Genomic DNA, 57,671 nt, shown 5'->3' with positions numbered 1-57,671 from the left:
AAGAATTTCACAATTGAACATATACAGAGTCATATACGTGCTCTAATGCTCTAATCTCTTCAATTACCTTTGGAGGGACTTTATTATCCACTGTTAGTACCATTACGGCTTCGCCACCCGGTTTTTGCCTGCCTACCTGCATTTTAGCTATATTTATGTTGTGTTCTCCAAGTTTTGTGCCTATTGTACCAATAGTCCCTGGTAAATCCTGATATCTTGTTATTATCATTGTTCCTTCTGGTTTTACGTTTACCCAGTATTTATCAATCCTAACTATTCTTGGTTCCTCTACTGCTGTACCTTCAATGCTCATTTCTCCTTCTTCAGATTTAATTTTAACCTTCATCATACTTCTGTAGCCTTCTGCTTCACTTCTTTTGCTCTCTGTTATGACAATACCTCTCTTTTTGGCAATTGTAGGTGCATTTATCATGTTTACAGGTTCAGTAAGGATTGAATTTAACATTTCTTTTAATACAGTCCTGTTCAGTACATCTACTCTCGGGAAGTCTGCTAATTCACCACAATAGGTTATATCAACTTCAGTGATGTTTCCTTTTGCAGCCTGGATAAGCAAGTCGGCCAGTTTTTCAGCAAGCAGTAAATAAGGTTTAATTGCCTGGAATGTCTCTGGATCTAAAACGGGCATGTTTAAAACATTTTTAGGGGCCTGTTCCATGAATACCTTTTTTACTTCATTGGCAACTATGATTGCAGCATCTCTCTGCGCTTCTTTAGTTGATGCGCCTATATGTGGTGTTGCAACTAAATTATCCAGTTCTAAAAGAGGGCTGCCTTCAGGAGGTTCGTTTTCAAATACATCCAATCCTGCACCTCCAATTTTACAGGATTTAAGTGCGTCATAAAGGTCATCTTCTTTAATGATACCTCCTCTGGCACAGTTTATTATAAAGGCGTTTTCTTTCATGAGATCAAATTCATTTTTAGATATGGAGTGTTTTGTTTCTGGAGTTAGAGGAACGTGAATTGTAATGACATCTGCATCTTTTAGGAGTGTTTCTTTGTCTACAATTCTTGCCCCCAGCTTGGAAGCGGCCTCTTCTGTTATATATGGGTCGTTAACCAGTATCTCCATGCCAAAAGCTTTACATCGACTGGCTACCTGGCTACCGATTCTACCCATACCTATAATACCCAGGGTTTTACCAGCAAGTTCAATACCCATAAATCTGCTTTTTTCCCATTTACCTTCCTTTACTGATTTATCTGCTATTGAAATCTTCCTTGCAAGAGCCAGTATTAGCCCCATTGCATGCTCTGCAACAGTTATTGAAGTTGATTCTGGTGCATTAACCACCATTATACCTTTTTCTGTGGCTGCTTCCATATCTACATTATCTACGCCTACACCTGCTCTTGCTATTATTTTTAACTTGTCTGCAGCTTCTATTACATCGCGGGTTACTTTGGTTCTGCTTCGAACAATTATGGCATCGAAGTCTTTAATTGTGTCAATTAATTGCTCCTGTGTAATATCAGTATCAACAACCACTTCTGCAACTTCTTTAAGTTCATCTATTCCTTTTTCGTTAATTTGATCAGCTATAATTACCTTCTTTTTATTCATATTTTCACCAGTATCATTTAGTTAAATTTGTTAAATTAATAGAATTACTCTGTTAATAATATAGTATAAATGAATAAATAAACTATTTTAAATTATTGAATTCCTTAATTTTCCCTTTAATTTATCTAAATGAAAATAAATTTAAATCTGTTGCTACAATAATAATAATTAATTAATGATTATTATTAATTATGGGGGGATTTAAATCGTATATAATAATACACAAAAGGAAATAGAGGATTTTTTAAAGGATAAAAATCTGATTGTAGCATCAAACCGGGGCCCTATCGAATTTTATATTAAAAATGGAAAAAGAGAAGTTAAAAGAGGTGCTGGAGGGCTAGTATCCACTCTTCTTCCATTTATGGCCACTTTTAACGGCACATGGGTTGCAAGTGCCATGACAGAAGGAGATAGAGTAGTAGCTGGAGGATATGAAAAATGTCTGGTGCCTATTCCTGAAGAAAACCCTGAATTTTGCGTTTCTTTTGTAGTTGTGGATCCAGAAATATATGAAGCCTATTACAGCGTGATCAGTAATCCCTTACTCTGGTTTGTCCAGCATTACATGTGGAATACGCCCTATGTACCAGTAATTGATGATAATACCCATAAAGCATGGCATGATAGTTATGTATATGTAAATAAAATGTTTGCAGAAAGAATAATTGAAGAAGCAGAAACTGATGAAAGAAAGCCGCTTATCATGATACAGGATTACCACCTTTACACCTGCCCTGGATATATTCGAGAGAAAATGGATGATATCTTTTTAAGCCACTTTATACATATTCCATGGCCACAATCCGAATATTTCAGTATTTTACCTGAATATATGCAGGAAGCAATCGTTAAAGGGCTTTTATCCAATGACATTCTTGGATTCCATCTGAAAAAATATGCAATGAATTTCCTTTACACCTGCGAACCATATGTAGAAAAAGTGGATTATGATAGTAGCAAGATATGGCACGATGGTCGTGTTATTTCTGTAAATAATTATCCTATATCCGTTGATTGTAAAAAACTTATAGAAAATGCTAAAAGCAGTGAAGTAATCCAAAAAGAAGAGTTAATTAAACAGATCAAAGGAGATTGTTTCCTGATATACAGAACAGATAGGGCGGACCTGAGTAAAAATATAAACAGAGGATTTATGGCCTACGAGTTGTTCTTACAAAAACATCCAGAATTCCACGGTAAAGTCAAGTTTTTATCCACTGGAATGCCAACAAGACAGCAGATCAAGGAATACTGTGATTATAGAGATGAAAATTATAACATAATTGATTCAATTAATGAAAGATACTCCAAAGACGGGTGGAAACCAATAGAACATGTTTTTAAGGCTGATTACAGCCTCGTAACGGCCGCATTCAAACATTACGATTGTCTTCTTGTAAATCCAATTGTAGATGGCATGAATATTGTGGCAAAAGAAGGACCTATAGTAAACGAAAATAACGGCGTTCTGATCATGTCAAACGGAGCAGGTTCCTATGAAGAACTTAAGGATTATTCCATTATCGTGAATGCTTATGATATCTCACAGACAGCAGATGCCATTTATAGAGCCATTACAATGAGCCAGGAAGAAAGATCAAGACTGATTCAGGGCCTTAAAAAGATAGTTAATGAAAGAAACGTTTATATTTGGATGCAGGAACAGTTTAAAGATATTAAGAAACATTACTGAGCCACATCATTAATCAGTTACAATAAAATTTTATCCCATTTATCATCTTATTTTTCTATTTTAATAAGATATCTGGCCTATACAACGAAATAATTATAAATTTATCATTACATATTTAATAACAATAAAAAACATTATAATAAGTTTATTGGGGAGGATGCAAGAATTCAAAATTTAAATTCTGATTTAAATAAATTTCTTGAGAATAAAAATTTAATTATAGCATCTAATCGAGGTCCTATAGAGTTTTACAGAGAAAAAAATGGGAAAATAGGGATGAAAACAGGTGCCGGAGGCATGATACCCACCTTAATTCCAATTATGGAAAAAGCAAAAGGAATATGGATTGCAAGTGCCATGAATGATGCAGATGCTGAAATGGCAGAAAAATATCAGCAGAGTAAAATACCCGTTCCAGAAGATAATCCCAAATTCTATGTTTCCCTAATCATTCATGACTCAAATGAATATCATGAATTTTACAATGTCATGAATAACCCCCTGATCTGGTTTATACACCATTATATGTGGAATTTATACAATACGCCCAAAATAGATGAAAATATTCATAACGCATGGAAGAGCTATGAAAACATAAACCAGAAATTTGCAGAAAAAATTATTAATGAAGTGAATTCATGCGAAAAAGAGCCCTTAATACTGCTTCAGGACTTTCAACTGGAGATTTGCGCAGGTTACATACGGAAACAGTTTAAAGACATCTTTTTAAGCCACTTTATACATATTCCATGGCCGCAGCCAGATTATTTCCAAATTTTTCCGGATTACATTCGAAAATCCATGATTGAAGGACTATTATCCAATAATATAATCGGATTTCACATTAAAAAATATATAAAGAATTTTCTAATGACATGTGAAAGTTATGCGGATCACATCGATTGGGAAAATGATATAGTACATTATAATGGGCGGAAAACGTATGTAAAAAAATATCCTATTTCTGTTGATGATAAAAAACTTATAGAATCTTCTAAATCAAAAAAAGTACTGAAATACGAAGAATATGTTAAAAAAATTAAAGGAAATAATTTTCTATTTTACAGAACAGAGAGAACAGATCCCAGCAAAAATATTATAAGAGGATTTAATGCCTATGATATATTCCTGGAAAAATATCCTCAATTTCAGGAAAAAGTCACATTTTTCATAACTGGAGTGACAACAAGACAGGATGTAAAAGAATATCAGGATTATAAGGTTGAATTAAACGAAATAATTGATGATATTAATAATAAATACTCAAAAAACGGCTGGAAACCCATTGTACCCCACTTTGATGCAGACTATTCACTTGTAATCGCTGCATTTAAAAATTATGACTGCCTTCTCGTAAATTCCATATATGATGGAATGAACATCGTTCCCAAAGAAGGAAGCATAGTAAATAAAAATAACGGAATTTTAATCCTTTCAGAAACTACAGGAGCGTATGACGAGCTTAAAGATTATTCTATTAACATTAATGCCTTTGATATCAAAGATACCGTGGATGCACTGTACCAGGCTGTAATGATGAGTCATGAAGAACGTGGGGAGCGTTTAGCAGGGCTTAAAAAAATTATCAGCAGTTATAATGTATACTCTTGGATGGGGGAACAATTCCAAGATATTCAAAAACTATTTTAATGATTTAATCTAAATCAATTTTAAATTATGGAGGCGGAAAGATGATGATTGATGAATTTATTGTGGCAAGTTCTAATTACGTTCCTGGATTTAAAGCAGTCGAGACCAGAGGTTTTGTATATGGATTAACAGTACGGAGCAGAGGTTTAGGCGGGCAAATAGGTGCTGGAATACGTTCCATGTTTGGCGGAGAGATAAAAGAATACGTTAAAATGATGGAACAATCAAGAGATGAAGCACTGCGCAGAATGATTGAACATGCGCAATCAATGGGTGCTAATGCTGTGATAAGCGTGAGATTTGACTCAAATGATATTTCAGACATAATGCAGGAAATATTAGCCTATGGAACTGCAGTTGTAGTTGAAAGAGAATAAAATGATAAAATGTTTGAAGGAAATATCAGCATTAAAGAAAAAGAGATACCAAGAACCCTTCTTGGAACATCTCCATTTATAGGGGCAGCTCAATTCGGGCATAGGGCAAGATTGTATCAGTTAGATCTTTACAATCAGCCTGAAAATATTCTTAAAGTAATAAGAAAGTCATGTGAGCTTGGAGTTACTGGCATTCAGCTTGTACCTTATGATCCTGTGGTTCAGGCGCTTAACTGGGCTGTTGATGAAGGATGTGATTTAAATATTGTTGGAACTGTGCGTCCTGATTGTGAAAATGAAGATTTAGAACTTTTAGCTGAACTTGGAGCAAGTTCTATGCTGCTTCACGGCGTGATTACAGATAGATTAAATTTCAGCTATCTGAAAATAAGGCTGGACGAAATAAAGGAAACTGGAGCAATTCCCGGACTTGTAACACACAGACCATTTAACACAACCAGAAATCTTATTGATTCACCGGTACTTGATTTATTTGATATTTATATGGTTCCCGTGAATAAAACGGGCTATCTTATGGATACTGATGTGTTTATGGAGAAAGAACGTGCAGAGCTTCGGAATTTAATTAAAAAATTAGATAAAACTATAATAGCGAAGAAAACTCTTGCTGCCGGAATATTAACTCCTAATGATGGATTTGATTATTTAAAAACAGTTGATTACGTGGATTTGGTGGCAATTGGTATTGCATCTGAAGCAGAAGCAGAAGAAACTTTCAAATTATTGAAAGATAAATGATTATATGTAAGATTTCCTCTTACGTTCTTCTTCCCTTTTAATTTCATCATTTATCCTATTCAATTCATCCTGAACCTGTTTTATATGTTTTTTTTCACTTTCGATGTTCCTTTTAAGCAAATTGAATCTATATTCATCCTGAGGGTCTGTGATATCCATCTGGCTTTTCCAGTAACCCATTTGCCTTTTTACTGCATCTAAATATTCCATTTCAACCCTTTTTCTATCTTTAATGCTTCTGATTGTGTGAATTCGTGTTTCATTTAATTCACTTTTTCTCTGTTTATTTTCTTCCATTATTTTCTTATAATCTTTATGAGGCATGATTATATATTGTTTTAATAATTATAAAAAAATTGCTAATATGAATGATTCAAAGTTAGTGACCTTAATACCACATAATACAAATATACTAAAAAGGAGAATTAACATGGAATTTAAAGCAGTTGGAAATTAGGAAGAGAAGATTATAAAAACACTTATTTTGTTTAAAAATAATACTGGACATGATTTTTCCTTTTATAAAGATAATACAATAACAATAAGAATTAAAGAAAAATTGCAGCTATTTATATAAATAAATACCCTGATTATCTGGAATATGCAAAAAGATCCTCATGAAAATATTATACTTTTTAAAGAATTTTTAATTAATGTTATGACTATTTTAAAGATCTAAAGCTTATGAATCCTTTAAAAAAATTAATATCATAATTAGTTTTGAATAATATTGAATAAAATAAATCAAAAAATTAATTATTATTATTACATACTTCATAATTTGAATCATTATCGGGTTCTTTATTTGAATTTTCATTTACACATTCATTAGTTATTACTTGATTTTCTTTATTTGATTCATTATGTTGTTCTATGGAGCTAATATCTACCATTGATTGGTTATTTTCTAAATTTTCTGTTTCATTATCCTTTACTCCACCGGCACCGCCTAAATTTTCACCCGTTTGAGCATCGATATAAATTTCACCCACTTTTTCGCCATTTAACAGGACAGGTACTATATAAGTTAGCTTTTTATCCATTGTTACGAGTAATGGTTCACCCGCCACAGCCTCCGGCTCTTCTATGTATTTCTGGGCTATTCTTTTTGCCTCTTCTTTAGAAATAACTTTTACTGAGTTATCTGTATCATTTGTTAAAGCTGGCGCTGTTTTATCGAACCATTTATAAATATAATTATATATTAAATCCCTTAACTCTTTAAATTTATTAAACAAGTCATTTATGGAGTTATATTGATCTTCAAATATGCTTGAAGTTCCTTTCCCTAATTCATGGCTTTTTAGATTATTATATCCGTTATCTTCAAGTATTGGTATTTTAGTTATACCCATATCCGTGGCCATTTTAGTCCCATACATATAACCAGACCCTAGAAGCAGCATTATCATTGCGAAAATAACCAGATTTTTCATATCAAATCACTCCACAGCTTTTTCCAATAATGATATATGTTCTTCAAATTATTTAAGTATTAAATAAAAGTAAATTAATATTAATAATACCATTTTGTAAGATATCAAATTAAATTAAAAACAGTGATTTAACCAATAAAGAGTTTATACTTATTTAATAAAGCAAATAAATTATAATATGATATTAAAATTAAAAATTAATCAAATAAATTTAAAAAAAATAAATTAAGAATTATTTTTTTGGAATAAAACATAAAAAAATCAAAATTTTGAGCTTTATTAGGAGCACTCCTTCCGCTCTTTAATTATTTTTAAAAATTCTCTTGAGCTGTCCATTTCCCCCATTTCCCAGCTGTGAACAACAGGAACGCCCTCAATACAGCTAATTGATTTCTTATTTTCCAGAATAAAGACCGCATCAGTTCCAGTTACTCCAGATAAGTCTTTAACATTGATTGCCATTTTTTCCAGAATTTTCTTGTTTCTATTTTTTTCCATGTTGGTTATCATGGCAATTTTCTCTTTTAACTCCTTTATTTGGGGATCATTGGTGGCAAGAGCATCAAATGGAGTTTTTGTAGTTGGAATCAGGCTAAAACCAAGGTTCATCAACTCTTTAGGGGCATTTTCTGGAGTATTAGTTGTTTCTGCTTCGGGAATCCTGAATATATCAACAGAAAGAGTAATTTTCATATTTAGAATGCTTTCAAGGGTTATAACTGTTTCAGGACATGCCCTTACTAATCCATGCTCATATTTGTATATAGTTTCACGAGAAACGTGAGCTTTATCAGCTAATTCTTTTAAAGAAAGCTCTTCTCTTTCTCTGGCTTCTTTTATGGCTTCTCCGTCAACCTGAACGAAGTATCCTCCACGGTCTGCAAACACTTCAGGATAGATCTCCTCAGTAATCATATTACGCAGGGTTTCAGGAGCAATAACAGGTATTCCATGCCTTTCATAGACCACATCCTCTTCTAAATATTCATGTTTCGATTTCAGACCCACAATGAGAGGGGATGCAAGAAATGTGCTTGCTACTTTCTTTATTTCTTCTGCCTGCTGACCTGTAAAACCATCTATATTTATTAAAACTTTAAGTAATAGCAGCAACAACCTTTTTCGAGCGGCCATGTCAAAACAACTTCTACCATATATATGAGAAGTTTCAAAATTATGGTTGGCAAGAAGCTCGCTTATTTCTCTTAAGATATGATCCCTTTGCATAAAGACCACCATATTAAATTGTAAGGTGAATTGTTAATGAATGAATTGTATATTGGAATTGATGATACAGACTCTCGGGATGGAATGTGTACCACATATATATGTAGTGTAATAATTGATGAACTTAAATATTTTGGTTTTAAAGTTACAGGTTATCCTCGCTTAATTCGTTTAAATCCATTTGCAAGGTTTAAGACACGGGGAAACGGTGCATTATCCTTCAAATTAAAACTTAAATCTGAAAATGACATCAAAAAAGTTAAAGAAATAGTATTAAAAAATGTAGAAGAACTTTCAGAACTTGAAGATGAAAGAACCAACCCTGGCGTTGTTTTTTACAGCGGCAAAATCACAGAAGAGCTAAAATCATATTCTTTTAGAGCCATAAGAAGTATCATATCTATTGATGATGCTCAGCGGTTTGCAGATGAAATTGGGGCCGAATATTTTAAATTTAAAAAAGGCAGAGGCATTATTGGCGCCCTTGCAGCAATAGGCTGTCCTGATGATGATAAGACCTATGAACTTCTTGCATACAGAATGCCAGAAAACTACGGCACTCCAAGGAAAATAGATTATACTTCGGTATTTGAAATGAATAAAAAGACATATCCAGACACTTTCGACAATGTAGATGGTGATAATGGTTATATTGCAATAGAACCGCATACTCCATGCCCCATACTCTACGGAATACGGGGCGAAAGTCCGAAAGCTGTTGAAGATGCAAAAGAAATCGTTATGGTGAATGAAGCAATTGAAAAAGTAGCAGTTTTTGAAACAAATCAGCATACAGACATGCATCTTTTAAAAGCCCATAAAATTTCAGATTTAGAGCAGTTTAAATGCTACATTATAGACGGGACTGTGAAAGATTTTCCTTTCACTCGAGAAGGGGGACATGTAATATTTATACTGGAAGATGATTCTGGTGAAATTCCATGTGCAGCATATGAACCCACCAAAGAATTTAGAGAAATAGTGAGAAAATTAGCTCCTGGAGATAAATTACGAGTTTATGGCGGGATAGGAGAAAAAGAAACATTGAATATAGAAAAAATGGAAATTTTAGAGCTTGCAAAGATTTACAAAACTCAAAATCCAATCTGTGAATGCGGGAAAAGAATGAAATCTGCCGGAAGTGGAAAAGGCTTTAAATGTATTAAATGTGGTGCAAAACTTCGAGATGGGATTAAAAATACCGTTGAAATTAAAAGAGATATTCAGAAAGGTTTTTATGAAGTTCCACCATCTGCAAGAAGACATCTGAGTAAGCAGCTTGTTAGAATGAAATGAGATCTTATTTAAATCAATTTTTCTTTCTGCTAATTCCCATATCCAACTTCATGTTTTTTTTATGTTTTTCATCTCTTCTCAGTAAGCGGCCTCACTGACTTTGCATTATTTTCATTATTAAAACTTATTCTTTCAAAGCTTTAAAGTTTCATTAATAAAAATTCCATTAAATAAGCATTTATCTAGATTAAATCAATTAATTCTTCATTTATTATTTATCTTTGGGATCAAAAAATATATCCTATATACAATGAATGTACGATTAATGATTACAGAAAAATTTGCAGAGTTTATAGTTTCCATTCAGTATGAAGATTTGCCCGAAAAAGTTATAGATCAAGCGAAGCTCTGTCTTTTAGACTTTTTAAGCGTTACATTAAGAGGATCAAAAACTGAAAGTGCAAAAGTTGTAAACCATATCATAAAAGAAAATGATGAGCCTTCAATAATTAATGGAGAACGAACTAGTGCTATGGGTTCTGCCCTTTTAAATGGTATTTCAGCCCATTCTCTTGATTTAGATGATGGGCATAGAATTGCACAGCTTCATCCTGGTGCCTGTGTAATTTCTGCAGCTTTAGCGCTGTGTGAGGCAGAAAATAAAACTGGAAAAGACCTTATAGTTTCAATTGTTGCGGGTTATGAAATTGCAATTTCACTGGGGATACTTGTTAATCCAGAACACCGAAATAAGGGATTCCATAGCACAGGGACCTGCGGAACATTTGGAGCCGCAGCTGCTGCATGTAAAGCTTTAAATCTAAGCTATGAAGAGACACTGAATGCCCTTGGACTTGCAGGGACACAGTCCAGCGGCCTATTAGAATCAGATCATGCTGGATCAATGGGTAAACACTTGCATGCCGGAAAAGCAGCGCAATCAGGTGTTTTATCAGCTCTTCTTGCAAAAGAAGGTTTTACAGGTGCAAAAACCATAATTGATGGAGAAGAGGGATTCTTATCTGCAATGGCTGATTTAAGCCTTAAGGATAAAAAAGTAGATATTGGAAATTTCCATATTTTAAATGTGTACTTTAAAAGATATCCCGTATGCAGACATCTGCATTCTACAATCGATGCTGTTTTAAATATTTTAGATAAAAATGATTTAAAGACCGATGATATCCAGAAGATACTGGTTAAAACTTATAAAATAGCTGCAAATCATGATGAGTATAATCCAGAAACTGTAGAGGCAATCAGGCAGAGTTTACCCATTAGTCTTGCAATTACAATCAAAAACAGAGAATTAAGTCTTGATAACCTTAAAATTAGTGATGATATAGCAGATATTTCAAGTAAAGTTGTCATTGAATGCAACGATGATCTGGATGAACTGTACCCTGCCAGAAGATCATCAATAGTAACAATTAACACAGGTGAAGAATTCTATACCGAAAGGGTTGATTTACCAAAAGGAGAACCAGAAAACCAGTTTACCAAATATGAACTGGTTAAAAAATTTTATGATTTAAATCCTGATTTGAATATGGATGTTTTATCAATAATAGATAATCTGGAAGATTATAACGTTAAAGATTTAATTATAATGATTAATAATAAATTTAAGGGTCACGGTGATTAAATGAGAACCAGCGAATTTCTTAAAACCATAGGAATAGAAAATGATAATTTAAAACAATCTAAAAAGAGATTTCCAGATAATTGTCAATATCGATTCGAAGTTCCGGGAATACAGAAACCCGGCGCAATGAGGGCTTTAATTGAAGCTACAGATAAATATGAAGTAGAAGTTCACAGAGTAACCCAGACAAAGGGAATAATGCTTTTAACCGACTCTGAAATATTAAAAATGGCCGATATTGCAAAGGATGCAAAAATAGAACTATTCTTAAGTGTTGGACCCCGTGCAACCTATGATACAAGCGCATCTGCAAGAACTGAAGAGGGTAAAAGAATAGGATACAGGTTAAGAGGATATGATAACCTTGTATATGGAATAGAAGAAGTTAGAAGGGCTGCTGATCTTGGTATTAGAGGAATTGTGGTATATGACGAAGGACTTCTCTGGACGCTTGGAAAAATGCGTGAAGAAGGTGAAATTCCGGAAGATATCCATTTTAAAGTATCTGCCCATACAGGGCATGGCAATCCCGCATCTGCAATGTTACTGGAAGAAATAGGAGCGGATTCATTTAATCCTGTTAGAGATCTTCAAATACCTATGATTGCATCGATAAGGAACGCCATAAACATTTCTATTGATTTACATACTGAAAATCCCAAGTCATCCGGTGGATTTATACGACATTATGAAGTTCCAGATATTATAAAGTATGCTGCACCTGTTTATCTTAAAACAGGCGGTGCAGTAGCTGGGCATCATGGATGGGATACAACAGAAAAACAGGCTGAAGAACGTATAAGACAGGTTTCTCTTGTTCAAAACATGATAAATAGATATTATGATGATGCTGTAATGTCAAAAAGAGGTGCCTCTGATTTAGCCATACCAAAATAGATTTATTAAGATTTAGGGAGTGTATTGATGGAAATATCAAAATTAATTGAGAATGCAGTAATTGAAGCCAGTACAACCTTTAGAAAAGACCAGTTCGATGCATATAAACGAGCTTTATCGATGGAAACCAATGAAAATGCTTCCTGGATGCTTGAACTTTTAATAGAAAATGCTAAAATAGCACAAGAAAAAAAATTTCCTCTCTGCGATGATACAGGGATCCCCCATGTTCTTGTGGAAATTGGAGAAGATATAAAACTACCTGGAAACTTTTTTGGAGATATAAAACTTGGTATTGAAAAAGGCCTTCAAAAACTCCCCGCAAGACCGATGGCTGTTCAGGGAAATAGTATTGAGCGGATAGAACAAAGTAAAGGCCTGTATGATGATCCTGGAAAACTGGTTCCTCCTTCCTTCATAATTGATAAAACTGAAAGAAATGGTGTGAATATTCATGTTTTAATGTTAGGAGGTGGCCCAGAGATTAGGGCTTCCACTTATAGAGTTTTCCATAAGAGAAATAATAGAAAAGTATTTAATGAAGTTAAAACATGGATGAGATCAGAGGTCAAGATGCTTGGATGCACACCATGCATCCCTGCTGTAGGCATCGGTAGAACTCATTTTGAAGCTTCGTCATTGATGTTAAATGCAATGGCACATGGAAATTTAAACCAACAGTCCGAAATAGAAGAGGAAATAACAGAATCATTGAATGATACGGAAATAGGAACACTTGGAATAGGTGGTTCTGTTACTGCACTTGGATCTTTTGTAAAAATTGGGCCACAACGAGCAAGCGGTGTTAGAATTTTATCTATGAGGCCCTGCTGCTCAGTAGAACCAAGAAGATCGTCAGTATTCCTCCCTTCCTCAATTCTGGAGTGATGTATCATGGCAATAGGAAGAGAAACAATAGAAAACATGCTTAAACTGAGTAATCCTAAATGGAAAACAGGAATTACCCGAGTAGAGCCAAATAAACTTACAACAAGAGGATATGCACAAGAAGAACTTATAGGAAATATATCATTCCCAGAAATGGTTTATTTGCTTATAAAAGGCGAAATACCTGCTAAAAATGAGTCAAAAATGCTTGAATCTGTTTTAATTTCATTTTGTGATCATGGAGTCACACCTCCGAGTACTCAAGCAGCTCGACTTATGGCATCTGCTGGATCTCCTATGCATGCTTGTGTGTCTGGAGGACTTCTTGCATTTGGTAAAAATCATGCTGGAGCCATTGAAAGTACAATGAAACTACTACAAGAAGGAGTAAAAAGATCTGATGGCGATATAGAAACTGCTGCTTCCGAAATAGTTGAACAATTCTTAGAAAGTGGAAATAAGATACCTGGATTTGGACATAGATATCATGATGAAGATCCGCGAGCCCCTAAACTTCTGGAGCTTGCAAAAAAGTATGAATGTTCCAAGATACATACGGAACTTGCTCTTTCTATTCAAAGTATTTTACTTGAAAAAAAAGGAATTAGAATGAATATAGATGGTGCAAATGCAGGTATACTCTCAGATATGGGCTTTGATTGGAGTATTGGAACCGGCATATTCATGATTGGAAGACTTCCGGCCATTATTGCCCATGTACATGAAGAAAAGACTCGTGAAGCACCCTTCAGGAAATTATTCGACATAGAAGACATTTATTATGATGGAATTGACCAGCAAAAAGTAATACCTCATAATAAGAAATGATATAAAATCATTTCAAAAATTAAATAGTAAAAGATAAATATAATCTTAAATAGAGTTTTGATAATCATGGTGATTCAAAATGATGTCGATATCAGAAGCTATTACAACAATTAAAAAGGCAGAAAATGATGCTGATAAACTAATAGAGGATGCAGAGAAACAATCAGCTGAAATGATTGAAGAAGCTAGAGAAAAGTCAAAGAAGATCATTGAAAGTGCTAAAGGAGAAGCATATGAAGAAGCAGATACAATTATAGCCAAAGCCGAAGATGATGCTAAAAAAGACGCGATGAAAATATCAAATCAAGCTGACGAAAATATTAAAAGTACTGAAAATAAGGCTAAAGGTAAAATTGATGAAGCTGTAGATATTATAGTTAAAAATGTACTGTAAATACTGATTTTTTCGTTAGTTAAAAGAAAGTGATACTATGTTTATGCCAGCGAGGATGAAAAAGCTTAACATACTCACTTTAGATGCCTACTCTAATTCTGTAGTAAGTGCTCTTCATGAAGAGGGAATTGTACAGATCCAGGACATATCCGAACGTATTCAACAGGATATTGAATGGAAACAAATTTTAAAGCCGTCAAAAGCTACAGCCTATACAGGTAAAATTTCTTCCCTTCAGATGAAGACCTCCGGAATTATTGATTTCTTAAAATCTGCAGAAAGAAAAGATGCAGGTATTCTAAAAAGTGTTATGGGCTTGATAAATCCAAAAGTACCCGAAAAAAGAGAAATAGAACATCTAAATGCGGAAGCTCTAATTGAGCGTGCAGAATCCATTCTTGGAGAAGTGGAAGAGAAAACAGGAGCTATTGATGAAAAGTTAACCGCCCTCGATATAGAAAAAAATGGGCTTAATAACGCTCTTAATATTGCCAATAAACTTAAAAATTTTGATATTGATCTTAAAGATTTAGAAGATACGCGTTATATTTCTGCAATAGCTGGAAGAATGCCTGTTGAAACATTTGAAAACTTCAAGAAAGATGTTAATGAAATAACAGACAAAATTGTTATATTAGAACGCAGCGAAATAACTGAAAAAAAAGAAACTGGAAAAATACTGATTATTTTAACACTGAAAGAATATGGTAGCAATGTTTCAGCACTTCTTAGAAAGTCAGAATTTGATTTATATGACACTTCTGGACTTTCTGGGAAACCAGATGCAATAATCAGAAATTCTGAGTCCAGAATAAATGAAATAGAAGCTGAAAAAGAACGTTTATTATCTGATTTGGCAGATATTGCAGTAAAATGGAAGGAAGACCTTCTTGTATTAAAAGAACAGCTTGAAATAGAAAAGGATCGAAATGAAATATTTTCTTCCTTTGGAGAAACAGAAAAAACAATTATGTTTGAAGCATGGGTTCCAGCTAAAAAATTAGATAAAGCACTTGAAACAATTAAGGAATCCAGTAAAGGTCACTCAATTATTGAAGTCACAGATCCAAAAGATGGAGACAATATTCCTGTCCATCTGGACAACCCTCGTTTTGCTAAACCATACCAGCTCTTCGTGGAGATGTATTCTTCACCAAGTTATAAGGAAATAGATCCAACAATTTTAGTTGCCCTGGTATTTCCATTTTTCTTTGGTTTCTGTCTTACAGATGCCGGTTATGGTCTGGCAGATGCACTTGTTGGTTTAGCCCTGGTCTTTGGATTAGGTAAAGTAAACAAATTAATGCGTAATTTAGGTATTATACTTGTTGCCTGTGGTGTATGGGCCATTATACTCGGTTTAATCACCAACAGTGTAATAGGGGATTTATATCCAAGATGGTTCTTGGGAGATCCAAGTGGAGTAGTTCCAACAACCATAGCAGCTGTTAACTCATTCGCTTTCCCTCAGAATATATTGATATGGGCTTTAATTGTTGGTATAATATACACAATCATAGGATTAATCATCGGAGCTTACAACAATATTAACCGGGGAGAATACGGTGAAGCTTTAGGTTCACAGATTGTATGGTTGATTATGCTTGTTGGGGTTGGTCTTTTAGCCGCCAGTTACATGCTGGGCATGGGTTCCCTTATGCTCTATGCTGGAGGTGCAATAATTGCAGTGGCATTTGTTATATTATTATACTTTAACGGTGCCTTTGGACTTATGGATATATCCGGATTTTTAGGAACAATATTATCATATGCAAGGTTATTAGCACTCTGTTTAGCAACTGGAGGTATTGCAACCACAGTGAATATACTTACAGGCCTTGTAGGTGATATGATTCCTTATGTTGGATTTATCATAGCGCCAATAGTATTTATAGGTGGACACATCGCTAACGGTGGATTCCAGACCCTCGGAGCATTTATCAATTCGCTTCGTTTACATTATGTTGAATTTTTCAGTCAATTTTACATAGGCGGAAGTTCTAAATTTAGGCCTTTCCGTACAAAAAGAAAGCTTACAAAAGTAGGAGGAAAATAAATGGCAGAAATTGTTTTAGGTACAGCTTTAGCAGCAATAGGTGCGGGAGTAGCCGTCGGATTTGCTGGATTAGGTTCAGGTTTAGGTCAAGGAATTGCAGCAGCAGGGAGCGTAGGTGCTGTAGCAGAGGATAGGGAGATGTTCGCTCAAGGTATTCTCTTTACAGCGTTGCCAGAAACTCAGGCTATTTACGGTTTCTTGATTGCTATATTGTTAATGGTATTCGGTGGAGTACTTGGAGGAAACGCCCTAACCCCTGAAATAGGTCTTGTAGCAGTAGGTGCCGGTGCGGCTATTGGTTTTGCTGGACTTGGTTCTGGTATGGGTCAAGGTATTGCAGCAGCATCATCTGTTGGTGCAGTAGTTGAAGATAAGGATATGTTCTCACAGGGTATTCTCTTTACAGCGTTGCCAGAAACTCAGGCTATTTACGGTTTCTTGATTGCTATATTGTTAATGGTATTCGGTGGAATCTTAGGGTAGGAGGAAAAAAATGAAGTCTGGGGCAGATAAAATTGTCTCAAGCATAATTTCTGAAGCTCAAAGTAACGCCGATGCTATAATCCAGGAATCTGAAAAAGAAACTGCCCTTATCATTGAAGAAGGTGAAAAAGAAGCGGTTTTAGAAAAAGAAAAAATCCTGGAAAACGCAAAAAAACAGGCCAATTTGAAATATCAGCAGCTCATTTCTGAAGCTAAAATGAATTCCAGAAGAGCGGAGCTTGAGGCAAGAGAAGAAGTAATAGAAAACGCATTTAAGCGTGCAGAAGAAGAATTGCAGAAAATTGCATCCACTTCTTCTGAAGAATACAAAGAATCCCTTACAAAAATCATAGAAGAAGCTTCCATTGAGATTGGTGGAGGAGATCTGGTTTTATCCTTAAAAGAAGAGGATATTGACAAAATCAAAAACTCAATTCCAGCCATGGAAAATACTATTGAAGGGAAAACAAACACCAAAACAACCTTAGAGATTGGCGAAAGTATTAAAACCATTGGAGGAGCAATCGTAAAAACCAAAAATGGAGATGTTGAGGTCAATAATACAATTGAAGCTAGAATTCAAAGATATAAAAAAGTTCTAAGATCAGAGGTTGCAAAGGTATTGTTTGAATAGGGGGGAATAACATGGTAAATGGCATCACAGATATAGTAACTCAACTGGGCCTACCCTCTATTGAATCATTTTTAGGCCTCATTTTTGTGATAGGGGCTATTATTGGAGTTATAGCAGTAATAGCAACTATAAGGCCTGTGTTAGATAATTTTCCCTATGCTTACCCTAATGCACGAGTAAGAGCACGAATGGGAAGACTCCTTACAGAAAAACAGTTATCAGAAATTATTGAAGCTGATAACATAGATGAAGTGAAAAACTATCTAAGAGGATTTCCTGAATATGCAAAATATGTGGATCAGTATCCTCTGGAAAAAGCACTTGACACACAGCTTGCAGATACTTATGATACCCTTGCAAAAATCACACCATCAGGTATTCAGCCCATATTTAAAGTTCTACTTCAAAAATGGGATGTAAGGAATATAAAAGGTCTGATAACTGCAAAAGAGGCCGGATTATCCAGAGAAGAAACTGTTAATCTCCTAGTTCCATTTGGAGAGTTAAGTGATTCTCTTGATAAACTAATAGATGCTAAAAGTATTACTGAAATTGTCACAGGTCTTGAAGGAACACCCTATGCTCGTGTTCTTGATGATGCTCTGTCATCTTATGAAAACACAGGGTTAATTTTACCTTTAGAAGCTTCTCTTGATAAATATTTCCTTGAAAACTTATTAGTTGCAGCTTCAAACCCTGCTGACGATAGTACAAGGGCTTTACACTCATATATTGGAGCTCAAGTTGACACAACCAATTTAAATATTATATTAAGGTCAAAGGCTGAAGGCCTTAAATATGATGATATAGAGCCTTATATTGTTTCAAATGGTTATCAACTTAGAGAATGGAAGCTAAAAGATCTAATGGAAGCTGAAGATGTAGGGAGTGTAATAAGTAGCCTTGAAGGAACAGAATATGCACAACTACTTACAGATGCTTTACCAGAATACACTAAAACAGGCTCTGTTGCGCCATTTGAGGCAGCCTTAGATGAAAAGATAAGGGAAATAGCTAAATCACTATCAATTAAAATACCCTTTGGTATAGGGCCAATCGTTGGTTTCATGAACAAAAAGGAAAGTGAAATAAGGAATTTAAAAGTCATAACACGTGCCAAAAGAGAGATAGGTTTCCCTAACTCAAAAATTAAGGAGATGTTAGTATGAAACCCAGTATAGCAGTAATTGCAGATCCAGATACAGTAACAGGCTTTAGACTTGGAGGCATTAAAGAAGGATATCCTGTTGAAAATATCGAAGAAGCAGAAAACACTCTTAAAAATTTATTCAAACAAGAATTCTCAATTATAATAACTACCGAGAAAATTGGAGATCAGATAAGAGAAACAATTGATAAATTAACAGGATCACGCGCATTACCCATGATAATTGAAATACCCGATAAAACAGGGCCTTCTAAGAGGGCCACTGATCCTATGCGGGAACTTATTAAAAGAGTAATTGGGGTTGAGATGGTAAAATGATTACAGGAAAGATAATTAAAATAGCAGGTCCCGTTATTGTTGGAGACGGCATGCGGGGAACTCAGATGTATGAAATGGTTAAAGTCGGTGAAGAAGGTCTTATCGGAGAGATAATTGAACTTGAAGGCGACACAGCAACAGTACAGGTTTACGAAGAAACAGCTGGTATAAAACCCGGAGAAAAAATTGAAAGTACAGGAGGAGCACTTTCTGTAGAGTTAGGCCCTGGAATTCTTACATCCATTTATGATGGAATTCAAAGGCCGCTTGAAAATATTAAAGATCTAACTGGGGACTACATTGAAAGAGGTGTAGATGTTCCAGCATTAAATAAAGAAAAAAAATGGAAATTCGTTCCAAAACTCAAAGCTGGAATGGAAGTAAAAGGTGGAGACATTATTGGTGAAGTCCAGGAAACATCATCAATCGTTCATAAAATCATGATCCCTCCAAAAGTTGAAGGTACATTAAAAAGTATTGTAGGCGAAGGAGAATATACTATAGAGGAAGATATAGGCGAAGTAGAAACTTCTACTGGAGTTGAAAAGCTTCAAATGGTTCAAAAATGGCCCGTAAGAGTTGGAAGACCATACAAAGCAAAACTCGACCCAGATATACCATTAATAACAGGTCAAAGAGCACAGGACACATTTTTCACAGTTGCAAAAGGTGGTACTGCTGCTATGCCTGGTCCTTTCGGTTCAGGAAAAACTGTTACACAACAGCAACTTGCTAAATGGGCTGATGCAGATATCATCGTCTACATCGGATGTGGAGAGCGTGGAAACGAAATGACAGAGGTTCTAAAAGAGTTTCCAGAACTTGAAGACCCTAAGACCGGTAAACCACTCATGGACAGAACAGTTCTTATTGCAAACACATCAAACATGCCTGTGGCAGCAAGGGAAGCTTCAGTATACACCGGAATAACAATTGCTGAATACTTCAGAGACATGGGATACGATGTAGCTCTTATGGCTGATTCAACCTCAAGATGGGCAGAAGCTATGAGGGAAATTTCAGGAAGGCTCGAAGAGATGCCCGGTGAAGAAGGATACCCTGCATACCTCGCATCAAGACTTGCTCAGTTCTACGAAAGAGCAGGAAGGGTAACTACAATAGGCACAGAAGATAAAGTATCATCATTAACTGTGGTTGGAGCAGTTTCACCTCCTGGTGGTGACCTTTCAGAACCAGTTACTCAAAACACTTTACGTATATCCAAAGTGTTCTGGGCACTTGATTCATCACTTGCAGATAAACGTCACTTCCCTTCAATTGACTGGCTGCAGAGTTACTCATTATATGTTGAAAGCATATCATCATGGTGGAATACCAATGTAGGTGAAGATTGGAGAGAGCTAAGAGATGCAGCAATGGTTTTACTCCAAAAAGAGTCAGAACTTCAGGAAATTGTGCAACTTGTAGGTCCGGATGCACTGCCAGACAGAGAAAGAATTACTCTTGAAAGTACGAGGATGATAAGAGAAGACTTCCTACAGCAAAACGCATATCACGAAGTAGACACATACTGTTCACCAAACAAGCAATACGGAATGCTCAAAACCATAATTATGTTCCAGGAAAACGCTACAGCAGCTCTTGATAGAGGTGCATCTACAGAAGATGTAATAGGACTCAGCGTTAAGGAAGATATTGGTAAAATGAAATATATACCTGAAGATGAATTTGCAGATGAGATTAAAGCAATTCAGGAAAAGGTAATTAAACAAACTAGTGAGGTGTGAAAATGGACTTAAATATCAAAACACGGGAATACACAACCGTTGCTGAAGTAGCTGGTCCTCTCATGATTGTTGAAGGTGTTGAAGGCGTTTCGTATGGGGAAATTGTAGATATAATCACACCTGCAGGAGATAAAAGAAGAGGAGAAGTTCTTGAAGTACGTGAAGGACTTGCTGTTGTACAGGTCTTTGAAGGTACAAGCGATCTTAATACTGCAACAACCAAAGTTAGATTTACAGGAGAAACAGCACACCTTGGTGTTTCTCCAGACATGTTAGGAAGAGTTTTTGGAGGTACAGGAAAACCTATTGATGGCGGGCCTGAAATTATTCCAGAAAAAGAATTAGACATTAATGGGGCGCCAATGAACCCAACTGCAAGGGAATTCCCTGCAGAATTTATTCAGACAGGTATCTCAACAATAGACGGGATGAACACCCTTGTACGTGGACAGAAACTCCCTATCTTTTCAGGATCTGGATTACCTCACAACGACCTTGCAGCGCAAATTGCAAGACACGCTAAAGTTATTGGTGAAGAAACTGAGTTTGCTGTTGTATTTGCGGCTATGGGAATTACCCACGAAGAAGCAAACTTTTTTATGAGAGACTTTGAAAGGACAGGAGCTCTTGAAAGAGTTACAGTTTTCATGAACCTTGCAGACGACCCTGCAATTGAAAGGATCACCACGCCAAGAATGGCGCTTACAACTGCTGAATACTTTGCATTTGAAAAGGGCATGCACGTTCTGGTTATCCTTACTGACATGACAAATTACTGTGAAGCATTGAGGGAAATTTCAGCTGCTCGTGAAGAGGTTCCTGGAAGACGTGGATACCCTGGTTACATGTACACTGACCTTGCTTCTATCTATGAAAGAGCAGGTCGTATGGTTGGTAAAGAAGGTTCAATTACCCAGATGCCAATTCTTGTTATGCCTCAAGACGATATTACTCACCCAATTCCAGACTTAACTGGATATATTACAGAAGGACAGATTGTTTTAAGCAGAGATATCTTCAGGAAAGGTATATATCCACCTGTAGATGTGCTTCCATCACTTTCAAGATTGATGAGTGGTGGAATTGGTGAAGAAAGAACAAGAGAAGATCACAGTGGTGTTTCAGACCAGCTTTATTCAGCATATTCTGAAGGTCGTGACCTGAGGGATCTTATGGCTGTTGTAGGAGAAGAAGCGCTTACAGAGCGTGACAGGAAATATCTCGCCTTTGCAGATGAATTCGAGAACAAATTTGTAACAGAAACCAAAGATGAAGATAGAACTATACAGGAAACTCTTGATCTTGGATGGGAACTTCTAAGCTTACTTCCGGAAGCCGAACTTAAGAGGGTTAGAGCAGAGCATATTCCAAAATATCACCCTGCACATAAACAATAACCTCCTTTATTTATTTTTAAAAGAGGGATAAAATGGCACAAGAAATGATTGAAGGAGTAAATCCAACAAGGATGGAACTTCTTAAACTTAAGGACCGTGAAAAGCTTGCAATAAAAGGACATGGTCTTCTTAAAGAAAAGCGAAATGCTCTTATAATGGAGTTTTTCAACATACTTGAACGTGTAAAAGGTTCCAGAGAAAATGTTGAAAATAAGCTTGCAGAAGCTTTCGAAGATCTCACAACCGCCCAGATAGTTATGGGAGATTTAGCTGTTAAAAGAGCTGCTATGTCCGTTAAAGAATCTGTTCATGTCGATATTGATTCAAGAAGTGTAATGGGAGTTGTAGTGCCTATAATTGATACTGAAACTGCAAAAAGAACAATGGTTGAGAGGGGTTACGGATTTGTAGATACCTCTGCAAAACTTGATGAAGCAGCGAGGAAATTTGAAGAAGCTATTACCCTGACAATTGAGCTTGCAGAAATTGAAAAAACCATCATACTCCTTGCAGCAGAAATAGAGTCAACAAAAAGAAGGGTAAATGCATTAGAGCACATCATCATTCCAAGACTGGAAAATACAGTTAAATATATCGAGATGCGTCTTGAAGAGATGGAAAGAGAGAATTTCGTAAGATTGAAGATGATTAAAAAAGCCATGGGGACATAAAAATGGTTAGAATAATCCAGAGACTTGATGAAGTCAAAAGAGAACTTGCAGATTACGAAGCCCAGGCATTAGGTGATTTTAAAGTAGGGACCATCATTGGCAAAATGAGAGCAGTTATAGCTGATGAAAATATACATGTTAAGGCCAATGAGGCAAAATCAATTAAAATTAAGAAGGTCATAATCCCTGAAAATCACATTACATTCTTATCTGCCTATGCAGCCAACAGATATGGACATGCAATAGCAGTGGGTGAAGAAGTTCATCTTCCTCTCAGCATGAAAAAAACTGTTGACCATGCTTCATTTCTTGCAAGTATCGACGGTCAAATAGAAAAAGACGACCTGCTCGGAGTTTTAATACTTCTTCCAGTTGAAATGTTGAAGTAATCAACTCCTTTTTTCTTTTATATCCAATTTAATCTGTATCATATTCTCTTCAACTATTATTTCTGTTTTTATATCATCATTTTCCTTTTCGATATCCCTTAATTTGTAAAATGCATTTGATAAGGAAATGGTATGAAAATAACCTGTTTTATTCTCTGGTTTTGAAGAAATAAGTAACATTGTAGCTCCATTATCATGAATTGTTACATTATAATTAATTCCATTGATATAAATTGCATCTGATAATCTTAAAAGAAGTTTAATGAGTTTAATTGGAAGTCCACTTTTACTTATTATTCTTTTAATTAAGTCATTTTCTCTGCATTGTTCAATATCAATATCCATATTAGCCCCCCTTAGCGCCAAATAAATCATTTCAGTTTATTCTTATTTTATTGAAAATAATTATATCAAACAAAATAAATATAGTTGGTAGATGAGTAAATTAGATCGTGCTGATAATATTCTGAAAAAACAAGTCGTCAGTTTAAACAGACATCTTCCCCGAAGAAGGAAAACACTTGCTGAGCTCTTGCAAGAAGAAAAACCTCACGTATTAGGGGCAGATGGCACAAGACATAGATTTAAGAATGCTGAACTTAAGAAAATAGCATCAATAATTGAAGAAAAAGAATACAAAAACTTGAAACTTCCTATTTATATTGAAATTGAGTCAAGTACATCTGGAGCAAGAATAACAGGAAGACTCGAAACCATGATTGTGTGCAGAATATTGAATATTGATCCATGTAAAAGGGAACTTTTTATATATAGACATGATATAAAAGAGCTAAGGAATGTGTTTCCAACTACTACACAGTATATATTTTTAGTGAGATAAAAAAAATCAAATTTTTTTATTAATTGTAAAGAGGTATTATTTTGAGTATAGATCCATTAGAAGACATTTTAAATGATCCAGATAAACGTGCAAAGCTATATATGGTTTTTCTTGGTACAATGATTCTTTCCACAGTTCTAATTACCATTGGTACTATTGTTTTCATCCTCATACAGCTTGGGATAATTTAGTATTTCCATACTTTTAAATACTAAATATTGACATTTCTGACCATTATTTTCCCAGGATATGGATTAAGTGCACCATATACTTTTTCAACAGTGCGCTTTCCATTATAAATTGCTTCCTCAAGAGTTTTACCACTTTCCACAACTGTAGCTGCAGGTTCATCCTTTTCAATTATTACATTTTTTTCGGGAATATCATATACCCCCCCAAAATTTAAATCTCCAGCAATTGAACGCCATTTAGCAAATACAACCATTTTAACAGCGTATCCTTTTGGTTTGGGAACATCTATTAATGTTCCATTAGATGCTTTAAAGTGTGCATCAAACATGTTTATTCCCAGTACTTCTTCAGCACATTCCAAAGTCCCCTGGAATCTTGGATTAGCCTCAATTACATAAATCTCATCACCAGTATCTATCATATCTACTCCATTTGATCCAACAAGAGATAGTTCCATTATAACATCTTCAGCTAATTTTTTTATTTTGGGATCATCTTTATGAGGCACTATATTTCCACAGTATGCAAATTCATCCGGCTGTCCAAGCCAGCTATCACCAATCAACTGCATACTTGTTAAGATTGTTTTTGCTTCTTCTTTTGTGGATAAAACTGAGGCACTGATACTTTCACCTTTTATAACTTCCTGCAGCATGAATCTACTGAAATCAGAATTTTCAGTGGTTTCCTCAAATCTCCGGATATCTTTACCACCAGCACCAATAACTGGCTTAATAATGAATTTTTTATCTGGATTGTTATCAACTATTTGGGATGCTTCCTGATAAGACGAAATTAAAAAGGTTTCTGGAACATTAAATTTCTTTTTAAGGGATTTATAAAGTTTATATTTATCCTCTACATGTCCTATTTTCTTATTTCCAATTATCTTTGATTCTGGAAATTTTTCTGGCACTGCTCCAGAGCTGCAGAATATATAATCAACATCGTCAACAACTTCATAGGCATATTCATGAAGTAAGTTCGAATCATATTTTTCTGCATAATTACCACATGTTTCATAGGGTAATTGTGATAGTATACATCTTAAATAGTCAGAACACTTAACCAGGTCACTTGTACAAAAATAATCTACAGAATATACTGTATTTCCCATTTTTTTTGCAGAACATGCCACAGGTCGCGTATTTGTACCTACAACAAGTATTTTCTTCATAGGATATACCCCTTTTGTTTTTAAGGGATAGTCCCGAGCGGAGTCGAACCGCCGTCGCCGGTTCCAAAGACCAGCAGGATTACCACTACCCCACGGGACTATACAGACTAAAATAAACAGACTATCTGCGCTGTGGCAAGTCAAATGTTTACTGTTTTTCATATTTAAATATATCGATCCCTTATGTCAATGTAGTATCCATGTATTCAGACTTCATTAATTTCCCCAATACTTATTGAATATTTCATTTTTGACTTTAACACCACATCTGGAGATAATTAGTTTATTTTAGAGTTATAAAGTATTACAGTATTGCATTTTTTTATACCCAATGACATATAACCTTTGCGGAAAAGATATGGAAAACTTATTAATCCTTCCAAAAGATTGAAATAATCTTTTAAAACTAAAATAAAATTATAAAATCAAAATTTCAATAATATCACGCGTCTATAGAATGAATAAGGGTAAATTAAACTCGTCTATCGCATGAATGGTTGAATCTGCATTTAATGCATTTATTAGGATTGTCTGTTGAATTAAAATCTTTTTTACCAGAAATCAATTCATGTATATGGTTAATAATGTCAGTTATTTGTTTTTCAGCCCTTTCATCAAAATATGAAGCCCAGAAAACATTATCAGTCCCTCTCTGGCGTAGAGAAGCAACAATCTTCCTATCTTCTTTACTCATGTCCTTAAATGCCAGACAGTATCCGTATACCTGATTAATACTTGATTGATAAGCGATAGTTCCCGGTTTATCATCTATTATAATAAATTCTTCCGGCGTCATCCATACTTCGTCAATAAATCCTCTTATCCCATAGGTGGCTGAAATTACAGGTAATTCTCTAGATAAAATTTCGGCGGTTTTTGATGTTTCCAGCATCTCATCAAAGGTTGCTGGTTCAGCTTCTTCTTTGAATTTCTCTTCTAAGACCAAATGCTCACGGGATCCCTGAATCATGGCTTTTGTAGGTGCGGTTCTGATTTTACGTACGTTTTCAAGAAAAATACTGTATTCACAGTACCCTTGAGTATTTAACCAGCTGATTGGAAAGTTATTTTTATTCCGGACAATTTTAACCCCTGAAATTGATGGATGTGGAATTAAGTTTGCACCAAATGACATGAATACCGCCCATAATACTTCTATTTTACTCCTTGGTATTATTAGAAGTCTGAAGCAGTATATAAATTATAAGTATAACCAAAAAGTTAGATATAACTCTAATTTTATGTTTATTATAAAAAAGGTATTATCAAGCTCAGATATGAATTCTTCTTAATATTAGTTTTTTTACTAGAATTTCCAATTTCTAGAAACAGTATTATGGGTGCTAGTGTAAAATTTTTATGATAATTTGAAATTTGTTAAAGTATAATTATGACATACTAACATAAATATTAATATTAAGTAGATAAGGGGGAATATATTTGAAAAAATCGGGAATAACTCTTTTCGGATTTTTAGCTATTTTGATGGCAGTTGTTTTTGCTTCTGGATGCATCAACAATTAAACGTTATTGTTCCAGTACAATTTAACAGTAGGAGAAGGTCCAAATTTTATAGGAGTTCAAAATGTAACAATACCCAATGGAACAAATAATGTTAAATTTGTAGGCCAGAATTTAACCAGACTGAATTCCAATATTAATACATCAAATATAATAATATTGATTTTAAACACTGTTCCGGTACAAGGAGCGACTGGCGCAAACTATACAGTAAACATACTCGAACAAAAAACCATTAACCTAGCAAATGAAACCCAACCGCTTAATGTAACATATACATTCAATGAATCCAATATAAAAGGACTTCTAATAACCAATACCAATGCAAAAGGAACTATTCAAATATATACGTCTTAAAACAGAGAAAATCTTAGCTAAAAGGAATAATATTCATTTTTTTATTAATTTCTAATCATCTTATAAACATAGGGATTTTTACTTTTTAGTCCAGTTTTTTAAGTAGTATACTATCCCCAATCTGTTTAACGGCATCACGGGGGATAACTACTTCATTCTTGGATACGCCTAACATTTCAGAAATTCCCCCTTGTCCCAAAACAATTGCTTCAATTTCATTATTGCTCCAGTTTATTTCAACATCTTTTACTTTACCCACAATCATTCCAGAACTGTCTATAACTTCTTTTCCTTTTATTTGTTCGGACACTCTCAATTCTATCACCACGTATTACATGTATAAGTAATTAAATTAGATATTCATAATTATTAATAAAAATGATTATACCTGCATTTCTCTATCTTTAAATAAAAATGATTTAAAATACTATAATAAAATAAAAGAGTTTTCGGGATTTTATTGGTTATTATTATTCCTCTAATGCTTTTATTCTTTCTTCAATTCGTTCAAATTTCTTATTTGCATGTCCTCTAAACTCTTCGAATCTTTTAGCTAGGTCATCCACATCACGAGATACTTTGCCATATCTTTTTTCAAGCTCGCTTAAATCAGACTTTGTGGCTAAAGACCAGTCTTTTATCAGTTGATCACTCCTTTCGTGTAAAAATTCGTCAATTCGTCCAGAAAAAGCATCAGTACTAATTGGCACCTCTTTTACTTTTCCTCTTAATTTTTCACCATATCCAGATACCCTTTCAGTTACACCTGACATCTTACTTTCCCCTTTAACGTTGCTGCTCCTGTATTGCTGAGAAATCCCTTCAGAAACTCTGCTGCCTGCATCTGAAACACCTCTACTTGCTTCACTCAAACTAGATTTAAATGTATCAAATCCTGCGCTACCAGTTCTATTAATCGCTTGAATATAATAATATAGAAGAATTATAACTGCTCCAGCTAAAACCAGAATTGCAAAACTTCGAATAATGTCAGATTAACCCCTCTTTACCTTCAACCTTATTACTTTATTGTATATTTGTATAATATCATTTATACATTTATTGTAAAATTGAAAAACAAACAAGACAAATAAGCGTTGGGTCACTAATAGCCATTGGTATTATCCTTCTAATTCTATTCATACTATTCAGTATTCACAATTTGGCTATTGTGGTTTGCAATATTTGTAATGATAGTATTCGGTCTTATTTCCTAAATATTATGATATATAAAGAAACCATGGCTAAATAATTAAGTTTTCATATATGGAAAAGACCATGAAGTCCTTTCCAGTGCCATTTTTCTTTTCTATCCCATCCTGTGGCCATATTAGGGATATATCTCATTTCACCATTGAAGAAATAACCATCTTTCACTGAATTGAGCCCGACAAGCATCAGAATATTTTTTGAACGGGAAAATGCCACGAAATACTGCCTTATAATGTCATCGAAAGCCCTGTCCAGCCCATCTCGCTCAGGCTTCCCAATTGGAGAGTATTCCCTCATATTATCTTCAATTGTGCATGATTTACCTGGTGTTCCTGGAAATCGCCTGAAAGAATCATATGAATAATTCATTCTAAAATCAGAGCCCACATCAACCACTACAATTGGAAATTCAAGTCCTTTAGACTGATGAATTGACATTACATTTATCTGGTTTTGAGGAAGATCTTCAAGAATATCCAGATCAATATTTATTACACCTATTGCAATTGGAACAAAAATATTCCATATTGCTTCTATAATTGAATCTTTATATCTCCCATTTTTATCATCTAAAATTATATTAGCTCTAAAATCACTAAATAGGCTTGTTTGAGTTATAGTCTTAGTTATAACCTCTACATATACAATTCCTTCAGGATCCTGCATTTCTGGAATCCATCTAACTAATCTGTAAATAAGATCAATGATGGAGACATCATCCCCCATAAGTCCAAATTCTATTTTCCATGTATTCAAAAATTCTTTAATAAATTTATAATCATTATCTTCGTTTTTAACATAATTTAAAGCCCTTGAACGCCAGACGTTAAATCTGTATACTGCATTTTGAGGTAATCCTCTGAGTTCCCTCTGTATTAACCCCTCTGGATCAATACACTCCAGCAGTATACCGCAAAGTATTTCAACAACTTTATTTCGTGCTAAATTCTGTCCGCGAGGATTAAATATTGGTATTTGTGGGTTATATTTACTTAGCTCGTCCTTAAGTAAACAGGGCAGTCTCTGATTGCCTTTAAAATCTAATTCCAGAGGAGAACTGCATAAAATGGCTATATCTCCTGGAGACCAATTTTTTTCATCAATACATATGTTAAATGTTTCATTTCCCTGTTGAAAACTAATTCCATCCCCATGGACGATTTTATCTAAAAAAGAAGCAAGATCCTTTGCAAGGGTTTTTATGTCTTCCCTGAACATTCCAAGAACCGGTAATTCTGTGAAAAATCCTTCACGCGAGGAGACTATTGGTTTTTTACCTTCAATACGTGCTTTTTCATATCCTTTATCTATTTCGATGAATTTATTGCAAAAGTCAACGATATTTTTTGTTGATCTGTAATTTTTTGAAAGATTAATAAAACAGGGCGTTACAGAAATTTCTTCCTCTAGTCTTTGGGCAAAATTTCTGAAAAGTTCTACTGTAGCCCCCCTGAATCTGTAAAGCGATTGATCATCATCCCCTACAACAATAATGCTTCCTTTGTTCTTTATTGCAGCATTTGCTATTTCAAAGTAAATCATTTCTTGAAGCAAATTTGTATCCTGGTATTCATCTACAAGAATTATTTTAATATGCTTTAAAAATTTTTTGAGCCTTCCATTTTGGAGTTTCTTTAAAAATTCATCTTCAAGCATTGAAAAATCAAGAAGTAACCTGTTTTTAAGTTCTTCTGTATAATCTGAAATTGCATCACGAGCTATTTCTGCCCCGGGATGTTTATAATTGTTTGTAAATTCGTTGAAATCAATTCTGTCATGATAAATTCTGTCCTTTATCTCCAGCAGTATCTGACTCATCATTGAAACGTTTAATTGGGATTTAGTGCCCCTAATCTGGTTTAAAAAACTTTTTAACTGTCTGTCTTTTTGACGTTCATGATCCAGAATTCCAACCTTGGTCATCAATGAATTTGAGACAAAATCTTCAATTATTGTGTAAGGTGAATCAGTGGAATCCATGCTTAGAACATCTTCTGATATGCTGTCAATGGTTCCAATTGTTATTTTTTTAAAATTTATTTCATTTAAGTCATTTATTACATCCTTATATTTAGGATTGTTCATGAAACTGGATTTCAGTTTATTTCCCCATTCTATAATTCTGCTTTTCAGTTGAGATGCCGCTTTACGTGTAAAGGTGGTGGCAAGAATGTCTGATGGTTCAATATTTTCTACAAAAATAAATTTTAACACTTTTAGAACCATTACAGTTGTTTTACCGCTTCCAGGCCCTGCAACAATGAATAGAGAATCATATTTTGATGCACTTATGGCTTTATATTGATCAGGGTTTACTTCAGCCCTTATATCCCTTCCAAGCTTATTTACCACTATTTTTTCAAAATCAGAATACTTTATCATGAAATCATTCATAAAATAGTTAAAATAAAAAACTATTTATTCATCTTCTTTTGCGATTATATCCTTTTTACCAATCCTGCTCTTGAGCATGGTCCAGAAATCCTTATCTTTATTTGGTTTTAATTCATTTTCAAGGATCATGGCCTTATTCAATTCTCTTTCGTAGTTTTCACTGAGTTTTTTATTTTCTGCTTCCTTTAATTCTAATTTTCTTTTTAATTCAGTGTTTTGAGCTTCTAATTCCTGGAGTTTTGATGCAAAAGATCTGTATTTTTTATTGGCTTTTGTATGTTTGCTCAGGAGTTCCTTATAGGATTTTGATAGTTCATTGTGTTTCCATTCAAGTTCCTTGAATTCCTTCCTGTATTCACCAATGTTTCTTTCATATCCTTTAAGCTTACTAATATATTCCTTTACTGCCCATGTATCCTCTACCCCAAAGAGTTCCTTAAAATATTTTTCGGGTATTATGAGTACTCCTTCCTTGCATTCAAGATTATCCGTTCTTTTAAGAGGTATGAGGTACTGGTTATATTCGTAAACCTTTTGTTTACCGCCTACCATCTTTTTTGCTTTCTTTTTGTAGCACTTTACAAAGGTTTTAATTATCTGTACCATTTGGTCACAACTCCAGAGTTGAAGTCTGTATTATTTGAAATAATTGGAGCATGTTAAACTCTCAGTTGTTTTATATTGTGTTTTACACATATATATTCCCAACTCGCCCCATGCAATATGTTTCTTTTTAGTATTTTTATATCTTATCATCTAATTCTAAGTAATACAAAAATGATGGGTTTTATTTAATATCAGTTTTAATTTACCTTGTTTAAATGAACTATTTTAAAAAAAAAGAAAATTCAAATTATCATGTTATAAATAATGATTTATCCCTTCATGGTTTCAACCTGTTCCTTGCGGCCTTTAAGTCCGATAGTTAAAAATAAAATAACAATTGCTACAAAGGCAACAGTTATATATGCAAGTTCATAACCAGCATAATTACTTCCTTTAGATGCTATAATTCCACCAACTAAGGCTCCTCCAACCAACTGGCCAGCGCTGGAATTTATGTTAATTAAAGCCTGTCCAGATGCCCTGTATTGCGGAGGGCTTTCAGACAACATTATATACCTCAAAGGAGCTCCAATAATTGTAATCAGTCCCATGCCCACAATAATTCCTGATAATATGAATAAATAAAAAGATGAAGCAAAGAAACTTAAAATAAGCAGGCCTGTAATTAATATTAAACTACCAGAAAGCATCACTTTTTTGGAACCATATTTATCAAGCAACTTTCCAATTACAGGAGCACTAACAGCCATTGCAATAACCAAGGGAAGCACCATTAAACTCGCCGTAGATGCAGATAAAGATAATGAAATCACTGCAAATGATGGTAAAAATACAATGGCCACCTGGCTTAAACCAGAACCTATGGATATGCCAGTTGCAAGCTTAACTTCCCTGTTTTTTAATAGATTAATCTGAATCACCGGGTCTTCAGCGCTTTTTTCAACTTTCCATAAAACAGGTAATAATAGCATTGAAATCAGTAAAAAAGGCCAAACATAGATAGATTTAATGCTTTCTGCAAAATTACTTGTATCTATTTGATTTACGCCAAATGCAAGCGCAGCAACAAGAACTCCCAGCACAATGGTTCCATACCAATCAAAGCCAGGAACCCATTGTCTTTTTGTTTTGGGAAGTATAATATAACCTGCAGCAATGATCACTGCCGCAATTGGAATATTTATTAGAAACAGCCATTGCCATCCATAATTTAAAACCAAACCTCCCAGAATCGGACCAAAAACTGCTGATAACCCAAATACAGAACCTATGATTCCCAGGGCAGAACCTCTTTTTTCTGGAGGAAATGTATCGCCTATAAAAGCACTGGCAACAGGGAATATTCCTCCAGCCCCAAAACCTTGTACAGCTCTTCCAAGAAGTAGCATCTCAAATGAAGTTGAAAATGCAGTTATAATAGAACCAGCAGCAAATAAAGCAATGTCAAAAATATAGACTGGTCTTCTACCGTACATGTCTGACAATTTAGCCATTAATGGAGTTCCTATCATAAAAAAAAGGATATATATGGCAAAAATCCATGAGAGAATCCTCTCATTAATTCCAAAAAAAGATTTAATAGCAGGTAGTGCAGGACCCACAATTCCTATGTCCAGTGCACCCATAAAAACGCCGATAAAAAGCAGTAGTAATATTCTGTTCCTCTGTCCATTGTCCATGATAATATTTTTCTCTTTATTATATTTAAAATCCTTTAAAAGATTTAAAATTAGAATTTAATATTTATACGATTATTTTAGATGTCCACCAGTATTTCATTTCGTCTTAAAAATCCTGGAACTGCTGGATTATTGTATTGTGCTACAATAAAGTTTGATTTCGGCTGAATATTATTTTTTTCCAGCCATTTCTTTAATTCCTCGATTTTTTGCCTTGCAAGTTTCTCTTTAACTCTTCCTTTGAAGCGAAGCGAAGCCACTCTTTCATTTTTAACTTCTTCAAACTTAATTCTTTTATCATCAGGCTCTGGAAGCGTATCAAGTGTATATTTTGCAGGCATCACAAAAGATATACGGTGAATATTCCCTGTTTTTTCTTCAATAACAGGAGTGGTCATTTTTATTTTCTCAGATTCCTTTAATGACTCCTCAGTTACAGGTGTTGTCATGGCAATCTTTTCTGATTCCCTTTTCTCTTCAGTAACCGGTGCGGTCATTTCTATACTTGAACGCTTTCTATTCCCCCCAAAAATATAGTTAGCCAGTATTGAAAATCCAATTCCCATAGCATCATCGAATGATGCATCTAAATCTACATGGGCCAGTATATGGTCTGCATACATTCTTATTTCGAAATTATCATCCTTAATTTCCACTTCATAAGCAAGTGTCTCGGTCATATTCTCACCACTCTTTAATTTCCTCAAAACCCCTTTCTAAATTAAATTCGGGCTCTCCAATAATAACCAGACCCAGATATCCATTTACAGTGATTAAATCTCCATTATTGATAATTTCAGTTGCCTTGCTGACCCCATTTACAGAGGGTATACCCATCTCTCTGGCAATTATCGAGCTATGAACCAACATTCCACCCCTTCTTTCTACTATCCCCGAAGCAAGGGCCATTAAAAATGTCATTTGTGGCTGAACAGCATCACAAACTATTATTTCTCCCGATTCAAGCTTTGAAAAGTCAGCTAAGGAACTGATGATCCTTGCCTTACTGGTTACAATACCTGGAGATGAGGGCTGACCTATTAGCTGCCTTGGTTTATAGTTTATATTGCTTTTTTCTTCTTTTTTTAAGTTATCTATATCTAAATACACATTTTTATCTATTAATCCATTATATATAGCTTTCCAGTTTTCAGGAATCAAATCCACATCAAAATCTATACGTTTTTCTTTTACAAGGATTTTTTTACCTTTATTTAAAAAAATCAGGAGCTGATTTTCCACTTTCCCAAAGAGAATGTTATCATCATCCCTTAGCTTCCAGCTTAATCTTCCCATTCTAAGGTTTTCTTCAACTTCTGCCCTTCTTGATTCTCCAGCAGCAGAATAAAGTTTATCTAAATATTCATGTGCTTTACTATCAGTAATTTGCGCTCCTCTCAGTTCTTGATTAGATAATTTTATTATGTTTCCCAGAATAACCTCAGGATATTCATTCATTGGTTTTTTATTGTAGGAAACATCCATATAAGTGTCCAGAAGATTAACGAATTTATATCTAAACTCATCATCTATCTGTAAAAGATTTCTCATCAATTTTTTGCCTTTAAGACTAACAATAGCACTTATTCTATTTTTCAAATCCGGATTTTCATTTAAAACTTTGGCAAGACCTAATAATTCCCTGTTTCTCTTTGATGCAATCAGTTCATTACTTTTTAATATTTCCATGAATTCATATGGATCATCAGGCTTAACAAGGTCGTTATAGAAAGTACCAAAATTTCTAATGCCGTGGGCAAATGGAATGAATTCATTCCAGTAAATATCCTTCCATTTAAAATAGATTTTTGCCCTTTCTTTAATTTTTTGAGCTAGTTGCATTCTGCTTATACCATCAGGGCTTTCTTTAGAAAGTTCAATGCCTTCCCTTTCAAGCTGGGGAATCAATTCATTTTCAATTCTTTTTGAAAGCGCTTTAAGATTATTCAGAGAAGGAGTAAGTGTTAAATACCATTGTCTGTCTTCATCTTGATCATTTAAACCCGTAATTGGCCTTACCTGTAAAACTGTGAAATCATCCCCTTTTCCAGTCCATTCTACATCGACAGGGAATCCGAAGATATTTTCTATTTTTAAAATCATTTCTCCAATATTTTTAACATCTAAAAATGACATAAGTGATTTTTCTGATGGCTTTAGATGGTTGATTATTTCACCATTATTCCTGTTAATGAACCATTTTTGAGGTTCAACTTCATTATCAACAAGCTTACTTAAAAAACCACTTACTGCCTCAATGATTAGGTTTTGGGTTCCATTTCGAGGATCCTTTGAAAATGCAAGTCCTGAAACAGGTTTTTTATCCATTTTTTGCACTAAAACAGCGATAGAACTGTTAATAGAGTCAAGTGATAACTCTTCTCGATACAATATTGCCCTATCACTCCACAAAGAAGCCCATACAAGTTTTATAGCCTTTAAAATCTCATCAATTCCCTTAACGTTGGTATAAGACTCATGAATACCCGCAAAAGAGTAAATAAAAGAATCTTCAGCTGGTGAGGATGACCTTACAGAAAATTTTATATTTCTACCAAAGCTTTCAATTTCTTTCTTTACAAGTCCTTCTATATGCAGAGGCATTTTCGCCTTTAAAAATGCAGATCTTATTCTTAATGAAGCATCCCATATTTCTTCCCACCTCATATCCTCAAATGACTTCTTGAAAACTTCCATATCTATTATATGGAATAAATTATTCTCAATAATAAAATTACTGTAACCTTCAGTGGTTATACAAAATCCCTGAGGAACTCTAAATCCTCTGTTTAAAATGAGGGATAAATTCCTTGTTTTTGACCCAACAAGGTCGTTATCAAAATTTTGAGCCTCGGAAAGTGATATTATTATCCTTGGTGAGGACTCCACTCCATAACCTCCTGAAACCTTCTAACAAAAAAATATCTGTAAACATCTACCAGTATCACTGCAGTTGAGGGGGCTCCTACAAACGATTTTAAATAAGGATGCTTTTTAATTAAAATACCTTCCCATTCATCTCTTTCTTTCAAATCTAAAACCTTCGCTTTACCTGTAATGGTAACTGCACTAATCCTGTTAACGCTTTGAGGCATTCTTGACCGATTATCTATTAAAAGAGCTACATTTAAAGATTTAGAAAGTAAATTAAATTTTCTTGTCTCTCTGGGAGTAGCAAAAACAATGTTTTTAAAATCAGGAGAAGCAGAAAAGCTTATGATAGATGCATACGGCTGTCCATGGCCCTGGGTGGCTAAAACAGCGAAATTCTCTAAATCAAGTAATTTTCTTATCTCATCTTTAATTTTAAAATCATCTTCTGTGCAAAATTCATCTCTGGATAAATCAGCACACATGGGCTCATCATATTTCTTCTGCATTCTATTTGCTCCCAAAATTATCTAAACGCAGCAATAAAACCATTAAAAACATCTTTAGCCGATTGGATTAAAGGATTTTTCGCTTCTACAGGAGTTTTCATCTTTTCCAATCTATCTATCCTGAAATAAATAGGTGGATGTGGATCCCATGCCAGCCATCCTGGAATTCTGGATCTTGAAACTCTTTCAAGCTGAAGCCTTTTATAAGCAATTTTTCTAAGGGCCTCTGCCAGTACTTCGGGTTTACCTATTTTAATTGCAGATAAAAGATCTGCCCTGGTTTCAAAGAACTTGGCAACAAAGAAAATAAGTGCAAATGCAAAAATTATGTAAATTAATGGAGAAATAATCACAATAGGAAGTAGAATTGTAAATCTCAATATAAATTCACCTGTAATTATACTGAAAAGTATAATTGGGTCTCTTCCTTGAAGATGTCCCATTTCATGACCAACCACGCTTAATATCTCATCATCATCAAGATGAACCAGCAATCCCGTTGTGATAAGCACCAATCCCCTGCTTGGACTTGGACCTGTGGCTGCTGCATTGGGAACCATTGTATTTGAAATAACAATTTTTGGAGTGGGTAGATCAAAGCTATCTGCAGCCTTTTTAACAATTTCATAAACATTTACCACCTTTGAAATACTACTACGGGGATTGCAGTGAAAACCATATTTTTCAAGTATTTTATCCCCAATTTCACATGTCGGGTAAGTTTTCTTGGCCAGAGTTCTGTCATAAATCTCTTTTTTCATCTGCAAAACTGTTTCTTCCCCAAATTTTTCCTGAAATTGCTTAAATTCTTCTACGGGAAGTTGATATTCCAGTATATGAACATAAGGATTTTCAGGGGTGATTCGCCAGTTGCTCTGTCTTGCAAGTATTTTATCTGCAAACAATACTATTAGGAACTGTGAAGCCAAAATAACTATCACTGCATAAATCCCAATAAAAAGGAATAAGATAATGTTAAAAGCAAAAAATCCAATATAAATTAGGAGTAGATTGCTGCTAAAAAGCCTGTTAGAAGCTTTTTTTCTTGTTGTAGGTGGCTTTTCAGGTATTATTTTCTCTCCTTCAACCCATGAAAAATAAAGTGTTGAACTCAGGACATTTTCTTCATAAGCGTGGACAATAAAGTACAGATCATCTTTAATTTTTTCAGCAAATTCTTTAGGGGTTGTTTCATCCCTTATTAATTTAATTTCAACCGGATTTCCGGGTTTAATAATTGTTTCAACCATATAACCCTTAAGAGAATCTTTGGCTAAAAATAAAAGCATTTCTTTTGTTTTTTGGATGTCCTGAAAATATTCAGGGCGTGCTTTTAAATAATTTTCGTAAATAAAGTCTAAAATCTCTTTATGGTAGTTGGGAGATATCTCATTCTCAATGAAATACGTTTCAACTGCTTTATTTTCTATCATTACATAATAATATTGCATTTTATTTGTTTAATAATTTTGCAATTATACAATGGAAAAATTCTAATATATCAACATAGTTAAATAAATACAAATAAAAAAAATATTGGAGCGTTTAAATGAGTTATAGAGGTGCTTTTGGCCATTATAATAAGGGTAAAATAAATTTAGACAGCTCAAATGAAAATTTTGAGCCTTTACAAGATGGAGAAGAGGTTATTATCTTCTCTTCCAGTCAGTTTAAGGAATGGGTTGAAAGATTACAGGAACAGATAATTGATATTGAAAATTTTGACAGGGATACACTTAATTTCTTGATGAGATACTGACTTCTTTTAAAAAGAATAATTCACCCTCCATTGAACTTCAAACATCTCCATTAAACATAATTCTAATGTCTGCAGAATAAAAGTGAAATTATGGATACCATTACTCTTTTTTGGGAATTTAAATATAAAAAAGCAAAAATCATCGATGAATTATGGAATTTTACCCAGAATTATCTGGAAGAAAATTTAAATGACAGTATGGAATGTAAAGATGAATTAAAGCTTTTAGAAGGTTTAGAAACTACAGAAAGATATATTTCCCTTATCGATGAACTGAATCAGACTAATGAAAACCTTAATGAACTTTATATTGAATTTTTAAAGGCAGAATGTGATGGTAATCTCAAAAAAGACAAAATCATTGCCTTAAAAGAGAAATTTCAGGGTGAAATTAGAACGTCAGAGATTGTAAAGGCTGTAGGTTGTAGTAAGGACTATGCAAGACAATTTAAATTAATTGATGGTAAAGTAGAACAGAAAGAAAAACGAAGGACACTTTCCAAGAAAATAAAGGGAGAAATCCTTAAAAGGGATAATTATTCATGTGTGGTATGCAGAGAATTAAAGGATCTCGAGATTCATCATATAATGGCAATAATGGGTTCTTCAATAAAGGAATTAGATGATCATGATAATCTGGTTACATTATGCAAAGAATGTCATTACCTGGCCCATAAAGGAGATTATTATAAAAATTTAGCTTATAAAGATATTGAAGACTTCTGGAAATGGACCAAAAATACTGAAAAGACTAAAATATGGCTACTTTTAAAAGATATCCATGGAATAGGCTCTAAAATCACCGAAAATATTTATGATAAATTTAAAAGTGTAGAAGAACTCCAAAAGGCAGATATCAGAAACATAGCTCGGGTTCGGCTGGTTAATAAATCTCTGGCAACTAAAATTAAATTCAAGCTGGATAACCCCTACTTTTAAGGTTATTTGGAAGTCTGAATACTGTAAATATATCCTTTCAAGTCTCCCATAATTCCCCTAGCATAAAATAGTGAAAAAATAATTCCCATTAAGTTGATAAGCCAGAAAGATATGAATCTATCCACAATAGCAATACTGGCACTTGCAGCCCCTGGAATTCCAAAAAACATGCATAATCCTGTTAAAGATATTTCAACAGCACCTATGCCTCCAGGAAGTGCAGTGACGATCCCTGCTATATTAGCAAGCAGCAATATTAAAATTACTGCAACCATGTTAATATCAATATTGAAAGCATAGAAAACAAGTAAAAGACGCAAACATTCCAACAGCCATGAAATAACGGTTAATATCAATATTACTGACATATTTTTACTATTACTGTAAGATCTTGTGTAATTAACCATTCCTTTTAACCCATTGGTGATTTTATGGTAGATATTATCTAAAAATTGTTCATTAACTGGTAGTTTGGATAGAACAAAATGGATTTTTTCATATATCCATATACTTGATCCTTCCATCCAGTTTAAAAAGTAAATAACAGTTAAAGTTACCAGTATTAAACCAGCGCCAATTAAAGCAATTAAACGTATTTTTTCTATAAAAACTGCTGATAAAACCAGTAAAATACCTACTATAACTAAATCTGCAAATCTTTCTGTCAACCCTGCAGATAAGCCTTCGTGTAAACTTATTTTATTAATTTTTTTACCTGCAATAGCGCTTAAAGCTATCCCTCCAGTCCTCATAGGGCTTAGATTACTGCCTAAAAGTCCAATAACCCTTACAACAAAATTATCTTTAAATTCAAAGGGCATGTTTATTATGTATCCCCATCTCACTGATTTTACAAAGATAGCTAAAAGATAAACAGCAATCGCCGCGATGAAATAAGTTTTATTGATATCTTTTATTGTATAATATAAATTTACAGGACCTATTAACAAAATAAGAATTAATATAAGGGCCAGTCCCACAATAAAGATGTAAAAGCGTTTCATATATTCCTCACTAATTTCATACTTAAGGTAACAACTAAAATAAATCAACTTCCATACAATTAAACTTAACTGAAATGTATATTAAAATGTATTAATTTTGGTATCCTAATTATAATTGGTGAAATGAATAAATTACAGTTATTAGCTTTATTTAAAATGGGAAGATTCTTTGTATTGGTTGCAGGATTAATTGCCTATGCATTGGATTTATCCATGACCTACCATTATCTTGGATTTTTAGACCCATTTAAAGCTACAATAGGGCTTATTATCCTGATTTCTGCCACTTTAGCAGCCCATTACGCCAATGAATATGTTGATGTGGATACAGATTCATTAACTCGCAGGACTTGGTTTTCAGGAGGAAGTGGAGTATTACCTTCAAAAATTTTCAATTTTTGAGGTTCAGAAAATAGAATTTTCTTTAACCTTCCAAAATAATTCCTGAATCATGGGCCTTAATTGCTGCCGTGTCTTTGGCCATAATGTGCATCATAATAACTTCATTATCATTTTATTTTGGATATTTATCTTCATATGGAGTTTTAGTTGCTGCAATTGGGTTGATTGGGGGATGGTTTTATCCTATGCCTCCTCTGCAGTTAGAAAGAACATCTCTGGGGGAAATTGATAATGCGATTTTAGGAGGATTCCTAATGCCTTTAATTGCCTATGTGCCACAAATCGGTTCATTCCACATAAGAGAATAATAATGCTTATTCCTATTGTTTTTGCAGTTTTTGTAAACCTTCTGGGAGTTCATTGGGCCGATAGAGATGCAAATGCATCTGTTGGAAAGAAAACCCTGGTGGTAAATTTAGGCAATAGAGTTAGAATAGTTCATGCTGTTTTTACAGGCCTTATTTATGGTATTTCACATTATTAATATTTTTAGTTCCATTAAAAGTAGTCTTTGCTATTTTTTTAACTTTTCCATTTGCTTTATGGTCTATAATCAAATTTGGGAACGGTCAAATGTCCAGTTCATTTTTAATGAATTCCGTGATGATTTTTGCATCCATAGGATTTATTGTTTCATGATTTCAATCTGGCTTTTATCTCATCCATCGCTTCTTTTAATGCATTTTCAAATTCCTGAGATTCTCCCTTTGAATTTTTCAGTGCAGAAGCAAGATATGAGAGTGCGGATTCGTCTCCAATCATACTTAATGCATTTGCTGCATTGACCCTCACAAAATAATTTTCATCACTTAAAGAATTAACCAGAGACTTTACCGCCAAATTACTGCCGATCTTACCAAGAGATGTTACAGTGCATGCCCTTAATAAATAATCATTTTCCTCTAAAATATTTTTTAAAGGTTCTACAGCCCTTTCATCACCCAGATCACCAAGAGCGTCCACCACTTCACATTTAACATTTAAACATCCGTCCTTTAACGCTTCAATTATGGGTTCAACTGCTCTTTTATCACCTATTGCACCAAGAGCCAGTGCGGCAGTTTCTCGAACATGCCAGTGATCATCCTTTAAGACCCTGATTAAATGATCGACAGCCTTTTTATCACCGATTCTACCAAGTGAAAGTGTGGCTGCCTTTCGAATAGGCCAGTATTCATCATTTAACATTTCGATTAAAGGTTCAACCGCATCTCCTGCTCTTAAATCCCCTAAAATATACACTGCTTTTTCTCTGATTCTTTTATCCTCATCTGGACTTAATGTTTTTATAAGGCCTTCAATATCTTTTTCATTCCTCATTTTTTCTAAATCTTCTTTAGAAACCATTCTAGCACCACACTAATCAAAAAGATCTGAATTGATGAATTCATCAAAACATATATTTATTTTTCAAGTTTAATAGTCCTTTACCCTATAATCAAACTATTGAATTAAATAGAAAAAGATCCTTTTTACTTAAATCATAAATTCAAGGTTTATCCATAACTATCATTTTATTTACAGATTTTCCATCACTCCATGTACCCATATACCTTTGATTTGAAGTGTTTCCTAGGGCATAATCACGGTTTACTCCATAAAATGCCGCATCAGTTAAACCATCAAATAATTTCCATGTTCCATAATAATCTAAAGCATTTACCATGACCGAAAAATAGGAAGTTCTTAAAACTGCAAGAGGGGCAAAATGATCCGCAATTAAAGCCGGATGTCCGCGTATATCTGATTTTAAAATAACATAATCCTTATTTTTCCATGGGATCTGTTTGGTCTCTTTAAAAATTTTGATTGCATCTTCATCTCCAGTTATATTATCCTTATCTCCAGATAATGTAATTAACAGAGTTTCTTCAGGTATTTTACTTAAATTTTCAAGTACTGGCCCAACAGGATCGTTAGAAGTCCTGTGCTTTCCCGGTTGAACACAAAATACTGCTTTAGGCCTTGGTATACTGTTGGATGATGCCAATACAGCCATGTTAATGCTTATAATGCCTCCAACAGAATGTCCAACAATTGCAAATTTATCCAACTGAGGACGAACGTGATTCCCTTTATTCAATTCTTTTATGGCACTTTTAACTGAATCCATTGCATTTGGAGTAAAATCATCTGATGGAGTGAAAATATTTTCCTGATAACGCGGATAAATGACTATATTACCCCTTCTTACAATATGCATTATCCATGCCTGGTAAAATTCAGGATTAGTAGCTGCCCATCCGTGATTAAAAACTATGATAGGGGCAGAATAAGGTTTTGGTGAACCGGGCTCATATATCCAGTATTGACTGGCCCCTTCACCATATGTAGTTTTTATAACCTCCGAGTGACCGTATTCAAGACTTCCAGGACCCGTAACTGGGGCGGAAGGTGCTTTAGGGATGTTAACCCAGCCTAATATAATTAATAAAAGAATAACTGCAAATAGGGGGATTATAATCTTTCTGAACATTTCCCTATTTTGAAAATATTCACTTATTTAGAGTTTAGCATTTCTATCTTGTTTATCAGCTGCTCGTTCTTTATTTTAAATATACTCAATGCTTTTTTGTTATTGTTGTTATATTTTTCCAGTGTTTCTGAGATATCAGTTGCTAATTTAGAATAATCAGCTTTAAATGTCAGTAATAACTTTTCCAGCTTTTCTAAATCTTTTATTTCATCGCTTTTTGGACTGAATAGTTTTGCTGTTTTAAATCTGTGGTTTCCAATATTTTGAATTTCCTTGCCTAAACCTTCTAATTTAAATATAGATGCATAGAACTCATTGAGTTTTTCAGATTTTTCCATCAGTTCTTTTAATTCTCTTATTTCTTCCAGTTTATAATCTATTGCTTTAACTACATGGGACTCCTTTTTCTGTCCAATAGATCCTCTTATTCCGCTATTATTTTTTTCAACAATTTCATTTTTGGTTTCCACATTTATCAAACCCCCTTAATGGCACATTTATGATAAAATGCTAATTAACATCTTTTTATTATACAAACATGAATTATATCCTTATAAATGATCTCTATACTGATATGTGGCCGTATATTCTTCGTAGTTGAATATTTTACTTAACTTTATCATGAAATTATTAATCTGCTTTCCCTTTTTAAATGATTGATATTCATTTTTATCCTGTTATGTGGGGTAATATATTATGTTATTATATTTATCCTTTGTGTTTTTGACCCGATTACTGATTAAAGGAACAGAATTAACATATAGATTTATAGAACATTACAGAATTCAAAAAAAATTAAATTATTTCTAATACTATTAATCATATTATTAATATAAAATCTACAAAGGGGAAAATAAAATGAATGACGATAATAAAGAATTGTTGAATAAACACCGTTATTTTTTAAAAGACAGCATAAGGAAAACCATAAATTTTGCATATACCGATCAAAATCAGGGGATCAGACCACCACCTATAGAAAAGCCCTATTCACCAGATAAACCCCGAATTGAACTTCCTAAAATAGACTGGAGCCAAATGTATAACATAAACTTAGTAAATGCAATTGGGAATAGAGAAAGCAGACGAATGTATTCCCCTGAGCCATTAAGTTTAGAAGAATTGTCATTCTTGCTCTGGGCAACTCAGGGAGTCCGATTTATTAGTGGAGTTAATGCTTTCCGTACTGTTCCATCAGCAGGCTGTCGTCACGCTTTAGAAACTTATCTTGCCATTTTTAACGTAGAAGATGTTACTCAGGGTATTTATCGTTATTTACCATTATCCCATGAGCTGATTTTTGAATTTGAAGAGGAAGGTTTAAAAGAAAAGGTAATAAAAGCCACTATGGGTCAAACATTTGCTGGAAGGGGTGCTTTAACATTTATATGGAGTGCAATCCCCTACAGAATGGAATGGCGTTACGGATTAGCATCATACAAAGAAATTGCACTTGATGCAGGACATGTAGGTCAGAACCTTTATTTAGCATGTGAAGCAATAGGTGCGGGGACATGCGCCATTGCAGCTTACGATCAGGAATATCTGGATAATTTACTTCGTCTGGATGGTGAAGACGAATTTGCCATATACATTGCCCCTGTTGGGAAAATTTGACTAAAAATAGACTTTTAAGATAATAATTTCAATAAATCTTTTTATTCAGTTTATTTTTCATTTATAATAATGATTTAACTTTTAATAATTGTTTAAATTAATTTATATATATCTATAATTGAAATTAAAGTTTTTTATAGTTTTTTTAATTAAATATTTCATTATTAAGTTTAATTTTTATGGATAGTATAATTAAATAAAATATTTTTTTATTTGCATTTGTTTCAACAACATGTATTAACAGTAAATTGATATTAAAATATTAATTTTTTTTACACTTGAAATGTATGTCATTATTAATAATTTAGTATTATATTTAATTTTATTTTATTGAGCATAATTTAAATCATCACATATTTCATTATTTTTCCATATTTTTAAATATTATTCCATAGATTATGTGAATGATAATTTTGATAACAATTAATGGATTATTAAATAATATAACGAAAAAAATAAGGTAAAAAAGTAACACCTTTTTTACACTTGAAATGTATGTCGATATTACTAAAAAAGTATTACTATTATCTGATTTTTTATAGTAAAAAATACATCAAATGCAAAATCAGAATTTAAACAATTAACAAATAATAAATAGATTAAACTAATAATCATGTAAGTTACAGTCAGATTTATGTCAAATTAACCTCAAAATAATATTGTTTAAGCCATTGCAGATTTTCTGAAAATTACTAAAAAGAGGATCTTTATGCTATACAGAAAGCTTGGATCAACCGGTATAGATGTTTCAATACTTGGATTTGGCTGCATGCGCCTTCCAGTAATTAATGGGAATCAAAGCCACATAGATGAAGAAAAAGCCCGGAAAATGCTTTATTATGCAATTGATAACGGAGTAAACTACCTGGATACAGCTTATCCATACCACAACGGTGCCAGCGAAAAATTTCTTGGCAAATCGTTAACAGAGGAATACCATGAAAAGGTTTATATTGCAACCAAAATACCAAGCTGGAATATAAAAAGCAGAGAAGACATGGATTATTATCTGGATAAACAGTTAGAAAGACTTCAAAGTGAAAAAATTGATTTTTATCTTGTTCATTCTTTAAACAAGAATTACTGGCCACAACTGGAAAAAGCAGGTGTTCTTGAGTTTCTGGATGATTTAAAAGCTGATGGGCGAATAAAATATAATGGTTTTTCATTTCATGATGATCTGGAATTTTTTATGGATATTGCAGACATCTATGACTGGGACATCTGCCAGATCCAGTACAACTTCATGGATGAAAACTATCAGGCAGGTAGGGAAGGTTTAAGGTATGCTTCATCAAAGAACATGGGAATCGTGATTATGGAACCTCTTAGAGGGGGTGTACTGGCCAGTTACGTGCCTGAAGATGTGCAATCTGTATGGGATGAAGCAGAAGTCAAAAGAAAACCTGCAGAATGGGCATTCAAATACTTGTGGGATTATCCAGAAATTGACGTTGTTTTAAGCGGCATGTCAACCCTTGATCAGGTTAAAGAAAACATTGAATACGCTTCCCAAGGATATCCTGATTCTTTAAGTGAAGATGAAAAATTACTAATTAAAGAAGCATGTAGCGCCTACCGTGAAAACAGAGGTGTTGACTGCACTGCCTGCGGATACTGCATGCCCTGCCCGGAAGGTGTGAATATTCCGGATTGTTTCATGTACTATAACTATGCCACCATGCTCAATGACCCTGAAAATGCAAAAATGCATTATATGACTATTTTAAAGAACGAAGAAAAGGCATCACGCTGTATTGAATGCGACGAATGTGAAATGATATGTCCGCAGATGATTGACATAAAAGAAAAGCTTAAAGAAGTTGTTAAAGCCTTTGGAAGATAAAAAAAATAAAATTTAATGTATCTGTGATCTGTAAAAACTCCAGTAGTATCTGTAAGCGCTTAATCTGGTCCTATCATATGAAATAATTGTTCCCGGGGCTAATTCACTGTCGGTCCAGTCTTTGATTTTAATTCTTTTTCTGGAAACTTTGCTAAGTGTTATAACATGATGCCAGCTTACCACATATCTTCCAGTATCTGGATTTTTAATGTACGTTGTGGAATATATTTTCAGATAATTTCTGTTGAACTTGTATGTTTTCCATGATATCTTCATATCACCAAACTGCTCGCTGGATATGAATTTTGTTCCTTTATCCACTAATTTTAAAGCCGATACTGGTTCTGCAAGTTGAAAGCTAAATAGAACCATGAAAAGAAGTGCTACTGCAGCGAATACTTTCTTATTTATATTTCCACCCCCCATGTGATTATAATCCCAGTATGATTACTATGTTAAAAAGTTAATAAAATAATTTTTTAAAAATAAATTCCGCTAAGTATTTATAAGAAAATTAAAATACCGATATTTTTACTATTTTTCATCTAATTCATTGATTGTACTTTTGGCAAAATAAGTGATTTAGATAAAATATTAACACTTCATTCATATCCTATCAAATTTAAAAGATTACCCAAATATTCCTTATTCTCAATAAATCTCGGCGGAATGCTTCTTTGAATCGAACCTTTAATTCCAAGTAATTCTTCCATATCTTTTGATACGGCGTGGTAAGTTCTTCCAATCTTATTCAATCTCTTTTTACTGATTAGAATAGCTTTATCCAGTAATCTACTCTTGTTTTTATCTCCAACAACAATTACCAGATCATCCAGATCGTTTTTTCTTTTAATATGAGGATTATTAAAATATCTTTTACTGTATTTTTCCTTTTCTTTATTAGAACAGTTCTTAAAATCAACGATTTCCCAGACAGTGAAATAACCAATTATATACAGGGCTTCATCGTATAATTTATGCTTAAATGGAGTTAGGCCTGCATAAAATACCAGTAAATCTCCTTTATTTAACTTTAAAATTGATTTTGCTTTAGAACCTTTATCTCCATATGTAAATGTTTCAAATTCCGGATCAAAATGTATTTTTCTATTTTTGACCTTTTCTGGAAGATATTGGGATAAGCATATACCTTTGCAGCCTTTAATACTGCCATAAGTCCTATTTTCATCTGTTTCATCAGATTCTGATAAGGGAATATATTCGAAGGTACCATCACTAAAAATAGGTGCGAGACATCCATCGGTGCCTTTATCTATTCCAACCCGGAGAAGCATTGCTTTCAACTATTTTCCTCCAAAAAAAGTAAAAGTTACTTAATAATTTAAAAATAAATGGTCTGATAGCTTCAAATATACAATAATTAATTTAAAAATAACTTGATTAAATCCGATGCGTTAATTAAAAAAAATTCAAGCTTCAATTGGGATTTTCCAGAGATAACCCACCTTTCTGGCTTTTTTGTTTACTTTGCCTTTTTTTGGCTTTTCAACCAGAGCTTCGCTGCCTTCCCAATTTTCCACTGTTTTATCAAGATATTCGGCAATTTTTTCGCTGTATACTTTAGTTCCTATGGTGTACTTATTAATTCCATTGTGAATGTAACTTATTCCTTCCCCTTCTTTTTCCATTACCTTTGATATTTCCATTAACTTTTGATAAAATTTTTCAGATACCATATTAAATCTCCTCTTCTTTTTTGAGGGCAGGCCTTTATTATTTTGCTCAATCATGAATTTGCTGAGCTGAGTTATTGTAAATTTTCCATATTTCCATCAATATTATTAGATTCTAACTGATAGAAATATGATATTCCTCATTTATCCTGTCTTCTTAATTTAATGAAATTAAGTTAAATCATTAAGTGCCTTTTCCACAAATCATATCAATTATAATTATATTGTTTTACTTCTCCTTAATATTATCTATTTAATATTTTGTTAAATACTCAATAATAGAGTTTAATTTAGTCTATAATCCATTGATTAAATTTATTTTTAATAATTGAATATAATTAAGTTTTAATATTTTATGGCCTTATTAAGCCTGCTTATCATATATCCAATTCCTTTGCAGCCTTCTAATGGATTATATACATATTTATGTGGAAAGATTGATTTAATCAGATTTGTATAATATTTTCCGCCCAAAACTATTATTTTATTATATTCTTTTAACGCATCATCCTCTGCCTGAATCTTCAATTCATCAACAGATATTGGTTTCGAATTTTTATTATGAAAACAGGCCTCATATGGTGCGGGAACAATATCATCCCCTTTCATGAAACCGTATTCTGCAGATAGTATTCTCCAGGAATAAGGATAGAGTTTTTCAGCATATTCAATGCATTTTTTGGAAAATATGCCAATATACATATCTCTGACCCTAACTGGGCCATAATCGGGTTGTTTATCCCATATTTTCAGTTTTCCACTGCTTACAACGCATAAAGTATTTGATCTCATTACTCTAAATTTAAAAAATAAATGAAAGTCTGTTTAAAATTATATTTCAATCTCTATGGCTGATTTTGGCAGCCAGACTTCGTCCTGTTCCAGTTTTATTAATATTGCTTTTTTTGTTTCTTTTTTAATTATGCCCACGATTTCACTGGATAATCCCTTGTTGGTTGCAAGCCATTCTGGTAATGTTATAACTGCCATCTCTCCCTCTTCTCCTGGTTTTAATTTTCCTTTTTCAAGCTCTCTCGCTATGGAAAGGTTTTTTAAGTCGATTTTAATTGTTTCTCCCTTTTTAATGTCTTTCTTTGCGATTATTTTTCCATCTCTTGTAATAAATGCATCTTCCATGAAATCACCTTAATCTGTTTTTAAATTCTGTATAGGCTATAATTTTCATATTATTAACTTTAAACGGCCTATATTTGAAATATGTTCCTGATAACTTGTTTAAAAATAAAATTTTCTCACTTTACTTAAGAATATTATGAGTTAAGATGTATATAACCTTTTGTATTAACAAATATTCATTTAAATATGTTTTTAGGAATACTAGTCATAAATATGTCGTATTTAAGCGAATAAAAACAATTTAACCATGAAAAACCGAAAATAAACCTCCTAAGTCCATAATAAATTAAAGGATATTTAGATATATCAACCTAATAATGTTATCCCAATTGATAAAATAATGTTTATTTAAGTGCTAAATAAAATTAAAAGTTACCATAAACGTTTAATAAGGTTTTATATTGATTAAAATCGTTAAATTATATTGGATGTTTAAAATTCTTATTATTAAATTTAGAGAAAGATTGTATAAAACTTTTTATCAATATTTAATTGTTTCTTCACTCTCTTTATCATAATAAAATTCTTTTTTGCATTTTTCACATAAATATACGTCGAAAGAATTAGATATGCTTAAAGATTGATTTGAAATATCTGAATCTATCATTTTTACATTTTCTGAACTGCAATAAGGACATTTAACATCATAAAAACCTGCAGGGTCAAAAACAGAAGAAGCAGCAGAAAAAACTACAATACCAACCAGGACCATCATAAAAATCATAATTATGGGAATATAATTCTTTGAAGTTAAATTTTCAAGTCTTTTAGGTTCTTTTCCTAATTCAGACGATTTTTTCAAATTTTCAGCATCTAACATGCGTAATTTTCCACCACAGGAACATTTGTTATACTTGTTTACAGATTTATCTTTCCTATAATATCTTCCACATTTATCACAGACAAGATCTGGCATGAAAACACCAATAATTGTTTAGAAATATCTATTTTTATCATTTACAATTTTTAATAATTCATTTATTAAAACATTACTTTAATCCTATAGATAATATGAAACCCATTTTGATATATTACATACAACCTTTTTATTAAAATCATTTAAAGCGAGTAGTTACTTTAATAAACCATTATTAAGCATTATTTGATGAGTAGAGCGTTGATACTTATATTGAAATGACTGTGATTATGCCTTTTTTTGCAGAATAATGTTTTAAATAACTCAATTGATTAAAAATATTAACTGAGAAAGCTCCTCCAAAATACCAATAATAGATATCCACACAGCATGCCCTAAATCCCAAAAAGAGCAATATAAGTGCCTTTTTTTTAAATTTTAACCAAAAGGTTTAAATATGATAATGTCAAATTATGCCCTATCCCCGAAAAATACCCTTAAAGGGTATTTTTACCATAGGGAATCGGAGGCGGTATAATTTCGAAAAAACTGTTATTTACAGTCCTATTAGCTGCCAGCATATCAATGACTGGCATAGCTGGTGTAAACGCATCAGAAGTAGGTGATGCGCATAAAAAGGTTGATAATACAGATTATGTGCAAAATATAAATAATGAAGTAAATAATTCAAATATTTCAAAACATTCAGCCAGAACGCAAAAAAAGGCTGATGAAATTGGTTTTAAAAAATCAAAAAAACACAAAAAAACTTTTAAAACAAACAAAAAAGCAATAAAAGAAGAAAAACCTAAAAGGGTTTTCTATTCAAAAATTACAAACAAAACAGAAAACATTGAAAAATCAGTTGAAACCGATAAAGAAACCATTGAAAATTCAACTAATTCAGGAAATATTCAGAATCAAAATAAGATACAATTCAATTCATGTAATAAAAATACTACCAAATCGAATATTCAGGCAGATCCTTATATAGAAAAAGAAAATTCCAATGATTCACAATTGACCGATTACCTCGAACAATTCAATGAGAATGATAAAGCATTAATAGGAACTAATGTATCGAATGATGAACCAATGGCAGCGGGTGGAGTTACAACTGCAAGTTTACAGTCTTATCTTGTACAAACCAGATATTGTGAAGTAACTTCTCAAACAATAAAAAACACAGCTGCAACACTAACCAAAGGAAAAACATCAACATATGCTAAAGCAGTAGCAATTTTCAACTATGTAAGGGATAGAACAAGCTATTCATTCTATTATAACACCAAAAAAGGTGCATTAGGCACACTTACTTCAAAGAGTGCAAACTGTTGTGACCATACACATCTTTTAATCGCTCTTTTAAGAGCTGCAGGAATACCTGCAAAATATGTATATGTGAGCGCTAGATTTACAAGCGGTAACGTATACGGCCACGTCTATGCAAATGTATGGGTGGACGGTAAATGGTATTCAGCAGATGCAACAAGTAACAGCAATACATTTGGTGTTATAAAAAACTGGAATATAAAAACATGCACATTAAAAGGTACATATGCATCATTACCTTTCTAATACCAATGAATCACTAAATAAATGAGTACAATTAAGAGGTAGTAAAAATGATTAAAAAATCAATAATTGGGCTAATTGCAATAATTGCTGCAGTTGGCCTTGTATTTGCGGCATATGGGGATGGGACCAATAATAGTTCCAGTGACAAATCCGTTAATACTGAAAAAAAGAGTTCAGTTGCTAAAAATAGTGCAACTCCCAGTACCAATCAGATATCCAAAGAAGAAGCTCAAAAAATAGCTCAAAAATACATTGAAGAACCAGGAGCAAAGGCAGGTAAAGCAAAATTAAGTAAAATAGACGGTGAAGATATTTACATCGTACCTGTCATATATAACGGAAATACAGTGGGAGAAATACATATCAGCGCCAAAACAGGGAAAAATCTGGGAGGGGCTGGAGGAGTATCTTAAAATCTCCTCTCCTTTAATTTTTTTTGCTTAAAACCAATTTATTTAAATATAAATCAATTTTTCTTTAATTATAAAATAATCCATTTAGATATGTTCACTTTTTAAAGCTATTAAATACATCTATAAATTTGTAAGAATTTTAAAAGAGAAAATATTAAATTTCTGTTCCCACATAGTTAATAATAATATTATATTTTTTATTAATAATGAGGGGCAGAATGACACCAAATAAAAAAGTAATATTGATATTTGTTACTATTTTAATTACTATATCTGGAGTTACATTATTCAATTATAATAATAATGACTCTTTTTCAAATGACCCCTCAACTTCAACCGTTTATATCGAAAATGGAGTGTCAGGCATTGTTACAATTACAGATCCCTTTTTAAATAAAACTTCCCAAATCGAAATTGATTATTATCCCCTTTGTACAGGTTCGGGAGTAATTATAACCAGCGATGGCTATATAATAACTGCTTTTCATGTTATTGGAGATCCTAAGACTTCCAGTGAACAAAATAAGGCCAAAAAGATGGAAAATTATGATACAATATATTATTTAGAAAAAGCAGCTGTAAATGACTACATCTCGCATATTAATCCCCAATTAGGAAATCAGTTAATCCATAACAGCACTGAAAACCCCCAATATCATGATGTAGCAGATATAGACATGGTAATGACATATCTTAGACAAAAAAACCTAATGAATGCAAAATCAGCTAAACAGGTTATTAAAGTCAAATTACCTCCTTCTGCAGGTATTAATTCTATCCATCCTTATAATGCTCATATAATTGATGTGGGGGATCCAGATAAAAATGAAGATATGGCTCTTTTGAAAATAGATCCAGTTAAAAATTTACCCACACTTGAAATTACTTCTAAAAAGCCAATTATAGGCGACACCCTTCGTATTTATGGTTATCCTGGCAATGTAAGGATGCATAATTCAGTGAAAAATTCTTTAACCCCCTCTTCATCATCTGGTTTTCTAACTGCCACAAAGCCCAATATCAAAGGTACAGTTTATTATCAAACAAGTGCCCCTACAGCTAAAGGTTACAGCGGAGGTCCAGTTATAAATAACCAAAATAAGATTGTTGGCATTATAATTTATGGAATTGAAAAACATTCTTACCTGGGAAAGCAATTTAAGTCAGAATCAAGCCTTTTCATATCTTCCAGACATTTAATAAACATCTGCAAGGAAAATCATGTTAGCTGCTATAGTGAATGATATACTTTAGATTAGGCTGTTGTTTTTCCTATGCCTTCCAGATAGTGGATTTCAGGATTTTCAACTCCTGCTTTTTCCATTCTTTTTCGTGTTTCCTCTGATCTGTAAAATTTCCTTGCATTATCCAGATCATCCCATTCAAATAAAATCACAATTTCATCGGGATCATCTGTTCCCTTAAGAACATGACCCCCTTTAGAACCGTTATTTTTACGATTTTCCATGTTTTCATCGTAAATACGTTTCCATTTATCATAATCTTTAATTTTATGTCTTACAAGAACATAATGCATGGATTCACCCCAACTATATATTATATAATACTTTATAAGTATTTATTATTATATTTATTGGATATTAGTCACCTTTCCTTACATTAAAAAGTGCATATAAAAAATTTTTTATGAATTTAAAAGACATTACGGGTAATTTATAACATTTAAATAATTAAATTCATTTTTTATTTAATTTGAATCATTATTAGCTATTTTGCATTGTATCTTTTAAATAATTAAAAAAATTTCTTCATGAAGTAGAAAAGTATATAAGTATATTCTTATATACCTATAGCCATGTTGAGGATAAAATCTGAATATTGCTGTGATTTATCTGAAGAATTAGAAGAACTATTCAAGGCCCTCAGCAACATTAATCGCCTGTTATTAATTTATAAAATGACGTCAGGAGAATTAGAAAAGGTTAGTGTTACCCAAATGGCACAAATAATGGGGTTAACCCAGCCAGCAGCATCACAACATCTGAAAATACTGAAAACCGCAAAGATTCTCAGAGCAGAAAAAAAGGGCAACTACATTTACTACACATTCAACAAAACTGAAATGATAAATCACAAACAAAAGATTGATTTTTTATTTGGCTGCGTTTTATCCAAATGCAATAAAACTGAAAAGAGTGAATAAGCTCTATAAACCATTATTATTAAATTCAAAAGATTACCCAGAAAATTAAGCAAATTATCCAAACCCAAAAGTGATAATATGAATGAAATGAACGTTAATAAAGAATTATCTGTAGTAGTCATTCCAGATACTGTCTTATTACATAAAACTAACATGAATCTTAAAATTGATAAAAAAACTGGCGGCGAACTCTACAACAGGGTGGCCAGAGATGATTTCTACGGCATTGCCGTTGCTGTTAAGGAAATAGAAGATGAATCATTATACATAGATGAAGATTTATACAAAACAGGGACACTCATCAAAATTAACAAAGTCAAACAGCATAAGCATTTTTACCATATAAACGTTGAAATTATAGAAAGAGCAAAAATAGAAGAATTTATCCCTGATGGTAGAAATTACAGGGCAACCTACAACCTAATCCCTGATATAATTGATTTAGATCCACAGGATCAACAAGAAATAATCGATAATATAAAAGACTTAGTATCAGAAATCAGTGAAAACTTTAAAGGCTCAAAAGCTTATGTTGAACATGTAAATAAACAAAAGGACCTCACAAAGATTATTGCCTATGTATTCCAGTATGTAAGAATACCTGTTCCAGAAAAACAGGAATTACTGGAAATGCGTTCACTAAAAGAAAAAAGTCTAAAATTCCTGGACATTCTAATTGAACAAAAGGAATCAATAAAATTACAGATGGAGATGGCTGCTAAATTCAACGAAGAAATGAACAAAAGAAACAGAGAAGTCATGCTTAAAGAGCAGCTTAAAGCCATTAAAGAAGAATTAAATGAAGTAGAAGGAGGTACAGGTAAGAAAGATTACAGGGAATTAATTGAAGCAGCGAATATGCCCGAAGATGTTAAAAAAGTGGCATTAGAAGAAGTGGATAAGCTGGAAAGGCAGGGGCCTCACAGTTCAGAAGAAAATGTAATCAGAAACTATCTTGAACTGCTGGTAAACCTTCCATGGGGTCCAAGTAAAGTTAGAGACATAGATATCGAAGCTGCAAGGAAATTACTGGATGAACAGCACTATGGACTTGATAAAGTTAAAGATAGAATTATTCAGCACATGACAGTGATGAAGCTAAAACAAAACAAACAGGGATCTATCTTATTACTTGTAGGGCCTCCAGGAACAGGTAAAACAAGCTTAGGAAGAAGTATCGCTGAAGCACTGAAAAGAAAATATGTTAGAATTAGTCTTGGTGGTGTTAAAGACGAATCTGAAATTAGGGGGCACAGAAGAACCTACTTAGGTGCATTACCTGGCCGTATTATTCAGGGGATGAAACGTGCTGGTGAGAGAAATCCTGTATTCATCTTGGATGAAGTGGATAAACTAATGGCATCCTATAGTGGTGATCCAGCAAGCGCATTACTGGAAGTATTAGACCCTGAACAAAATAACACCTTTTCAGACCATTACTTAGAAGTTCCATACGATTTATCTGATGTATTCTTCATTGCAACAGCAAATGACATAAGAGGTATTCCAGGACCGCTGAGAGACCGTATGGAAGTCATTGAAATTGGTAGTTACACCAGCCATGAAAAATTCCATATTGCCAGAAATCACCTAGTAGACCTGGTACTTGAAGACAATGGATTAGATGAAAGCCAGATTCAAATTGAAGATGATGCAATAAAAGCCATTATCGAAAAATATACCAGAGAAGCAGGAGTAAGAGGACTTAAACGCCAGTTATCTGCGGTTGCCAGAGTTGCTTCAGAAAAAATCGTGCTGGGAAAAGTGGAATTACCATATGTAATTAAAGAAGATATGTTATATGACATTTTAGGTCATGAACTCATCCCATACCAGCAAGCAGGTAAAAACAACCCTCCAGGAGTTGTAACAGGTCTTGCATGGACACCTGTAGGTGGAGACATACTGTTCATTGAAGGTGCCTTCATGCCCGGAACAGGGAAATTAACCCTAACCGGTCAACTGGGCGATGTAATGAAAGAATCTGCAAAGATTTCACAGTCACTCATCCGCTCAAGGCTTGCCTTTAACATGAAACATGTTGAATTTGACAAAAAGGATTTACACATTCACGTTCCATCTGGTGCAATTCCAAAAGACGGACCATCTGCAGGAGTAGCGCTATTAACCACCATAGCATCTCTTGTAACCGGCCAAGAAGTGGATCCAAAGCTGGCAATGACCGGTGAAATCTCACTTAGAGGAGCAGTTTTACCAGTTGGCGGGATAAAAGAGAAAGTTCTTGCAGCCCATCGTGCTGGAATAAAACGTGTGATCCTGCCAAAAGATAATGAAAAGGATTTAGATGACATTCCAGAAGATGTCAAAGATGAATTAGAATTCATTCTGGTTGAAACTGTGGAAGATGTCATAAAAGAAACTATTGGCATTGAATTACCAAAGCCGATGATGATTGAAATGAAAACAGGCCCTTTAAGGGGTGCTGGAGCCTAAAATACCTGTATTAAGGTTATTTAGCTCCTTAATGAATTATTCCTATCCAACCTCAAACTTTTTAGGGTTGGATAGATTATTATTTTTAGCCTAATTTTACATTGAATTTTTAATTATTGCTAATATCTTTTTTTGAGATATAATTACACATTTAATCTTATTTTATACTTTAATTCTTATTACTATTTGGAAATTGAATCTTAAGAATAAGTTATATAAATAAAATAACATAAACCAAATTATGCATTCATTTAACACATTTATAGATCTCCAAGTGACTAAGGAAGAGGTGAAAAATCATGGTTTCAAATGAAGAAATAAAGAGAAGGCTTGAATTAAAAAGAAAAGGTATAGAACCAGATAAAAAATCATCTTCAGATGTTTATAAACCCCCCATAAAATCCAGAACCCCCGTGAAATTGGGAACACCAAATAAAAAGGAAATTTCTTGCCCCAAATGTGGAGCCATGAATTTTGAATCCTCTAAATTCTGTATTAGCTGTGGAAATAAATTAAAAAAAGAAAAT

62 protein-coding genes and 1 tRNA gene (1 of these 63 cut by a window edge) are annotated in these 57,671 nt (G+C 33.5%); 34 read left to right on the top strand and 29 right to left on the bottom strand.

The features are described from left to right. Positions 1–7: 7 nt before the first annotated feature. Positions 8–1,588: a phosphoglycerate dehydrogenase gene (gene serA, locus QMD61_01180; GenBank protein MDI6723238.1), complete on the bottom strand. Its 1,581-nt coding sequence runs from the start codon at positions 1,586–1,588 to the stop codon at positions 8–10. A gap of 232 nt (positions 1,589–1,820) precedes the next feature. Between serA and QMD61_01175 the strand changes: the two genes are divergently transcribed. The 4 genes from QMD61_01175 to QMD61_01160 all read left to right on the top strand — a co-directional run bounded on the left by QMD61_01175 (position 1,821) and on the right by QMD61_01160 (position 6,070). After that, complete coding sequence (locus tag QMD61_01175; protein MDI6723237.1) at positions 1,821–3,284, top strand: trehalose-6-phosphate synthase; 1,464 nt, start codon at positions 1,821–1,823, stop codon at positions 3,282–3,284. 111 nt (positions 3,285–3,395) lie between these two features. Beyond that, positions 3,396–4,934, top strand: a complete 1,539-nt coding sequence (locus QMD61_01170; protein ID MDI6723236.1) for a trehalose-6-phosphate synthase — start codon at positions 3,396–3,398, stop codon at positions 4,932–4,934. A 44-nt stretch (positions 4,935–4,978) separates the two neighbouring features. Then, a complete protein-coding gene (locus tag QMD61_01165) occupies positions 4,979–5,311 on the top strand; it encodes a heavy metal-binding domain-containing protein (GenBank protein ID MDI6723235.1) in 333 nt (110 codons plus the stop codon). 9 nt (positions 5,312–5,320) lie between these two features. Further along, positions 5,321–6,070, top strand: coding sequence for a hypothetical protein (locus QMD61_01160; protein MDI6723234.1), 750 nt, complete (start codon positions 5,321–5,323; stop codon positions 6,068–6,070). On the opposite strand, the gene QMD61_01155 is transcribed toward QMD61_01160, so the two are convergent. From QMD61_01155 to QMD61_01145, 3 genes are all read right to left on the bottom strand, one after another. Continuing rightward, the gene (locus QMD61_01155) at positions 6,071–6,367 is read right to left on the bottom strand and encodes a hypothetical protein (protein ID MDI6723233.1); all 297 of its coding nucleotides are present in this window, start codon (positions 6,365–6,367) and stop codon (positions 6,071–6,073) included. A gap of 455 nt (positions 6,368–6,822) precedes the next feature. Next, positions 6,823–7,506 carry a PepSY domain-containing protein gene (locus QMD61_01150; GenBank protein ID MDI6723232.1) on the bottom strand — a complete coding sequence of 228 codons (684 nt, stop codon included), beginning with the start codon at positions 7,504–7,506 and terminating at the stop codon, positions 6,823–6,825. Positions 7,507–7,785: 279 nt separating this feature from the next. After that, positions 7,786–8,733 (bottom strand): transcriptional regulator, encoded by a 948-nt coding sequence (locus QMD61_01145; GenBank protein ID MDI6723231.1) that lies wholly within the window; start codon positions 8,731–8,733, stop codon positions 7,786–7,788. Positions 8,734–8,769: 36 nt separating this feature from the next. On the opposite strand from QMD61_01145, the gene QMD61_01140 reads away from it, so the two are divergent. The 15 genes from QMD61_01140 (at position 8,770) to QMD61_01070 (ending at position 23,485) form a co-directional block, all read left to right on the top strand. Then, positions 8,770–10,029: a tRNA(Ile)(2)-agmatinylcytidine synthase gene (locus QMD61_01140; GenBank protein ID MDI6723230.1), complete on the top strand. Its 1,260-nt coding sequence runs from the start codon at positions 8,770–8,772 to the stop codon at positions 10,027–10,029. A gap of 265 nt (positions 10,030–10,294) precedes the next feature. Beyond that, positions 10,295–11,614: an MmgE/PrpD family protein gene (locus QMD61_01135; protein ID MDI6723229.1), complete on the top strand. Its 1,320-nt coding sequence runs from the start codon at positions 10,295–10,297 to the stop codon at positions 11,612–11,614. Further along, entirely contained in the window at positions 11,615–12,511 is an 897-nt protein-coding gene (locus tag QMD61_01130; GenBank protein ID MDI6723228.1) for a peptidase, read from the top strand. A 27-nt stretch (positions 12,512–12,538) separates the two neighbouring features. Further along, positions 12,539–13,399: a fumarate hydratase gene (locus tag QMD61_01125; protein ID MDI6723227.1), complete on the top strand. Its 861-nt coding sequence runs from the start codon at positions 12,539–12,541 to the stop codon at positions 13,397–13,399. A gap of 6 nt (positions 13,400–13,405) precedes the next feature. Further along, positions 13,406–14,227, top strand: a complete 822-nt coding sequence (locus tag QMD61_01120) for a citryl-CoA lyase (GenBank protein MDI6723226.1) — start codon at positions 13,406–13,408, stop codon at positions 14,225–14,227. 79 nt (positions 14,228–14,306) lie between these two features. Then, positions 14,307–14,621 (top strand): ATP synthase archaeal subunit H, encoded by a 315-nt coding sequence (gene ahaH, locus QMD61_01115; protein MDI6723225.1) that lies wholly within the window; start codon positions 14,307–14,309, stop codon positions 14,619–14,621. Positions 14,622–14,658: 37 nt separating this feature from the next. Next, a complete protein-coding gene (locus QMD61_01110; protein ID MDI6723224.1) occupies positions 14,659–16,677 on the top strand; it encodes a V-type ATP synthase subunit I in 2,019 nt (672 codons plus the stop codon). Further along, positions 16,678–17,160, top strand: a complete 483-nt coding sequence (locus QMD61_01105) for a V-type ATP synthase subunit K (protein MDI6723223.1) — start codon at positions 16,678–16,680, stop codon at positions 17,158–17,160. A 10-nt stretch (positions 17,161–17,170) separates the two neighbouring features. Next, positions 17,171–17,794 (top strand): V-type proton ATPase subunit E, encoded by a 624-nt coding sequence (locus QMD61_01100; protein MDI6723222.1) that lies wholly within the window; start codon positions 17,171–17,173, stop codon positions 17,792–17,794. Positions 17,795–17,805: 11 nt separating this feature from the next. After that, a complete protein-coding gene (locus tag QMD61_01095; protein MDI6723221.1) occupies positions 17,806–18,963 on the top strand; it encodes a V-type ATP synthase subunit C in 1,158 nt (385 codons plus the stop codon). Then, a complete protein-coding gene (locus QMD61_01090; GenBank protein MDI6723220.1) occupies positions 18,960–19,280 on the top strand; it encodes a V-type ATP synthase subunit F in 321 nt (106 codons plus the stop codon). The genes QMD61_01095 and QMD61_01090 overlap by 4 nt, the downstream gene beginning before the upstream one ends. Further along, entirely contained in the window at positions 19,277–21,028 is a 1,752-nt protein-coding gene (locus tag QMD61_01085) for an ATP synthase subunit A (GenBank protein MDI6723219.1), read from the top strand. The genes QMD61_01090 and QMD61_01085 overlap by 4 nt, the downstream gene beginning before the upstream one ends. Positions 21,029–21,030: 2 nt before the next feature. Beyond that, a complete protein-coding gene (locus QMD61_01080) occupies positions 21,031–22,425 on the top strand; it encodes an ATP synthase subunit B (protein ID MDI6723218.1) in 1,395 nt (464 codons plus the stop codon). 32 nt (positions 22,426–22,457) lie between these two features. Beyond that, a complete protein-coding gene (locus QMD61_01075; GenBank protein MDI6723217.1) occupies positions 22,458–23,096 on the top strand; it encodes a V-type ATP synthase subunit D in 639 nt (212 codons plus the stop codon). A 2-nt stretch (positions 23,097–23,098) separates the two neighbouring features. Further along, positions 23,099–23,485 carry a DUF22 domain-containing protein gene (locus tag QMD61_01070; protein ID MDI6723216.1) on the top strand — a complete coding sequence of 129 codons (387 nt, stop codon included), beginning with the start codon at positions 23,099–23,101 and terminating at the stop codon, positions 23,483–23,485. On the opposite strand, the gene QMD61_01065 is transcribed toward QMD61_01070, so the two are convergent. After that, complete coding sequence (locus QMD61_01065; protein ID MDI6723215.1) at positions 23,486–23,830, bottom strand: hypothetical protein; 345 nt, start codon at positions 23,828–23,830, stop codon at positions 23,486–23,488. Between the two features lie 91 nt (positions 23,831–23,921). On the opposite strand from QMD61_01065, the gene QMD61_01060 reads away from it, so the two are divergent. Beyond that, a complete protein-coding gene (locus tag QMD61_01060) occupies positions 23,922–24,326 on the top strand; it encodes a DUF61 family protein (GenBank protein MDI6723214.1) in 405 nt (134 codons plus the stop codon). A gap of 19 nt (positions 24,327–24,345) precedes the next feature. Here QMD61_01060 and QMD61_01055 read toward each other — a convergent pair whose 3' ends face one another. The 4 genes from QMD61_01055 to QMD61_01040 all read right to left on the bottom strand — a co-directional run bounded on the left by QMD61_01055 (position 24,346) and on the right by QMD61_01040 (position 26,830). Further along, the gene (locus QMD61_01055; GenBank protein ID MDI6723213.1) at positions 24,346–24,492 is read right to left on the bottom strand and encodes a hypothetical protein; all 147 of its coding nucleotides are present in this window, start codon (positions 24,490–24,492) and stop codon (positions 24,346–24,348) included. 45 nt (positions 24,493–24,537) lie between these two features. Beyond that, complete coding sequence (locus tag QMD61_01050; protein ID MDI6723212.1) at positions 24,538–25,695, bottom strand: ATP-grasp domain-containing protein; 1,158 nt, start codon at positions 25,693–25,695, stop codon at positions 24,538–24,540. A 28-nt stretch (positions 25,696–25,723) separates the two neighbouring features. Continuing rightward, a tRNA-Gln gene (locus QMD61_01045) sits at positions 25,724–25,795 on the bottom strand. 372 nt (positions 25,796–26,167) lie between these two features. Next, positions 26,168–26,830, bottom strand: a complete 663-nt coding sequence (locus tag QMD61_01040) for a Dna2/Cas4 domain-containing protein (GenBank protein ID MDI6723211.1) — start codon at positions 26,828–26,830, stop codon at positions 26,168–26,170. Between the two features lie 395 nt (positions 26,831–27,225). On the opposite strand from QMD61_01040, the gene QMD61_01035 reads away from it, so the two are divergent. After that, positions 27,226–27,573, top strand: a complete 348-nt coding sequence (locus QMD61_01035; GenBank protein ID MDI6723210.1) for a hypothetical protein — start codon at positions 27,226–27,228, stop codon at positions 27,571–27,573. An 85-nt stretch (positions 27,574–27,658) separates the two neighbouring features. On the opposite strand, the gene QMD61_01030 is transcribed toward QMD61_01035, so the two are convergent. From QMD61_01030 to QMD61_00990, 9 genes are all read right to left on the bottom strand, one after another. Beyond that, complete coding sequence (locus QMD61_01030; GenBank protein ID MDI6723209.1) at positions 27,659–27,889, bottom strand: PRC-barrel domain-containing protein; 231 nt, start codon at positions 27,887–27,889, stop codon at positions 27,659–27,661. Positions 27,890–28,043: 154 nt separating this feature from the next. Beyond that, positions 28,044–28,445 (bottom strand): hypothetical protein, encoded by a 402-nt coding sequence (locus QMD61_01025; GenBank protein ID MDI6723208.1) that lies wholly within the window; start codon positions 28,443–28,445, stop codon positions 28,044–28,046. Positions 28,446–28,833: 388 nt separating this feature from the next. Continuing rightward, positions 28,834–31,167, bottom strand: coding sequence for an ATP-dependent helicase (locus QMD61_01020; GenBank protein MDI6723207.1), 2,334 nt, complete (start codon positions 31,165–31,167; stop codon positions 28,834–28,836). 36 nt (positions 31,168–31,203) lie between these two features. Continuing rightward, a complete protein-coding gene (locus QMD61_01015) occupies positions 31,204–31,785 on the bottom strand; it encodes a hypothetical protein (GenBank protein MDI6723206.1) in 582 nt (193 codons plus the stop codon). Between the two features lie 269 nt (positions 31,786–32,054). After that, the gene (locus tag QMD61_01010; GenBank protein MDI6723205.1) at positions 32,055–33,425 is read right to left on the bottom strand and encodes an MFS transporter; all 1,371 of its coding nucleotides are present in this window, start codon (positions 33,423–33,425) and stop codon (positions 32,055–32,057) included. 77 nt (positions 33,426–33,502) lie between these two features. Further along, the gene (locus QMD61_01005; GenBank protein MDI6723204.1) at positions 33,503–34,105 is read right to left on the bottom strand and encodes a heme-binding protein; all 603 of its coding nucleotides are present in this window, start codon (positions 34,103–34,105) and stop codon (positions 33,503–33,505) included. A 4-nt stretch (positions 34,106–34,109) separates the two neighbouring features. Further along, positions 34,110–36,314, bottom strand: coding sequence for a PEP/pyruvate-binding domain-containing protein (locus QMD61_01000; protein MDI6723203.1), 2,205 nt, complete (start codon positions 36,312–36,314; stop codon positions 34,110–34,112). Beyond that, complete coding sequence (locus tag QMD61_00995; GenBank protein ID MDI6723202.1) at positions 36,293–36,805, bottom strand: pyridoxamine 5'-phosphate oxidase family protein; 513 nt, start codon at positions 36,803–36,805, stop codon at positions 36,293–36,295. Before QMD61_00995 ends, QMD61_01000 begins: the two co-directional genes overlap by 22 nt. A gap of 17 nt (positions 36,806–36,822) precedes the next feature. Next, positions 36,823–38,238 (bottom strand): M56 family metallopeptidase, encoded by a 1,416-nt coding sequence (locus tag QMD61_00990; GenBank protein MDI6723201.1) that lies wholly within the window; start codon positions 38,236–38,238, stop codon positions 36,823–36,825. A 116-nt stretch (positions 38,239–38,354) separates the two neighbouring features. Here QMD61_00990 and QMD61_00985 point away from each other — a divergent pair, with 116 nt between their 5' ends. Both QMD61_00985 and QMD61_00980 read left to right on the top strand, forming a co-directional pair. After that, positions 38,355–38,564: a hypothetical protein gene (locus tag QMD61_00985; protein ID MDI6723200.1), complete on the top strand. Its 210-nt coding sequence runs from the start codon at positions 38,355–38,357 to the stop codon at positions 38,562–38,564. A gap of 90 nt (positions 38,565–38,654) precedes the next feature. Continuing rightward, positions 38,655–39,503: an HNH endonuclease gene (locus QMD61_00980; GenBank protein MDI6723199.1), complete on the top strand. Its 849-nt coding sequence runs from the start codon at positions 38,655–38,657 to the stop codon at positions 39,501–39,503. Positions 39,504–39,505: 2 nt separating this feature from the next. Here the strand turns inward: QMD61_00980 and QMD61_00975 are convergent, their stop codons facing one another. Beyond that, positions 39,506–40,507, bottom strand: coding sequence for a flippase-like domain-containing protein (locus QMD61_00975; protein MDI6723198.1), 1,002 nt, complete (start codon positions 40,505–40,507; stop codon positions 39,506–39,508). A 123-nt stretch (positions 40,508–40,630) separates the two neighbouring features. On the opposite strand from QMD61_00975, the gene QMD61_00970 reads away from it, so the two are divergent. The 3 genes from QMD61_00970 (at position 40,631) to QMD61_00960 (ending at position 41,393) form a co-directional block, all read left to right on the top strand. Continuing rightward, on the top strand, positions 40,631–40,909 hold the full coding sequence (locus QMD61_00970) for a hypothetical protein (protein MDI6723197.1): 279 nt from the start codon (positions 40,631–40,633) through the stop codon (positions 40,907–40,909). A gap of 74 nt (positions 40,910–40,983) precedes the next feature. Further along, positions 40,984–41,217, top strand: a complete 234-nt coding sequence (locus QMD61_00965) for a hypothetical protein (GenBank protein MDI6723196.1) — start codon at positions 40,984–40,986, stop codon at positions 41,215–41,217. A 2-nt stretch (positions 41,218–41,219) separates the two neighbouring features. Next, positions 41,220–41,393, top strand: coding sequence for a hypothetical protein (locus tag QMD61_00960; GenBank protein MDI6723195.1), 174 nt, complete (start codon positions 41,220–41,222; stop codon positions 41,391–41,393). Positions 41,394–41,542: 149 nt separating this feature from the next. Here QMD61_00960 and QMD61_00955 read toward each other — a convergent pair whose 3' ends face one another. The 3 genes from QMD61_00955 to QMD61_00945 form a co-directional block, all read right to left on the bottom strand. Beyond that, a complete protein-coding gene (locus tag QMD61_00955; GenBank protein ID MDI6723194.1) occupies positions 41,543–42,256 on the bottom strand; it encodes a HEAT repeat domain-containing protein in 714 nt (237 codons plus the stop codon). Between the two features lie 142 nt (positions 42,257–42,398). Next, the gene (locus QMD61_00950) at positions 42,399–43,385 is read right to left on the bottom strand and encodes an alpha/beta hydrolase (protein ID MDI6723193.1); all 987 of its coding nucleotides are present in this window, start codon (positions 43,383–43,385) and stop codon (positions 42,399–42,401) included. 23 nt (positions 43,386–43,408) lie between these two features. Continuing rightward, entirely contained in the window at positions 43,409–43,855 is a 447-nt protein-coding gene (locus tag QMD61_00945) for a hypothetical protein (protein MDI6723192.1), read from the bottom strand. A gap of 388 nt (positions 43,856–44,243) precedes the next feature. On the opposite strand from QMD61_00945, the gene QMD61_00940 reads away from it, so the two are divergent. Further along, positions 44,244–45,002, top strand: a complete 759-nt coding sequence (locus QMD61_00940; protein MDI6723191.1) for a SagB/ThcOx family dehydrogenase — start codon at positions 44,244–44,246, stop codon at positions 45,000–45,002. Between the two features lie 709 nt (positions 45,003–45,711). Beyond that, on the top strand, positions 45,712–46,848 hold the full coding sequence (locus QMD61_00935) for an aldo/keto reductase (GenBank protein MDI6723190.1): 1,137 nt from the start codon (positions 45,712–45,714) through the stop codon (positions 46,846–46,848). A 12-nt stretch (positions 46,849–46,860) separates the two neighbouring features. Here QMD61_00935 and QMD61_00930 read toward each other — a convergent pair whose 3' ends face one another. The 6 genes from QMD61_00930 to QMD61_00905 form a co-directional block, all read right to left on the bottom strand. Next, entirely contained in the window at positions 46,861–47,274 is a 414-nt protein-coding gene (locus QMD61_00930) for a hypothetical protein (GenBank protein ID MDI6723189.1), read from the bottom strand. Between the two features lie 176 nt (positions 47,275–47,450). Next, positions 47,451–48,143 (bottom strand): hypothetical protein, encoded by a 693-nt coding sequence (locus tag QMD61_00925; GenBank protein MDI6723188.1) that lies wholly within the window; start codon positions 48,141–48,143, stop codon positions 47,451–47,453. A 135-nt stretch (positions 48,144–48,278) separates the two neighbouring features. Next, positions 48,279–48,545 (bottom strand): hypothetical protein, encoded by a 267-nt coding sequence (locus tag QMD61_00920; GenBank protein MDI6723187.1) that lies wholly within the window; start codon positions 48,543–48,545, stop codon positions 48,279–48,281. A gap of 342 nt (positions 48,546–48,887) precedes the next feature. After that, positions 48,888–49,244 carry a hypothetical protein gene (locus QMD61_00915; protein MDI6723186.1) on the bottom strand — a complete coding sequence of 119 codons (357 nt, stop codon included), beginning with the start codon at positions 49,242–49,244 and terminating at the stop codon, positions 48,888–48,890. 129 nt (positions 49,245–49,373) lie between these two features. Next, positions 49,374–49,679, bottom strand: a complete 306-nt coding sequence (locus QMD61_00910) for a hypothetical protein (protein MDI6723185.1) — start codon at positions 49,677–49,679, stop codon at positions 49,374–49,376. Between the two features lie 481 nt (positions 49,680–50,160). After that, a complete protein-coding gene (locus QMD61_00905; GenBank protein MDI6723184.1) occupies positions 50,161–50,595 on the bottom strand; it encodes a hypothetical protein in 435 nt (144 codons plus the stop codon). Positions 50,596–51,120: 525 nt separating this feature from the next. On the opposite strand from QMD61_00905, the gene QMD61_00900 reads away from it, so the two are divergent. The 3 genes from QMD61_00900 to QMD61_00890 all read left to right on the top strand — a co-directional run bounded on the left by QMD61_00900 (position 51,121) and on the right by QMD61_00890 (position 53,770). Continuing rightward, positions 51,121–52,113 (top strand): transglutaminase-like domain-containing protein, encoded by a 993-nt coding sequence (locus QMD61_00900; GenBank protein ID MDI6723183.1) that lies wholly within the window; start codon positions 51,121–51,123, stop codon positions 52,111–52,113. Between the two features lie 47 nt (positions 52,114–52,160). Beyond that, positions 52,161–52,526, top strand: coding sequence for a PepSY domain-containing protein (locus QMD61_00895; GenBank protein MDI6723182.1), 366 nt, complete (start codon positions 52,161–52,163; stop codon positions 52,524–52,526). Between the two features lie 218 nt (positions 52,527–52,744). Continuing rightward, positions 52,745–53,770, top strand: a complete 1,026-nt coding sequence (locus QMD61_00890; GenBank protein MDI6723181.1) for a trypsin-like peptidase domain-containing protein — start codon at positions 52,745–52,747, stop codon at positions 53,768–53,770. An 11-nt stretch (positions 53,771–53,781) separates the two neighbouring features. Here QMD61_00890 and QMD61_00885 read toward each other — a convergent pair whose 3' ends face one another. Then, a complete protein-coding gene (locus tag QMD61_00885) occupies positions 53,782–54,063 on the bottom strand; it encodes a cyclase (GenBank protein MDI6723180.1) in 282 nt (93 codons plus the stop codon). A gap of 279 nt (positions 54,064–54,342) precedes the next feature. On the opposite strand from QMD61_00885, the gene QMD61_00880 reads away from it, so the two are divergent. From QMD61_00880 to QMD61_00870, 3 genes are all read left to right on the top strand, one after another. Beyond that, the gene (locus QMD61_00880) at positions 54,343–54,690 is read left to right on the top strand and encodes a metalloregulator ArsR/SmtB family transcription factor (GenBank protein MDI6723179.1); all 348 of its coding nucleotides are present in this window, start codon (positions 54,343–54,345) and stop codon (positions 54,688–54,690) included. 78 nt (positions 54,691–54,768) lie between these two features. Further along, positions 54,769–57,144 carry an endopeptidase La gene (lon, locus tag QMD61_00875; protein ID MDI6723178.1) on the top strand — a complete coding sequence of 792 codons (2,376 nt, stop codon included), beginning with the start codon at positions 54,769–54,771 and terminating at the stop codon, positions 57,142–57,144. Positions 57,145–57,443: 299 nt separating this feature from the next. Then, on the top strand, positions 57,444–57,671 hold the start of the coding sequence (locus tag QMD61_00870; protein ID MDI6723177.1) for a zinc ribbon domain-containing protein. It continues 402 nt past the right edge of the window; the window shows 228 of its 630 coding nt (coding positions 1–228); it begins with the start codon at positions 57,444–57,446; its stop codon lies beyond the right edge, outside the window.

The organism is Methanobacterium sp. (assembly GCA_030017655.1).
Taxonomy (GTDB): Archaea; Methanobacteriota; Methanobacteria; order Methanobacteriales; family Methanobacteriaceae; genus Methanobacterium_D.
The sequence above is the reverse complement of the archived record's forward strand: the minus strand, read 5'-3'. Positions and strand labels throughout refer to the sequence as shown.

Bases quoted from the DNA above. Each gene is read 5' to 3' on its own strand.
- serA (MDI6723238.1), bottom strand. From the start codon at position 1,588: ATGAATAAAAAGAAGGTAATTATAGCTGATCAAATTAACGAAAAAGGA.
- QMD61_01165 (MDI6723235.1), top strand. From the start codon at position 4,979: ATGATTGATGAATTTATTGTGGCAAGTTCTAATTACGTTCCTGGATTT.
- QMD61_01160 (MDI6723234.1), top strand. From the start codon at position 5,321: ATGTTTGAAGGAAATATCAGCATTAAAGAAAAAGAGATACCAAGAACC.
- QMD61_01155 (MDI6723233.1), bottom strand. From the start codon at position 6,367: ATGGAAGAAAATAAACAGAGAAAAAGTGAATTAAATGAAACACGAATT.
- QMD61_01150 (MDI6723232.1), bottom strand. From the start codon at position 7,506: ATGAAAAATCTGGTTATTTTCGCAATGATAATGCTGCTTCTAGGGTCT.
- QMD61_01145 (MDI6723231.1), bottom strand. From the start codon at position 8,733: ATGCAAAGGGATCATATCTTAAGAGAAATAAGCGAGCTTCTTGCCAAC.
- QMD61_01140 (MDI6723230.1), top strand. From the start codon at position 8,770: ATGAATGAATTGTATATTGGAATTGATGATACAGACTCTCGGGATGGA.
- QMD61_01135 (MDI6723229.1), top strand. From the start codon at position 10,295: ATGATTACAGAAAAATTTGCAGAGTTTATAGTTTCCATTCAGTATGAA.
- QMD61_01130 (MDI6723228.1), top strand. From the start codon at position 11,615: ATGAGAACCAGCGAATTTCTTAAAACCATAGGAATAGAAAATGATAAT.
- QMD61_01125 (MDI6723227.1), top strand. From the start codon at position 12,539: ATGGAAATATCAAAATTAATTGAGAATGCAGTAATTGAAGCCAGTACA.
- QMD61_01120 (MDI6723226.1), top strand. From the start codon at position 13,406: ATGGCAATAGGAAGAGAAACAATAGAAAACATGCTTAAACTGAGTAAT.
- ahaH (MDI6723225.1), top strand. From the start codon at position 14,307: ATGATGTCGATATCAGAAGCTATTACAACAATTAAAAAGGCAGAAAAT.
- QMD61_01110 (MDI6723224.1), top strand. From the start codon at position 14,659: ATGTTTATGCCAGCGAGGATGAAAAAGCTTAACATACTCACTTTAGAT.
- QMD61_01105 (MDI6723223.1), top strand. From the start codon at position 16,678: ATGGCAGAAATTGTTTTAGGTACAGCTTTAGCAGCAATAGGTGCGGGA.
- QMD61_01100 (MDI6723222.1), top strand. From the start codon at position 17,171: ATGAAGTCTGGGGCAGATAAAATTGTCTCAAGCATAATTTCTGAAGCT.
- QMD61_01095 (MDI6723221.1), top strand. From the start codon at position 17,806: ATGGTAAATGGCATCACAGATATAGTAACTCAACTGGGCCTACCCTCT.
- QMD61_01090 (MDI6723220.1), top strand. From the start codon at position 18,960: ATGAAACCCAGTATAGCAGTAATTGCAGATCCAGATACAGTAACAGGC.
- QMD61_01085 (MDI6723219.1), top strand. From the start codon at position 19,277: ATGATTACAGGAAAGATAATTAAAATAGCAGGTCCCGTTATTGTTGGA.
- QMD61_01080 (MDI6723218.1), top strand. From the start codon at position 21,031: ATGGACTTAAATATCAAAACACGGGAATACACAACCGTTGCTGAAGTA.
- QMD61_01075 (MDI6723217.1), top strand. From the start codon at position 22,458: ATGGCACAAGAAATGATTGAAGGAGTAAATCCAACAAGGATGGAACTT.
- QMD61_01070 (MDI6723216.1), top strand. From the start codon at position 23,099: ATGGTTAGAATAATCCAGAGACTTGATGAAGTCAAAAGAGAACTTGCA.
- QMD61_01065 (MDI6723215.1), bottom strand. From the start codon at position 23,830: ATGGATATTGATATTGAACAATGCAGAGAAAATGACTTAATTAAAAGA.
- QMD61_01060 (MDI6723214.1), top strand. From the start codon at position 23,922: ATGAGTAAATTAGATCGTGCTGATAATATTCTGAAAAAACAAGTCGTC.
- QMD61_01055 (MDI6723213.1), bottom strand. From the start codon at position 24,492: ATGAAAACAATAGTACCAATGGTAATTAGAACTGTGGAAAGAATCATT.
- QMD61_01050 (MDI6723212.1), bottom strand. From the start codon at position 25,695: ATGAAGAAAATACTTGTTGTAGGTACAAATACGCGACCTGTGGCATGT.
- QMD61_01040 (MDI6723211.1), bottom strand. From the start codon at position 26,830: ATGTCATTTGGTGCAAACTTAATTCCACATCCATCAATTTCAGGGGTT.
- QMD61_01020 (MDI6723207.1), bottom strand. From the start codon at position 31,167: ATGATAAAGTATTCTGATTTTGAAAAAATAGTGGTAAATAAGCTTGGA.
- QMD61_01015 (MDI6723206.1), bottom strand. From the start codon at position 31,785: ATGGTACAGATAATTAAAACCTTTGTAAAGTGCTACAAAAAGAAAGCA.
- QMD61_01010 (MDI6723205.1), bottom strand. From the start codon at position 33,425: ATGGACAATGGACAGAGGAACAGAATATTACTACTGCTTTTTATCGGC.
- QMD61_01005 (MDI6723204.1), bottom strand. From the start codon at position 34,105: ATGACCGAGACACTTGCTTATGAAGTGGAAATTAAGGATGATAATTTC.
- QMD61_00995 (MDI6723202.1), bottom strand. From the start codon at position 36,805: ATGCAGAAGAAATATGATGAGCCCATGTGTGCTGATTTATCCAGAGAT.
- QMD61_00990 (MDI6723201.1), bottom strand. From the start codon at position 38,238: ATGATAGAAAATAAAGCAGTTGAAACGTATTTCATTGAGAATGAGATA.
- QMD61_00985 (MDI6723200.1), top strand. From the start codon at position 38,355: ATGAGTTATAGAGGTGCTTTTGGCCATTATAATAAGGGTAAAATAAAT.
- QMD61_00980 (MDI6723199.1), top strand. From the start codon at position 38,655: ATGGATACCATTACTCTTTTTTGGGAATTTAAATATAAAAAAGCAAAA.
- QMD61_00975 (MDI6723198.1), bottom strand. From the start codon at position 40,507: ATGAAACGCTTTTACATCTTTATTGTGGGACTGGCCCTTATATTAATT.
- QMD61_00970 (MDI6723197.1), top strand. From the start codon at position 40,631: ATGAATAAATTACAGTTATTAGCTTTATTTAAAATGGGAAGATTCTTT.
- QMD61_00960 (MDI6723195.1), top strand. From the start codon at position 41,220: ATGCTTATTCCTATTGTTTTTGCAGTTTTTGTAAACCTTCTGGGAGTT.
- QMD61_00955 (MDI6723194.1), bottom strand. From the start codon at position 42,256: ATGGTTTCTAAAGAAGATTTAGAAAAAATGAGGAATGAAAAAGATATT.
- QMD61_00950 (MDI6723193.1), bottom strand. From the start codon at position 43,385: ATGTTCAGAAAGATTATAATCCCCCTATTTGCAGTTATTCTTTTATTA.
- QMD61_00940 (MDI6723191.1), top strand. From the start codon at position 44,244: ATGAATGACGATAATAAAGAATTGTTGAATAAACACCGTTATTTTTTA.
- QMD61_00935 (MDI6723190.1), top strand. From the start codon at position 45,712: ATGCTATACAGAAAGCTTGGATCAACCGGTATAGATGTTTCAATACTT.
- QMD61_00930 (MDI6723189.1), bottom strand. From the start codon at position 47,274: ATGGGGGGTGGAAATATAAATAAGAAAGTATTCGCTGCAGTAGCACTT.
- QMD61_00925 (MDI6723188.1), bottom strand. From the start codon at position 48,143: ATGCTTCTCCGGGTTGGAATAGATAAAGGCACCGATGGATGTCTCGCA.
- QMD61_00920 (MDI6723187.1), bottom strand. From the start codon at position 48,545: ATGGTATCTGAAAAATTTTATCAAAAGTTAATGGAAATATCAAAGGTA.
- QMD61_00915 (MDI6723186.1), bottom strand. From the start codon at position 49,244: ATGTATATTGGCATATTTTCCAAAAAATGCATTGAATATGCTGAAAAA.
- QMD61_00910 (MDI6723185.1), bottom strand. From the start codon at position 49,679: ATGGAAGATGCATTTATTACAAGAGATGGAAAAATAATCGCAAAGAAA.
- QMD61_00905 (MDI6723184.1), bottom strand. From the start codon at position 50,595: ATGCCAGATCTTGTCTGTGATAAATGTGGAAGATATTATAGGAAAGAT.
- QMD61_00900 (MDI6723183.1), top strand. From the start codon at position 51,121: ATGACTGGCATAGCTGGTGTAAACGCATCAGAAGTAGGTGATGCGCAT.
- QMD61_00895 (MDI6723182.1), top strand. From the start codon at position 52,161: ATGATTAAAAAATCAATAATTGGGCTAATTGCAATAATTGCTGCAGTT.
- QMD61_00890 (MDI6723181.1), top strand. From the start codon at position 52,745: ATGACACCAAATAAAAAAGTAATATTGATATTTGTTACTATTTTAATT.
- QMD61_00885 (MDI6723180.1), bottom strand. From the start codon at position 54,063: ATGCATTATGTTCTTGTAAGACATAAAATTAAAGATTATGATAAATGG.
- QMD61_00880 (MDI6723179.1), top strand. From the start codon at position 54,343: ATGTTGAGGATAAAATCTGAATATTGCTGTGATTTATCTGAAGAATTA.
- lon (MDI6723178.1), top strand. From the start codon at position 54,769: ATGAATGAAATGAACGTTAATAAAGAATTATCTGTAGTAGTCATTCCA.